47 protein-coding genes and 3 pseudogenes (2 of these 50 cut by a window edge) are annotated in these 57,671 nt (G+C 41.7%); 19 read left to right on the top strand and 31 right to left on the bottom strand.

Annotated elements, in window-relative coordinates; all coding sequences use genetic code 11:
• The 3 genes in view from FHG67_RS05705 to FHG67_RS05715 are tightly spaced (each overlapping or abutting the next) and all read left to right on the top strand, a layout consistent with a single transcriptional unit that may run on beyond the window.
• Positions 1-191, top strand: the final stretch of a protein-coding gene (locus tag FHG67_RS05705; RefSeq protein ID WP_004462309.1) for an NUDIX domain-containing protein. Its footprint begins 274 nt before the window's first position; only the last 191 of its 465 coding nucleotides appear in the window; its start codon lies off the left edge, out of view; it ends in the stop codon at positions 189-191.
• A complete protein-coding gene (gene aroB, locus FHG67_RS05710) occupies positions 188-1,279 on the top strand; it encodes a 3-dehydroquinate synthase (RefSeq protein ID WP_004495661.1) in 1,092 nt (363 codons plus the stop codon). The genes FHG67_RS05705 and aroB overlap by 4 nt, the downstream gene beginning before the upstream one ends.
• Positions 1,279-2,160: a mechanosensitive ion channel domain-containing protein gene (locus FHG67_RS05715; RefSeq protein ID WP_002619803.1), complete on the top strand. Its 882-nt coding sequence runs from the start codon at positions 1,279-1,281 to the stop codon at positions 2,158-2,160. The genes aroB and FHG67_RS05715 overlap by 1 nt, the downstream gene beginning before the upstream one ends.
• 20 nt (positions 2,161-2,180) lie before the next feature.
• Here FHG67_RS05715 and FHG67_RS05720 read toward each other — a convergent pair whose 3' ends face one another.
• From FHG67_RS05720 to FHG67_RS05735, 4 genes are all read right to left on the bottom strand, one after another.
• The gene (locus tag FHG67_RS05720; RefSeq protein ID WP_004502219.1) at positions 2,181-3,347 is read right to left on the bottom strand and encodes an iron-containing alcohol dehydrogenase; all 1,167 of its coding nucleotides are present in this window, start codon (positions 3,345-3,347) and stop codon (positions 2,181-2,183) included.
• 85 nt (positions 3,348-3,432) lie between these two features.
• A complete protein-coding gene (locus FHG67_RS05725; protein ID WP_002616547.1) occupies positions 3,433-3,756 on the bottom strand; it encodes a flagellar biosynthesis anti-sigma factor FlgM in 324 nt (107 codons plus the stop codon).
• Positions 3,757-3,768: 12 nt separating this feature from the next.
• A complete protein-coding gene (gene rsmI / locus FHG67_RS05730) occupies positions 3,769-4,536 on the bottom strand; it encodes a 16S rRNA (cytidine(1402)-2'-O)-methyltransferase (protein WP_004500787.1) in 768 nt (255 codons plus the stop codon).
• Complete coding sequence (locus tag FHG67_RS05735) at positions 4,533-5,273, bottom strand: LIC11073 family putative lipoprotein (RefSeq protein WP_142499673.1); 741 nt, start codon at positions 5,271-5,273, stop codon at positions 4,533-4,535. The genes rsmI and FHG67_RS05735 overlap by 4 nt, the downstream gene beginning before the upstream one ends.
• Positions 5,274-5,393: 120 nt before the next feature.
• Between FHG67_RS05735 and FHG67_RS05745 the strand changes: the two genes are divergently transcribed.
• Positions 5,394-6,092, top strand: coding sequence for an LIC_20245 family lipoprotein (locus tag FHG67_RS05745; protein WP_142499674.1), 699 nt, complete (start codon positions 5,394-5,396; stop codon positions 6,090-6,092).
• Between the two features lie 615 nt (positions 6,093-6,707).
• On the opposite strand, the gene nadE is transcribed toward FHG67_RS05745, so the two are convergent.
• Complete coding sequence (gene nadE, locus FHG67_RS05750; RefSeq protein ID WP_142499675.1) at positions 6,708-8,642, bottom strand: NAD(+) synthase; 1,935 nt, start codon at positions 8,640-8,642, stop codon at positions 6,708-6,710.
• A 346-nt stretch (positions 8,643-8,988) separates the two neighbouring features.
• On the opposite strand from nadE, the gene pyrE reads away from it, so the two are divergent.
• Both pyrE and FHG67_RS05765 read left to right on the top strand, forming a co-directional pair.
• On the top strand, positions 8,989-9,552 hold the full coding sequence (gene pyrE / locus FHG67_RS05760; protein WP_002616549.1) for an orotate phosphoribosyltransferase: 564 nt from the start codon (positions 8,989-8,991) through the stop codon (positions 9,550-9,552).
• Positions 9,545-10,252: a hypothetical protein gene (locus FHG67_RS05765; protein ID WP_004502244.1), complete on the top strand. Its 708-nt coding sequence runs from the start codon at positions 9,545-9,547 to the stop codon at positions 10,250-10,252. The genes pyrE and FHG67_RS05765 overlap by 8 nt, the downstream gene beginning before the upstream one ends.
• Before the next feature lie 144 nt (positions 10,253-10,396).
• On the opposite strand, the gene FHG67_RS05770 is transcribed toward FHG67_RS05765, so the two are convergent.
• The 7 genes from FHG67_RS05770 to FHG67_RS05805 form a co-directional block, all read right to left on the bottom strand.
• Entirely contained in the window at positions 10,397-11,332 is a 936-nt protein-coding gene (locus tag FHG67_RS05770) for a hypothetical protein (protein ID WP_061219152.1), read from the bottom strand.
• Between the two features lie 77 nt (positions 11,333-11,409).
• Positions 11,410-13,908: an ABC transporter permease gene (locus tag FHG67_RS05775; RefSeq protein ID WP_142499676.1), complete on the bottom strand. Its 2,499-nt coding sequence runs from the start codon at positions 13,906-13,908 to the stop codon at positions 11,410-11,412.
• Between the two features lie 6 nt (positions 13,909-13,914).
• Complete coding sequence (locus tag FHG67_RS05780) at positions 13,915-14,610, bottom strand: ABC transporter ATP-binding protein (RefSeq protein ID WP_002616524.1); 696 nt, start codon at positions 14,608-14,610, stop codon at positions 13,915-13,917.
• A gap of 455 nt (positions 14,611-15,065) precedes the next feature.
• Positions 15,066-16,190 (bottom strand): SpoIID/LytB domain-containing protein, encoded by a 1,125-nt coding sequence (locus FHG67_RS05785; RefSeq protein WP_016759126.1) that lies wholly within the window; start codon positions 16,188-16,190, stop codon positions 15,066-15,068.
• Between the two features lie 752 nt (positions 16,191-16,942).
• Entirely contained in the window at positions 16,943-18,307 is a 1,365-nt protein-coding gene (locus FHG67_RS05790; protein ID WP_004500696.1) for a class I SAM-dependent RNA methyltransferase, read from the bottom strand.
• A gap of 287 nt (positions 18,308-18,594) precedes the next feature.
• Complete coding sequence (gene srpA / locus FHG67_RS05795) at positions 18,595-19,857, bottom strand: sigma factor sigX-regulated lipoprotein SrpA (RefSeq protein WP_232616684.1); 1,263 nt, start codon at positions 19,855-19,857, stop codon at positions 18,595-18,597.
• 709 nt (positions 19,858-20,566) lie between these two features.
• The gene (locus tag FHG67_RS05805; RefSeq protein ID WP_142499677.1) at positions 20,567-21,661 is read right to left on the bottom strand and encodes an LIC10774 family surface protein; all 1,095 of its coding nucleotides are present in this window, start codon (positions 21,659-21,661) and stop codon (positions 20,567-20,569) included.
• A gap of 593 nt (positions 21,662-22,254) precedes the next feature.
• Here FHG67_RS05805 and FHG67_RS21655 point away from each other — a divergent pair.
• Positions 22,255-22,358 (top strand): annotated as a pseudogene (locus FHG67_RS21655) (IS982 family transposase); the annotation flags it as partial.
• A gap of 177 nt (positions 22,359-22,535) precedes the next feature.
• On the opposite strand, the gene FHG67_RS05815 reads toward FHG67_RS21655, so the two are convergent.
• Entirely contained in the window at positions 22,536-24,980 is a 2,445-nt protein-coding gene (locus tag FHG67_RS05815) for an ankyrin repeat domain-containing protein (RefSeq protein ID WP_172616495.1), read from the bottom strand.
• Positions 24,981-25,840: 860 nt separating this feature from the next.
• Here FHG67_RS05815 and FHG67_RS05820 point away from each other — a divergent pair.
• The gene (locus FHG67_RS05820; RefSeq protein WP_002632276.1) at positions 25,841-26,119 is read left to right on the top strand and encodes a hypothetical protein; all 279 of its coding nucleotides are present in this window, start codon (positions 25,841-25,843) and stop codon (positions 26,117-26,119) included.
• A gap of 50 nt (positions 26,120-26,169) precedes the next feature.
• The gene (locus FHG67_RS05825; RefSeq protein WP_061219146.1) at positions 26,170-28,098 is read left to right on the top strand and encodes an Lnb N-terminal periplasmic domain-containing protein; all 1,929 of its coding nucleotides are present in this window, start codon (positions 26,170-26,172) and stop codon (positions 28,096-28,098) included.
• A gap of 106 nt (positions 28,099-28,204) precedes the next feature.
• Here FHG67_RS05825 and FHG67_RS05830 read toward each other — a convergent pair whose 3' ends face one another.
• The 6 genes from FHG67_RS05830 to FHG67_RS22815 form a co-directional block, all read right to left on the bottom strand.
• Positions 28,205-29,197, bottom strand: a complete 993-nt coding sequence (locus FHG67_RS05830) for an LIC11086 family outer membrane transporter (RefSeq protein WP_142499678.1) — start codon at positions 29,195-29,197, stop codon at positions 28,205-28,207.
• Entirely contained in the window at positions 29,197-30,075 is an 879-nt protein-coding gene (gene lsa30 / locus FHG67_RS05835) for a laminin/fibronectin-binding adhesin Lsa30 (RefSeq protein WP_004495590.1), read from the bottom strand. Before lsa30 ends, FHG67_RS05830 begins: the two co-directional genes overlap by 1 nt.
• A complete protein-coding gene (locus FHG67_RS05840; protein ID WP_142499679.1) occupies positions 30,047-31,240 on the bottom strand; it encodes an MbnH family di-heme enzyme in 1,194 nt (397 codons plus the stop codon). Before FHG67_RS05840 ends, lsa30 begins: the two co-directional genes overlap by 29 nt.
• Before the next feature lie 47 nt (positions 31,241-31,287).
• On the bottom strand, positions 31,288-32,229 hold the full coding sequence (locus tag FHG67_RS05845; protein WP_142499680.1) for an MbnP family copper-binding protein: 942 nt from the start codon (positions 32,227-32,229) through the stop codon (positions 31,288-31,290).
• A 119-nt stretch (positions 32,230-32,348) separates the two neighbouring features.
• The gene (locus FHG67_RS05850; protein ID WP_142499681.1) at positions 32,349-32,786 is read right to left on the bottom strand and encodes an LIC_11090 family protein; all 438 of its coding nucleotides are present in this window, start codon (positions 32,784-32,786) and stop codon (positions 32,349-32,351) included.
• The gene (locus FHG67_RS22815; protein WP_039941697.1) at positions 32,783-33,085 is read right to left on the bottom strand and encodes an STAS domain-containing protein; all 303 of its coding nucleotides are present in this window, start codon (positions 33,083-33,085) and stop codon (positions 32,783-32,785) included. The genes FHG67_RS05850 and FHG67_RS22815 overlap by 4 nt, the downstream gene beginning before the upstream one ends.
• Positions 33,086-33,224: 139 nt before the next feature.
• Here FHG67_RS22815 and FHG67_RS05860 point away from each other — a divergent pair, with 139 nt between their 5' ends.
• Together FHG67_RS05860 and FHG67_RS05865 are read left to right on the top strand one after the other, a co-directional pair.
• Positions 33,225-35,342: an O-antigen ligase family protein gene (locus FHG67_RS05860; protein WP_142499682.1), complete on the top strand. Its 2,118-nt coding sequence runs from the start codon at positions 33,225-33,227 to the stop codon at positions 35,340-35,342.
• Positions 35,339-36,241 carry a glycosyltransferase family 2 protein gene (locus FHG67_RS05865; protein ID WP_004502178.1) on the top strand — a complete coding sequence of 301 codons (903 nt, stop codon included), beginning with the start codon at positions 35,339-35,341 and terminating at the stop codon, positions 36,239-36,241. The genes FHG67_RS05860 and FHG67_RS05865 overlap by 4 nt, the downstream gene beginning before the upstream one ends.
• A gap of 83 nt (positions 36,242-36,324) precedes the next feature.
• Here the strand turns inward: FHG67_RS05865 and FHG67_RS05870 are convergent, their stop codons facing one another.
• The 5 genes from FHG67_RS05870 to FHG67_RS05895 all read right to left on the bottom strand — a co-directional run bounded on the left by FHG67_RS05870 (position 36,325) and on the right by FHG67_RS05895 (position 40,880).
• Positions 36,325-36,615 (bottom strand): YciI family protein, encoded by a 291-nt coding sequence (locus tag FHG67_RS05870; RefSeq protein ID WP_002632262.1) that lies wholly within the window; start codon positions 36,613-36,615, stop codon positions 36,325-36,327.
• Between the two features lie 78 nt (positions 36,616-36,693).
• The gene (locus FHG67_RS05875; protein WP_004502250.1) at positions 36,694-37,836 is read right to left on the bottom strand and encodes a leucine-rich repeat domain-containing protein; all 1,143 of its coding nucleotides are present in this window, start codon (positions 37,834-37,836) and stop codon (positions 36,694-36,696) included.
• Positions 37,837-38,126: 290 nt separating this feature from the next.
• Entirely contained in the window at positions 38,127-38,693 is a 567-nt protein-coding gene (locus tag FHG67_RS05880) for a leucine-rich repeat domain-containing protein (RefSeq protein WP_004502216.1), read from the bottom strand.
• Positions 38,694-38,827: 134 nt separating this feature from the next.
• Positions 38,828-40,171, bottom strand: a complete 1,344-nt coding sequence (locus tag FHG67_RS05885) for a leucine-rich repeat domain-containing protein (protein WP_004500754.1) — start codon at positions 40,169-40,171, stop codon at positions 38,828-38,830.
• Between the two features lie 187 nt (positions 40,172-40,358).
• Positions 40,359-40,880 carry a metal-dependent hydrolase gene (locus FHG67_RS05895; protein WP_004500783.1) on the bottom strand — a complete coding sequence of 174 codons (522 nt, stop codon included), beginning with the start codon at positions 40,878-40,880 and terminating at the stop codon, positions 40,359-40,361.
• A gap of 426 nt (positions 40,881-41,306) precedes the next feature.
• Here FHG67_RS05895 and ilvD point away from each other — a divergent pair, with 426 nt between their 5' ends.
• Genes ilvD through FHG67_RS05905 form a run of 3 tightly spaced genes read left to right on the top strand, consistent with a single transcriptional unit; the run spans position 41,307 to position 43,430 of the window.
• Positions 41,307-42,989, top strand: a complete 1,683-nt coding sequence (gene ilvD / locus FHG67_RS05900) for a dihydroxy-acid dehydratase (protein WP_142499683.1) — start codon at positions 41,307-41,309, stop codon at positions 42,987-42,989.
• 1 nt (position 42,990) lies between these two features.
• Entirely contained in the window at positions 42,991-43,137 is a 147-nt protein-coding gene (locus FHG67_RS21995; protein ID WP_185908045.1) for a TIR domain-containing protein, read from the top strand.
• A gap of 32 nt (positions 43,138-43,169) precedes the next feature.
• Positions 43,170-43,430 carry a nucleoside 2-deoxyribosyltransferase gene (locus tag FHG67_RS05905; RefSeq protein ID WP_004500744.1) on the top strand — a complete coding sequence of 87 codons (261 nt, stop codon included), beginning with the start codon at positions 43,170-43,172 and terminating at the stop codon, positions 43,428-43,430.
• 480 nt (positions 43,431-43,910) lie between these two features.
• Here FHG67_RS05905 and FHG67_RS22820 read toward each other — a convergent pair whose 3' ends face one another.
• From FHG67_RS22820 to FHG67_RS05920, 3 genes are all read right to left on the bottom strand, one after another.
• Complete coding sequence (locus FHG67_RS22820; RefSeq protein WP_100224571.1) at positions 43,911-44,261, bottom strand: hypothetical protein; 351 nt, start codon at positions 44,259-44,261, stop codon at positions 43,911-43,913.
• Positions 44,262-44,381: 120 nt separating this feature from the next.
• A complete protein-coding gene (locus FHG67_RS05915) occupies positions 44,382-47,759 on the bottom strand; it encodes a methylmalonyl-CoA mutase family protein (RefSeq protein WP_004500765.1) in 3,378 nt (1,125 codons plus the stop codon).
• A 36-nt stretch (positions 47,760-47,795) separates the two neighbouring features.
• Positions 47,796-48,599, bottom strand: a complete 804-nt coding sequence (locus tag FHG67_RS05920; RefSeq protein WP_002619788.1) for a lysophospholipid acyltransferase family protein — start codon at positions 48,597-48,599, stop codon at positions 47,796-47,798.
• A gap of 185 nt (positions 48,600-48,784) precedes the next feature.
• Between FHG67_RS05920 and FHG67_RS05925 the strand changes: the two genes are divergently transcribed.
• From FHG67_RS05925 to FHG67_RS05935, 3 genes and pseudogenes are all read left to right on the top strand, one after another.
• Complete coding sequence (locus FHG67_RS05925) at positions 48,785-49,744, top strand: phosphatase PAP2 family protein (protein ID WP_142499684.1); 960 nt, start codon at positions 48,785-48,787, stop codon at positions 49,742-49,744.
• Between the two features lie 12 nt (positions 49,745-49,756).
• Positions 49,757-51,043, top strand: coding sequence for an oligosaccharide flippase family protein (locus FHG67_RS05930; RefSeq protein WP_004503307.1), 1,287 nt, complete (start codon positions 49,757-49,759; stop codon positions 51,041-51,043).
• Positions 51,040-52,718 (top strand): annotated as a pseudogene (locus FHG67_RS05935) (hypothetical protein). The gene FHG67_RS05930 and the pseudogene FHG67_RS05935 overlap by 4 nt, the downstream one beginning before the upstream one ends.
• Here FHG67_RS05935 and FHG67_RS05940 read toward each other — a convergent pair.
• From FHG67_RS05940 to FHG67_RS05955, 4 genes are read right to left on the bottom strand one after another with little or no spacing between them, the layout of a single operon-like run.
• On the bottom strand, positions 52,698-53,612 hold the full coding sequence (locus FHG67_RS05940) for an ATP-binding response regulator (RefSeq protein ID WP_002619780.1): 915 nt from the start codon (positions 53,610-53,612) through the stop codon (positions 52,698-52,700). The pseudogene FHG67_RS05935 and the gene FHG67_RS05940 overlap by 21 nt on opposite strands.
• A gap of 54 nt (positions 53,613-53,666) precedes the next feature.
• Complete coding sequence (locus tag FHG67_RS05945) at positions 53,667-55,025, bottom strand: PDZ domain-containing protein (RefSeq protein WP_002619774.1); 1,359 nt, start codon at positions 55,023-55,025, stop codon at positions 53,667-53,669.
• Positions 55,022-56,476, bottom strand: coding sequence for a S1C family serine protease (locus FHG67_RS05950; protein WP_004500735.1), 1,455 nt, complete (start codon positions 56,474-56,476; stop codon positions 55,022-55,024). The genes FHG67_RS05945 and FHG67_RS05950 overlap by 4 nt, the downstream gene beginning before the upstream one ends.
• A complete protein-coding gene (locus tag FHG67_RS05955) occupies positions 56,469-57,362 on the bottom strand; it encodes an LIC11113 family protein (RefSeq protein ID WP_142499686.1) in 894 nt (297 codons plus the stop codon). Before FHG67_RS05955 ends, FHG67_RS05950 begins: the two co-directional genes overlap by 8 nt.
• On the opposite strand from FHG67_RS05955, the pseudogene FHG67_RS22245 reads away from it, so the two are divergent.
• Positions 57,309-57,545 (top strand): annotated as a pseudogene (locus FHG67_RS22245) (hypothetical protein). The gene FHG67_RS05955 and the pseudogene FHG67_RS22245 overlap by 54 nt on opposite strands.
• Before the next feature lie 48 nt (positions 57,546-57,593).
• Positions 57,594-57,671: the 5' end (the start) of a sulfurtransferase gene (locus FHG67_RS05960; protein WP_002619778.1), read on the top strand. 771 nt of this gene lie beyond the right edge of the window; the window shows 78 of its 849 coding nt (coding positions 1-78); its start codon is at positions 57,594-57,596; the stop codon falls past the right edge of the window.

Here is a 57,671-nt window from a genome sequence, read left to right on the forward strand (position 1 = left end):
TTTCGGTGAACGTCAAAAAAGAAGTTCCTGAACTCAACCTGAACGAAAGGGCGATTACGGGTTTCGGTTATTTTTCTCCGGCGGCGATTCGTGAAATGGATCTTAGGCCCGACATCAAATTCTTCCTTTTGGAAGGAGATTTTAAATCAGCGCCGTTTATCAAAAGCACTTGGGTATCGGAAAAAAAATGAGTCTTATCGAAACAATTCCAGTGAATACGGAACACAAATCCGTTCCGGTTCATCTTCATTCCGATTTTTCCGGTTTGTCGGAAGAGATTGCGAAACTTCCCGGAGTCACTTCCGTTTTTTTAATCACGGAAAGATCGATTCATTCTATCTATTACAAATATCTTGAAAAAGAATTATCCTCTCTCGGAATTTCCGTCAAAGAGATCTATATCAAAGGCGGAGAAAAATCGAAACACATCGATCGAACCGGTCATATTTACAACCGACTCATTGAATACGGGGCGGATCGTAAGTCTTTGATTCTTGCGTTCGGCGGCGGGGTCGTGGGGGATTTTGCGGGTTTTATCGCTTCCACTTATCTGAGAGGAATTCGTTTCGTTCAGATTCCGACGACGCTCCTTGCTTGTGTGGATTCTTCCGTTGGAGGTAAGGTTGCGGTAAACGCCGACTTCGGAAAAAACATGATCGGTTCTTTTTATCAGCCCGAATTCGTGTTCGCTCCTTTGTTCGTTTTGTCTACCTTGCCCGATAGGGAATGGAGGTGCGGTCAGGCAGAAATCATAAAACACTCTCTTCTTTCCGGCGGCGAGTATTGGGAAAAAGTCAAGAAACATTCATTCAAAGATTTGAATGTAAATTCTACGGTCCTTCCTTACTTAATCGCGGAATCGGTTCGTTTTAAGGCGAACGTGGTTTCGAACGACGAAAAGGAAACGGGACTACGAAAAATTCTAAACCTCGGACACACCACCGCTCATGCGATCGAATCCGTCACGAGGTATAAGAAATATTCTCACGGAGAGGCGGTTGCGATCGGTCTTGTAACCGCGCTTTTAATCAGCGAACAAAAATCGGGTCTCGATCCGATCACCATACGAGAAACGATCGAGACTCTGAAAAATTACAAACTTCCGTTTCAGGTCAAATTAAAATCCAAAGAACTCGCCAAACACATGCTTCACGATAAAAAAAACTTGGGCGGTTCGATTCGTTTTGTCCTTTTGGAAAAACCGGGTTTTCCCGTTTTCGATGTTCCCGTGGAATCCAGAGATATCATATTAACAATTCGTAAACAAAAAGGTCTTTGATGTATTTTGTAATCGATTTTTTGAAAAGTATCAACCCATTCCTTCTTTTGAAGGCGAGGGATCGAAGTCTTTCCGAAGAGTTGATTCTGATCGCCTATTTTATTCTTTTTTTGATCCTTTCTTATAAAGTCACCATTATAGTTTTCGATTTTTTCAAACCTACCGTGGACGTAAAGTCTCGTTATAACCGTAGAAAAATGGCCCGAATGTCCTTTGTGGTTTTGGGTCTGATTACTCTTTTACCGGTTGTCTTTTCTGGTCTTTCGTATCTTCCCACTGTGATCGGATTGGCCGGCGCCGGTATCGTTATCTCTCTGAAAGACATCACCCTTAATTTCGTAGGTTGGTTTTTTATTCACGGGAGTAACGGTTTTGAAGTGGGGGATCGTATCGAGATCGAAGGAGTTCGGGGGGATGTCATTAATATCGGGATGAATCGTTTTACGCTGATGGAAATTTCGTCCGATCCTAAGTCCGATCAGTCTACGAATCGCCTTGTTCATTTTCCGAATCATTTTGTGATTCTACGTCAAGTGATCGTTGTGAAAGACAAAATGGATTACGTCTGGGACGAGATGAGAATTAAAATTCCGTACGATTCCGATTTCGAAAAAGCCGAAGAGCTTTTGAACGGTATCATCCGTAACAACGCGATTATCGATCAGAGTGAGATCAATTACACTCTCCAAGAACTTTCTAAAAACTACCTTGTTCGTCTTGGAAAAACATCTCCAATTGTTTATCTTTCTTTGGAAGAAGGAGGAATTCTTTTTTCTCTTCGTTATTTGACTCACATAAGAGGAAGAAGGGATATGAAGACGAAAATTTCCCACCAGATTCTGAAGGAGTTTAAGCAGTTCCCTGGAATTCGGATTTTATAGTTTAAAACTTTGTGCGAGTCTTAAAATGCCGCAACGAGGATCGTTTCGATTTCATTCTTGGGCAGTTCTCTCGGAAGGGAATCCAAAAACGGAAACGAAGCCGCAAGGTTTGCGATCGAGGGAAGATCGATTTTTCTCACCTCGTATTCCGAAAGTCTCTGGGGAATTTTTAGTTCGATAAAAATTTTACGAATCCCCTCCACGGCCTTAATCGCCGCCTCAATCACTGAAATATTGGTGATATCCTCGTCTAAGGCTCTCGCGATCATCACATACTTACCTGCGGAGGAGGTCAGATTGTATTCCATAACGTGAGGAAGTAGAATGGACATGGACTGAAAGATATCTAAGTTTGTAATATTCGCGCTTGCTAATGAAAGAGCGAAACAAAGTCCGAGCGAACTCGAGGATTGAGCGATTCCTGTCAAAAGACTCGCCGCGTAAAGACCGTTTTTATAGTTTAAATTTTTCGGATCCCTGATCGAAGGAATCAGATTTTTTTGTAAAAGTTCGATGGCTCTGAGTGCGGAAGAGATCGTAAGTTCCGTGGAAAACTTGGAAAGGATCGTATCCACGGCCGCGGCCAAAATTCCTACGCCTACTTTGGAAATGTCCGCGGAACTCATAAACGAGGAAATCTTAGGGTCGGCAATGATCAGTTCGGGAAATAAGAACTCGTGAGAGAAATACTTCGTAACCTTTTCGTCTCCGAGAAGAAGCGTCGAGATGGGAGAGCATTCCAAGCCGAAAATGGGATGAGTCGGAATTAAAATCAGAGGAATCGGTTTTTTAAGCTTCGCCTTCTTGTCGTTTATCATGTCTTTCGCGAAGGTGTCGTTTGTGACGAGTAGGGCGATGAGTTTCGCCATGCTGATCGATTCGTAAGAACCGTAACCGATGATACAATCGGCGTTTGCGATCTTCGCGAAATAAGCGGCCGTATCTAATTCTTCCGAGGTGGGCTCTTTGACGATATCGTCATAGAGGATTACTCCGTCGATATGTTTCTCTAAACTCGTTTTGATCATGGAAAGCTCGTCCATATTTTCCAACTCTTGTTGAGTGGAAAATATCACGGTTCTTGAACCGATATTTTTGACGAAGTTACCCACTTTGTACCCGCAATCGGCTTCAAAGTGGATTTTTGGAGGAAATGTGTAATGAACCCAATCAGGGAGTATCGGCATCGTTGTCGTCTCCCGGAGCTAACCTAGCGACTCGGAATATTTCTAATTTAGATAGAGGTAAAAAATCAGTTTATTCGTACGGTTTTTATTGACCCAACATAGTTTCTGAGATTCTATCCGCGATTGTATTCAAAACATCGGAACTCAGATTGTCGTAATCCCCGTTTTTCAACTTTTCCTTAATTTCTTTGAGCTTAACGGAACGATCGCTATCGTCCGGAGTAGAAAGAATTTTGCGAGTTATAGTTTGAATTTCCGTTTGAAGTCGAGCTTCGGATGCTTTTTGTTTGGCGGTATCGGAAATGGAAACGTTATCGAAAGTTTCTTTTGATTCAGCTTTTTTAACCGGAGTCGTTCTTTTCGGTTCGTATCCGCTTCCACCGATCCCACCGATTTTATCGATAGTCATGATTTGTTACCTCTACTGAATTCTATCGGCCGATCTAGAAGAGCCTTTAAGCATTTTTTTCCGATTCGTATTGATTAAAACCACAAATTCACCCTTATGGACAAATTTCTTCGGGTTTTCAGAGAGAAAAGGAGAGAAATATAGGATTTCTTCGTGAATTTTTGTCATTTCCCTACCGACAAGAAATTCGGAATCTGGGAAAATTTCTTTTACCGCATCCAAAGTATCCCCGATTCTATGAACGGATTCGAAAAGCATAACAAGTCCTTCGAATTTTTTCCATTCGGTAAGTTGATTTCTTTTTTTACTTTTCTTTTCGGATAAGAATCCGAGGAACAAAAACGGATTGGCTTGCCAACCGGAGATTCCGAGCAATGCAGTGAGGGCGCTTGCACCCGGAACGGGGGTGATTTTACATCCTGCCTCTCGAACTACTCGAATCAAATGAGAACCTGGATCCGAAACCCCCGGAGTTCCTGCGTCCGAAACGAGTGCGAACGTTTTTCCAACTTTCAATTCTTCTAATATACCGGAGTATGGAGTTTCCGACTGATCTCTATAGAGGGTGGAAGCGGGCGTCGAGATGGAATAAGATCGGAACAGCTTTCTAGAATGCTCCGCATTTTCGCAGAAAATTCGATCCGTATTCTTTAAGATTCTAAGCGCTCGAAAGGTGAGATCTTCTAGATTTCCGATCGGAGTGGAGACTACGTAAAGAGTTCCCGGCTCGAGAGGAATTTCCGCAAATGATTCGGGAGAGGATTCTTCCCCTAAACTCATAGATTGCAGCCCGGAGGAGAAACTCCGGAAGGACAAACGCAGCCAGTCTCTTCCGCGCCTGCGATCGTGCAAGGATTACAAAGTGTTCCGACGGGACAATTTTGTTTTACCACGGTTGTGCAAGAAGCGTTATTGCATTCCGAGGGATTGCAACTGGAACCGACCGGACAGAGATAGGGCCTGGAAGAAGAGCACATCTTCACGGGGGTGGAAGGATTGGAGAAGATTCCGCTGTTCAAAAGGGCCCTCATCGTGAACGTATAAATCTCACACTTAATAAACGGAAATACTCCCGGCGGAGGAATCTGATTGAGGATCCTGTGGGTTTGTAATTTGGAAGAATTTGTAGATGCTTCGGAAGAAAGATGAGGAAAGGAAGGTTGTACACCGTTTTCCAAATACACGTTTCCTGCGGCGAGAGTCTCCGCAACCGAAGGGGCTGTCGTTGTGATGTAGAGATTGTAACCTACGAATTGCGGTTCTGCGTTGGTCACATAATAACGAATTAAAAATTCCGGTTTATAGTTGTTCGGCTCGGACAAAAAATCTACGTCTTTTGAAATAGCGTCCGTGATTCCCTCGTTTACCGCGACGATACTTAAAAATTGAGGAACCCCTACCGGAGAAATAAATATAAAGGGAGATTGCGCCACATCCGTGTTTCTACCACAACCTAAGAAAATCAAAATCAAGGAAAGAATCGGAAGAAACGTTGGACGAAGAATCTGAAAAGCCATTTTTATCTTGCGTAGGATTTGGGTTCTCAAAAATTAGAGACGAATTCCGTTATCCAGGATAGAATTTCCTAGATCGGCGGTCTTACAATCAAAATTTCTCGAATTTCTTCGGAGCATCTAGTGGTTAGCATTCGTAAATTAGTTCTTTATTCTGGGATTTCAATCGTGCTTGTTGTACTCGTTTGGATTCTTTTTTCTTCAGAAGATTTAAGTGAGAAAGAAAAAAAGAGTAAAGAAGCAGATAGTGTTGCGCTTCTATTAGGCGGAGGAGGAAGTTCGTCGTCTTCTTCCGGATCTTCTGGCAGTAAAACGAGCGAATCCATTTTCGATTCTTCCTTTTATAAAGCCGGAAAGGGCGAATACATCGAGGCTGAAAAAGGGGAACAAAAAGAAGCCGATCCGGACGCGGCCGATGCGGATAACCCTATCAATCCTCAAACGAATAAACCCTATACCAATGAGGAGATGGAACGTTTCAGCCAACTTCGGGAACGTTTTCCGAACAATTCCCTCGTTCCGAAAAAGTTAAGCCCCGCGGAAAAGGAAGCGAAAAAGCAGGAAGACAATCAGGTTGCGGAAGCGGCAAGAAATGTTTACGCGAGAACTGCTTCCCCGGCTCAAATCCGTTTGTATTACAATCATATGGAAAAACAAACTCTGGATAGAATGGATATCATCAACTATCTTGTGGATTTGCAAAAAGGTTCCGGAGATGAGGAGACCGAAAAAAAACTACAGAACATACAGGATTCCATCAAAAACCAACTCCAACAGGTTCAAAAGGATAAGGAAAACGCCTTTCAACAAGCCGGGTTATAGAAACCTTTGCCTTTGAGGTTACGGTATGTTGGAAAAAATCTGAAGTATTGAGGGCGCGTTTTCAGCGCTTTCAACCGGCTATTTTTCAATTCTTTAAAATCCGGTTTGGTTCCTGCCGGATATCCTATTTCCATAACGTATGACCATCATCAACCCCACAAGTGCTTGGATTTTAAGATAAATCTGTCGGAATTCCGACAAATCTTCTGTGAAACGATCGGCCTCACCCTGATTTTGGGTGGAGGGTGATGAGCGACCCGTAGGGAGCAAATCATTGAGCCTGGAGGCGGTTGGGAAGACACGGGAGGTTTTTCTCTATCAGAAAATCATACTTTTTGCAAGTAAAAAGTCTCATTCTTGTCGGAACACTTGAAAAATATCAGTTTTGATCCTTATGATCCCAAAAGTCTTCTTAATTGTGGGGTTGGTTATGCGTATGACATCCTACTCATCTCTACATAATAGAGTGTCCAAAATTCCGCGCCTAAACGCGGGATTTGCGCCCAAATTAACGGTACTCTATTTTATATGGATCAGTAATCGTTTAGATTTCTTTGTGACAGACACTACATTATGCAATGGAATAATCGAAACGCGCTAACAGTTTAGAATATTCTAAATTTCTGATTCACTTTCTTCGGAAAGGATCGGAAACCGGAAACTGGATTTAGGGTCTAGTCCGTAATCGTCCAAGTGAAACGAAGGCGGAAGCCTTTCCCGTTTCCACTGATTTCTGTGAAAGAGAGTGATGTATTTTCGCACGGATTCTTCCAATCCTCCGGAGGCTGATTTTTGTATTTCCGGATCTCTCGAAAGAAGTTGAACGATTTCGGAAAAATCGGCGCCTCGTACCGTGAATAACTCTTCGATTTTTTGTAAAAGAGGATAAGGCATTAGATCCTTTTCATCCTCTTGTTTGTCTTTCAGAGGTTTCAGTTCTGCGCTTGGGGGAGAAAATGCAATCTCTTTCACCGAAGGATATGCGGGAAGGACCGAATCCTTTCCTTCGGCGACAAAGCGCAGCCATTTCAAAATAAATTCTTTACTAACTCCGGTAAGAGGGGCGACCGATCCGGAAGAATCTCCGTCCATCGTGGTATAGCCGACGCTTGCTTCGCTTCTGTTTCCGGTGGATAGTAGAAGATGTCCGTTTAAATTTGCGAGCATCCAAACGATCGGAGAGCGGATTCTCGCCTGTATGTTCTGCAGTACTAGATTGTGCTCGTTCCAGTTTAGAGTAATCCCCGTGATCTCTGAAATTTTCTGGGAGATATTTTGAACTTCGGTGTCGATTGTTAGCTCTCCGTGAACGGATTTGACGTCTTCAGCCAATGCTTTTGCAAGAGTTCTAGTCCGGTCCGAATTGTTTACGGTCGCTTGGTAGAGAGTGGAAAGAATGGAGTCTTCTTCTATTCCTTGGGAGCTGAAAAAGTTTTCGCCGAGTTCTTTTTTGGCAATTTTTTTCATGGCGGTCACAAGAAGGGCGCAGGCGGAACTGTCCGCTCCGCCGGAAAGGGAAAGTGTGTAACCCTTTGTTTTGGAGTATATTAGATAATCAAAAAGTCCTAATGCCACCGCTCTTGTGAAATCCAGATACGATTCTTCTTCTTGGGAAATGGAAGGTTCCGGAAGCGGATGATTTATCCTTGGGCTTCTTTTGGGAAATTTAAGACCGAGATGGATCCGATTTTCTCCGAGGGATTCTTTTGGGCTGAAACGGTTTCCGGAAGGACGAAAGTTTTTTGCGCGATCGGCTCTGGAAGTTTCAAAGTCTATTTCACTGGAACAAAGATCGAAATCGCCGAAAAACAGACGTTGCGATTGCGAAATTAACTTTCCGTTTTGAACGATCATCGAACCGCCTTCGAAGATCAACCTTCCGGACTCGTTTCCGCAGAGATTGGAAAATAAATATACGTTCGATTCTCTTCTGGAATTTTCCTGAAAGATTTGTCTGCGAATTCTCTGTTTTCCAAACGCGAAATGAGACGCTCCCGGAGAAAGGATGAGATCGGTTCCGGCTTTTGCGAGCGGAATCGAAGGCTTCTGTAGGACCCAGGAGTCTTCGCAGATTTCCACTCCGAAAGAAAATCGATCGGTTTCAAAAATGAGGGAACCGAAAGGAATTACAGAGCCGTCCGGAGCGGTAAAATTTTTCCGGGTTTCTTCTCCTCTTGTAAACCATCTGTTTTCGTAGTGCACTCCCGTGGAAGCGAGATTGGATTTGGGAACGATTCCCGCCACGACTCCGTCGCAAAGCACGGCCGCACAATTGAATAGATAAGGATTTTGGAATATAGGTAAGCCAACGACTACGATCTTATTTTCGGTAAGAGGGAGAAGTTCGGTCAAAGAATTCCAGGATTTTTTCCAGATTCGGGGAAAGAAAAAAGAATCCTCGCATCCGTAACCTGAAATACAAAGTTCCGGAAATAAGATCAGATCCGAGTTCTTTTCCTGTTCGAGAACTCTTTTGATCTTTTTTAAGTTTCCTGCAAAATCGAATACTCTCGTTTTGAGAGAAACGGACGTAAGTCTCACGGGTTGCATGTTTTACAAGATCCAGGTTGAAATTTGTTTTGAAAGTGTTTTTTTATTGGAACTTATTTTGATAAACGATCTTGTTTATAAGACCTGAAATTTTTTGGAAGTAGGTTAGGGATGATTTGGGTAAAACTCGAGTCCGCATTTTTTTAGTTGAGTAGGTTTTGGAAGAGCCAGATATTTTAGCCAGATGGGGAGGGACGAAAGTGTTTGCAAAGTTGAAAAATACGAAAATTCATGCCGATAGAATCTGTTTTTGAGATGGGCTTTGGATTTTTCCCGAAATTGAAAACGGGTTTTCGGATTCTTTCCTGAAAATTCACTGGTTAAAAACGTGTAAGAAAGAATTTCGATGAAACAGAAACTTTTAGAACTCATTCGGACTCACGCATACCGTTATTCGGAGCAATCTTTTACCCTCGCTTCCGGAAAAAAGTCCAGACATTATTTTAACTGTAAGGAAATTACGCTCGTTCCGGATCGTTTGGAACTTCTCTGTAGATTTATCGTAGAACGGCATTTAGACGAATCTGGAATTTTAAAACCGCAGGCTTTCGGAGGTCTTACAATGGGAGCCGATCCAATCTGTTACGGGATCAGTTTGGAATTTAGAAAACAAGATAAGATCGTATATCCTCTGATTGTTCGCAAATTTTCCAAGGATCACGGAACGAAAAAATTGGTGGAAGGCGCGGTGTACGCGGTGAAAAGCTGCGTGATCGTAGACGACGTAATTACGACTGGGGGATCCACGATCCAGGCGATCCGTAGCATGCGTGATTCTGGAATTGAGGTCACTCAAGGAATCTGCATCTTGGATCGCCAGGAAGGCGGAAAGGATGCGATACTTGCGGAAGGGGTTCAAATGTTTCCTATATTCAAAAAAAGTGATTTTGGGAATTTGGAACATGAGTGAATTTCCGTACGATTTCGATAAATTTCGAAGGAATCTGATTTTTCGTTCGATTTCCGTGGTTCTTTTTTATCTCGTGTTTATTGTTTGGAATTTTCTTAAGGTCCCGGAAGAAAATCGAACCGATTTCGTGAAGATCTTCGGTCTTCTTTCCGTGGTTCTCGGATTTCTGCTTTATCGAAATTTTTCCAGGCAGTTGAAGATTTTAAAAGGAGCCAAAGTGGAATTGACTTCCAATTCCCTGAGGCTCTTCAATTCCAAAGGCCAATCTCTTGAAACGAAACTCAAGTCAATCGTATCGATCGAAAGGGACGTGTTCCGTTCTTACGTTCGTTTTTTGATTGCGACAAAGGATGATCTGATTCCGGTTTTGAATCTTTTAGAACCCGATTTATTTCAATCCGAGCTGGAAAAAAGTTCCGGAAAAAAGACAATCGTCCGAGAAAGCAGACCCGGTTTTTTTCATCCGAAAACTCTTTTGTATTTTATTCCTTCCTTGATTATGTTCGGCGCCGTTTTTTACGAACCCTTTCATTTGAAAATGGAGTCCTTTTATCTGATCGCTAATATAAACGCCCTTCTCGTGGCGGTCTATTTTCCGGAAGATAAGGTAAAGCTTGTGTATTCCGCAAAACGGAGATGGATTTTCCTTTTGGGAGCGCTATTGATAGCCCAGTGTTTGATGTACTTAAAAATTTTATAATATTCGAATAGGCGACTGCACGTAAAGTCCTAAAATCAGGATTCAAGAAGCGCCAACGAAGAATAAAATAACCAATCCCTTTCCGACAGCTTTTTCTAGGATGCTACACTAATTCCTATCCACTGATTCCTAAAACCCTGACATCTAATACGTTTTCGGTTTCGAGACCGCATTTAACTTTCTCTGAGCGAGTCTTCTGAGTTCGATCATTTCTTCCAGATAGGAGGCGAGAACCTTGTCCACGTTGATGTTTTTTTCCATTTTCAAAAGGCTGTCTCGGATCAAACGAAGATTCACTTCATCGGTGACCTTTCCCGATGTGATCAATTTACGAACCGTTTCAAACTCGCATTTTCTGAGATGTACTCTAAGTAAGAACTCGATTGAAAATTTAGAGACCATTCTTCCCCAAGGGCTGTTCGGATTGAGATTGGCCTCTTGAGCCGCCATACGATCTGTAGCTCTTTGGGAAAGAGTCGGCCCGAAAGAATTCGATAAAGGGGGCAATTTAGAGGATTCGTCGAAGATACTTTTTTCTTCCGCAGGGTTATCGCCTTTGGCTGCGAGAATGTTTTCCATAGCCTGAGAGCGAGATCCTTCTTCGAAATCGTTGGGATTGTTGTTCATCATTCGGATGAACTCTTCGAGCATCACGACGATATTGACCATTCTTCCGATCGGAGTGTTGTTCAATTCTCGGATTTTCGGAAAAAGTTCTCTTGTGATTAGAGAAGGGGATTTTTTTTTGTAGTAAGTTGCTTCGTAAAGACGTTCCAATTTTTTTTCTGAATAGTATTTCAAGTCGTTAAGAATTTTGAGATCCGCATAGGCGTACGCGTCCACACCCGGATCACTCATCTTACTCATCTTTTCTTCCGGCAAAACGATTTTAATGACGAATATGATTTTGGCCGCCCGAAGAGCTTCGAGAATGTTTCGAAGATCGTCCGGTTGTCGTGAATAAAGCGACATCATTTCCTTAATGAAGGCGTCCGAAGTCGGAATTTTTTGGTCTTCTCGAAGATTCACTTTTCGGATTTCGGAAGCGATTTGTAACGCTACTTCACTTAATGCGCTCATGAGAATTAAGGCATCCTATCTGAAAGAAGGTTTCGAATCAAGTTGGTTTTCATCCTGAAAAGCGAAAGAAAGCATCTTCATTCTTGACTGATTCGAAAACTCAATTTTTGTAAAGTGTATAACGGAACCGAACAGGAGAGAATCCCTAAAACCGGCGATAGGAGTAGAAAAAAGATCGGCATTTCCGGAGAAACGGTGAATTTTAAGGTCCACCCGAATGCGTTCTTGTTGACGACGTATAGAACTATGGGGGAAAGAAAAGACGCCAGAAGAATCCCAAAACAGATGGAGACGATTGTGATGAATACACTTTCGGTCAGCAAAATTTTTCCGAGTTGTCCAAGGTCGGCCCCCAGATATTTGAGAATTCCCAAAGTGTTTTTTTTCGAAATGAGATTATGAAACAAAGAGGAAATCAAAGAAAGCATGGCGATGATGAAGGCGGTCGTTTTTAGGGTTTCTAAGACTCCGAAAACTCTATCCACTCCTTTCGTATAAAGCTCTCGTAATTCTTTTACGTTTAATAATTTTAGGAAGGAATTTTGCGCTAAAATTTTAGAGATCGATTCTTCCGATTGTCTTTGGTCTGCGTCTTTTTTTAAAAAGATCTTAATCGAATTGTATCCGTTAAGTCCGAAGAACTTTTCGTAGTTTCGAATATCCATCATGATCGTTCCACGCTCTGAAAAAAAATGTTCCTTAATGCCTCGAACCTTGAATTCCTTTTTTCCGAATTTCGTCTCGATCAGGATCGAGTCTCCTACGTTGAAATTTTGCAGATAGGCCATATTGGAGGAGATTAGAATTTCGTTTTCCGCTTCTATTAGGCGTTCCGGAGAATCCTCGCGGTCGTGCGTTGAGAACGTATATGCGTGAATCGTAAAGTTCCCCCGATCCGTTTCGACTCTCGTATTCACACAAAAACCGTCGAGGGATTTCACTTCCGGAATTTGAGAAAGTTCGTTTAACAAATGGATGGGAACTCCTCCTTGGATTCCCGCCGCTAAGTTTGCCGTATTGATGATCGTAAACTCGGCGGGAAATTCTGCTTCGACCCAATCGTTCAAGGATCTTCGATAGCTGTCCGCTAAAATCGAAAGGCAGACCACAAGGGAAGTGGCGAGCATCAGAGTCGCGGATGTGAGCGTATTTCGCAGCGTTTGGTTTTTCATTTCCTCCAAACCCACTTTCATAAAAACAAAAGACCGATCTGATCTTTCTAAGAGTTTAAAGAAGAATATCACAAAAATTTTAAATATCCAAGGAAAACAAAGAGTAAAACCGACTACGATTCCGCCAATTCCCAGGAGTCCGAAGATCGGAAATTTCCAGCGAAACGGAAAGAACGCAATACAAGTAAAGACGAAGAGAAGTAAAAGTCCGATCGATAATAGGCGGAATTCGTTCGTTCGGTACGTTCCCGAAGAGGATTCTCTCAAAATGGAAACCGGAGAAATTTTTCCCGCTCTAAAAGACGGAACCGCGGCGGATAAAAAGGATCCGACGATTCCGATTCCTAATCCCAGTAGCCAAGTGGAAATAGGAACGGTATTGTAGGTTTTAAGATAGGAAAGATCCACAGAGGTCGCTTCAGGGCTAAAAAAATCAAGTTTCGAAAAAAGAAAACCAAGTCCCAGTCCTATCGAACTTCCTAAAATTCCCAAAAACAAAGCCTGGGATATAAAGAGGGAAAAGGTGTGTCCCGCACTCAGTCCCATCGTTTTCAAGATTCCTAATTCTTTTTCACGGCTGACGTATAAACCGGACATCGTGTTAGAAACCATAAAGAGTGCGATTATAAGGGAAATGAAAGAGATCACCAAAAAATTGAGCTGAAAGGAGCGTAACGCGTTTCCAGATTTTTCCCGGATGTCTTCCACTGTTTCGACTCTGTAATCCGGACCTAATTTGTGTTCAAGAATCCGTTTTTGTTCCGATCGGAACTCGTCCGGTTGGATTAAAAGAAAACTAACGTTCCCCGCCGTCTCGAATCTTTCCATTGCGGATTCTATGTCTTCCATAAGAATACTTCCGCCTTCCGTATCAAATACAATCAACTCTGTAACGGAAAAGTTTTTCGAGTTCGTGCGTATGTCGACTTTAGAAGCTCCGATCTTTTGGGAAAGAGAGCGACTGATAAAAACGGAGGAAAATGTATCTCTTGTGTTTTGTGTACCGGAATTTTGGGTTTCTGGTTTGTAAAAAAACTCGTCGGATTCTTTTAAAAAATCCAAGCCGATAAATACGCCTCGAATCGAATTATTTAAGACGACTTCCTTTTGAAACCGAGGGGCGATTTTTACGATCCAGTTGAGGGAAGGGTCTTTTGATAGATCGTGGATAAGAGAGACCGGAAGGTTTTGATCTCCTAAGGAAGAGGAAATTTTGATCTTATATTTTCCTTGGAAGTATCCCATTGCGAAGTCGGTTAGGCTTTTTTCCGCCTTCATTCCGTTTGCGCCGGTCGAGATGAAAAGTCCTACACCCAAGGATATTCCGGCTAACGCAAAAAATGCGCCGAGTTTATGGCTTCGAAAGTATTCGAATAAGAATAGTGTATAAATCCGAAAAGACACGAGGTTTTAATCCGCCAGAGTTCCGTCCGTCATCTTCAAACGAAATTCCCCTAAAGAGCCTAACTTTTGATCGTGGGTTACGATAAAAAGCGTGAACCCGTGTTGTTTTTGCAGGTCTATGAGAAGTTGTATTACATTTTCCGCGTTTTTCGTGTCTAAGTTCCCGGTGGGTTCATCCGCAAGAACGAGAGAAGGTCGTTTGCAGAGGGCTCTTGCGATTGCCACTCTTTGTTGTTCTCCTCCGGAAAGTTCGTCCGGTTTGTGAGATTTTCTCGAAGAAAGTCCCACTTTTTCAAGCGCTTCTTCCGCCGTGTTTCGGGCCTGTTTCTTTCCGATTCCGGAAATATAAAGAGGAACGGCCACATTTTCAAGAGCGTTTAAGTACGGAAGTAAATGAAAAAATTGAAATACGATTCCGGTTTCCTCTCTTCTGTATTTTGTCAGCTCTTTTTCGTTCATCAAATGTAAAGACTTTCCGTTTACAAAAACCTCTCCGAAATCCGGTTTGTCTATGCCGGAAAGTATATTCAAAAAAGTTGATTTACCGGAACCCGAAGGCCCCATGAGCGTGATGACGGAAGAACTTGGAATATCCAACTCCAATCCTTTGAGGACTTCCGTTTGAAGTTTTCCGCTTTGATACGACTTGCGGAGATTTGAAATCCGGATTCTTTTGGGATCCGCTGTGTTAGGTCTTGTCATTTCTTTGAGAGAACAGTAGAATTCGGAATGAAATTTGTGGAAAGTGAAAAATCTCTTAAAAACCTAACTTTAGATTTTCACGGACGATTTACACAAAAGATTTACGATAGCTTCAGACAGACTCCAAATCAATAGAGTCGTTGAAAAATTCCATAGTGGAATTAAAAAAGTTGCTCTAACGATCTCTATAAAACAGAGTACCGTTCATTTGATTGTAAATCCCACGTTTAGACGCAGAATTTTAGACACTCTATTATGTAGAGATAAGCAATCGCAATTTCAATGAAACGGATGGAGAATTAATTTTTCAACAACTCTAATATCGATTTTTTTCAATCAATACAGATTTTTGTCTAAAATTCGCGAAACAAATTTGTCAAGCTTGCAACCTATAGTTTTGGACAATTGTAATACGAATTCAAAAATAAGAATATTCCAAGTTTAATAGATTCGTTTTAACGAGTAATTCTTGCGAGATCGGTTCCGGGGTAGTAGTGTCTCAAAATTTCAATATAGTTATAATTTTCTTTCGCCATTCCGAAACTTCCCCATTGGCTTAGACCTACGCCGTGACCAGAACCCATTCCTTTGATAAGGAAGCCGTTTCCTTCTTTTTGAATTCCGAAACGCAAAGAGCGAACCGGAGCGCCGAGAGTTTGCCTAAAATCTTTACCTCGGATTCTGGAAGAACCGTCCGTTCCGCTGAGCTCTATAAGATCGACTCTTCCGGACGCTGTTCTGGATAAAACCTGAATCGATTTAATTTCGCCGAGTTTTAAGTTCGAAAATTTAGAATTGATGAGTTCTTGAGAGATCGTTTCTTTCCAATAAAAATTGTCTCCGGCGCTGTCGAACTCGGAAGCCACGACGGAAAGATAGGGAACTTTTTTACCTCCCCAAATATTTTCGGGAGTTTCTGTTTTTCCGCCGCTATTGGAATGGAAGAAGGCCTGAATCGGATTCTCCTCGAAGACGGCCATTACTCCGGTTGTATCTTGAACTGCTTTCGTAGTCAATGGATGTTCCTTTTCAAGACCTCCGTATACTTGGGAATTTGTCGTGGCTTCCACGTCGTAAAAAGCATTCTTTTTATTTAATATTTCACGAACGGCGTAAGTTCTTGCGCAGATTGCCTGGGCCTTTAACGCTTCCATCGGCCAGCTATAAGGAACTTCGGAGGGAACAACCGCCAAGAGGTATTCTTCCAAAGGAAGCACGTTAACCACAAGAGTGGGACCTTGGTTTTGGGGGATCAGATGAATTGCTCCTCGCACTTTGATAGATTTATACCCAAGGCTCATGTTTTGGCTTACAAAACGAATCGGAGCTTTTAAACGTGAAGCGTCCAAAGAAATAATGTCGATTCCTTTTTTAATCAAAAGATCGTTTGCATCATAGACGGAAATGATTCCCTCTCCTCTAATCTGGAGATCGCCTTCGGCTTTTCCAAGGAGCACTCTGATTTCGTGAACCGAACGACTTTTATAAGGAGGGGTCCAAGGACGGATAATGACGGTGCTACAACCCACTTGAAAAAGAATGATTGTGAGAATGAAAAACAAGGTTAATTTTTTGATCATAAAAAGTATCCCGGAGATACGTCTGTCTCTCCTCTTGAATATCGATGAAAAGCCGAAATCTCTATAGGCATTTTTGAGTTTTACGGGAAGTTGAAAAGGGCTTTTGACTAAGAAACGTAAGACCGACTTTTTTGAAAATGGGCGTATACAATGGTAATTGAAGAAAGGGCAAAATAGGAAACTTTTAACGTTAATTATAATCGTTTGCGTTCATTTGAGTCGGGACTGAAAGTTTTGGATGGATCCGTAAACTCTGAAAATTTCAACGGATCATCCACTGAAAAATTCCGACTGTTCTGAGGTTTTGTAAGTTGAAATTCGGTGATTGTGGACGCAAAAAAAGTTACGATAAGTGATCCGTCTCTTATCGTGGAAAGAGTTTTAACCTAAAATTACGTTTCGATCGAAATTACTACTCGGACGCATGAGTAGAATACTATGATAAACTTATTTCGAAAATTAGAATATTCCTCTAAAAAATCGGGAATTCCCGATTTGACTTAATTTTTGAAAACCGCCGCACTTTTGCAAATCGACCGCTTATTTTTGAGTATTATTTTCATGCGTCCGAATAATGTAAGGAGAAATAAAAATATACTCAATAATTTAAGAATATACTAAAAATATAATTATATGAAGCGTTCGTTGAGTTCCGGATGATCGATTTTTGAGAGCTGGAAATTTGTACAACATTCGCGAGGAACGAAAGAGGAAATATGGATCTTATGTCGATAGGTCTGAATTCAACCGGATCAAATGGGTGGGTTTTTGGAACTCAGGAGCGCGACGGACTCCAGGTGAGGGGTTTGGGGATACGGGTCCGCGATGAGAATTTTTTCTATCTGAAAGAAGTCCTTCAATTTCCAGAGATCTTCTTTTTGGGAGGTTGGATTGCAGGAAACGTAAAAAAAAGAGGAAATTTTCGAATTCTTCAATGCTTCCGTAACGAATTCGCCGAGTCCGGCACGCGGAGGATCTGCGATTAGAATGTTCTTTTCCCGAGATTGAAGCAATCCGTTCAGTTGGGAAGAGGACTTTTTTGAGAAAAGATCTTCTCTCAAATAGGAGAATTCGATTTCCGGAAAATCGAAAGACATTTGTTTGCGGGCGATTTCCAAAGAACTTTCGATGGAGTCGATTCCGGTAATTTTCCTAAATTTATGGGCGAAAATTCTACTAAAAAAACCGGAACCACAAAATAAATCGATGAGATGATCGGATGATTTTGGAATTTCTTTTTCGATGAAATCCAAAATCGGTTGAAACCCTTCCGGATTGGGTTGAAAAAAAGAGTCGAAGGGAACTCGAAATTCTTTTCCGGAAATGAATTCCAGATAAGATTCTTTTCCTCTGAGAACTTTTACTTCTCCGGTCGCTGAAATTTCCCCTTTTCTTCGATTGAAACAAAATAAAATGTGGTCCGCTTTCAGATATTTTAAACAGACTTTCGCGAATTTTTCCTCTCCGTCTGAATTTTTAAATTCTTCTACAAAAGTTAAAATAGTCATCAATTCGGATGAGTTTTTTGCCTTTCGAAGGGTAAGATACTTTAGAAATCCTGAATCCGATTTTCGATTATATGGAAGATCGGGAAATTCGGAGATCAGATTTCGGAATCTTTTCAATTCCGCATTTGATTCTTCGCTTTGGATAAAACAGGATTCTAAATCGACAATATGCCTAAAGGAACCCGCTTTTCTTTGTCCTATAACAGGTCCGGGAAATACTGCAAAGTCCATTCGATTTCTATAATGAAGTTTTTTTAGGGCCGGATATAAGATAGGTTCTGTTCCGAAGTCCTTTTTATAACTTTCCAAAAGAGCCGAGGTTTTATAATGGAATTGTTCTTCATAGGGAATGTGTTGTGCGGAACAGCCTCCGCATCTCGTAAATGCGGGACAAGGAGGCAACGAGGTTCTTGGAGTCTGAAAAATTAAATCCGGTTTGACGAAAGGCTTACGGCGTTTCTTTTTGAAAAAAGTGACGTGATAAATGTCTCCGGGTAGGGAATAAGGGATCTCGACCCGGGTATTATTTACGATACTAACTCCGCGGAGCTTGGAATTCACAAATTCAACCGTACTTTTATGAGTGAAATTTGCGTCTTTATCGGACATTATCGACCAGTCTATCGATTTGGCATGTGTGGGTAAACTTTAGTTCGTCTTGAAAGCTGATTCTCTTATAAAAAACTTTCGGATAAGATATTGCCTCCTCTAAAATCTATATGATAGATGTTGTTAGCAGAAAATACGGGTATTTTCTGCTAACAACCGATTGGTCTATTCAAGAACTTTTTAGTTGTTTGAAAAGTTTATTCGACGGTAATATATGCGATTTTTAGGTTTAAAACCTCCGAATTTTATGGAGTTGTATCGTCTTTATGAGAATCGACAAAGACCTTTCATTTCATCTCGCTAAGGATCGTAGGTAAATGAAAGATCAAATTTTTTCGGGTGCTTGTGACCAGATTGTCTTCTCCGCTCGTAGCATTCGGTCTGTCGGCAACGTTGAGTTGGGGAGAAAATACGTTATCTGCCGCATTCGAATCCCAAAAGAGAGCGTTGTCTATCGAAACGTTAAACAACAGATCTCCCTTTTTTTTGGAAGAATCCTTTACAAAAGAATCCAGATTTACAATCAATATGTACGGATCTTTCACGTCCAAATTGTTGACGGAAGGGGGGACTTTGAATTTAAGTTTTTGTGCGTTGGAATTCCATGGGACACTGGCAATCGAAGGCGGATTGAGGGTGCGGTCGGGTTTTGTGAAAGCATTATAATCATCCGAACCTCCTCCAAGCTGCAGTATGCCACCCGAACTAGAATCGATCGCTAATTCACCCATTTTACAAACTCCTCCCATTTCTTCAGGTTTTAATAGTTTGGAAAAGATAAAACTTGGAGAATTGATAAAGGAAACGGGACAGTCCTTACTAAAAAGTTTAGGGCTTACATCACCTCTTCCGACGGTATCGATCGGGGCAGAATTGGAAGTCGGATTGTTTAGCACCAGATCCACGTAACGGTATGTGTTTTCAGGGACGTCTTTCGGATCAAAGTAATAGGTAAAATCCCTTGCGATGATTCCCACTCGATCGTAGTCCTGTTTCTCTTCAGCCGGAATGGGAGAGATCGGTAGAAAAGCGGAACTCGAAGAAGTGCCTTCGGTTTGCAATCCGATTGGCATAAAACCGGTTTCACATACTTTAGAACCGGGAACTGGAGCTCCGGGCGCTTTGAACATTACAAAATTTGCATTTTCTAATGTTTCTTTTCCCTTTTCCGGCCCTCCTTTGGCAACCGATTTGTAAGCGAGAACTTGGCAGATACCGATAGAAACTGCCGCCGGTGTGATGAAATGATCGTTGAATCCGTCTCCCGCACCGTCTCCATAGTTTTGCGGGTTATCTCCGGCGAGATCGGTTAAAAATCCAGACGTCTGGGAACCTACTTTGAATTGAGAGGAACCGGCTTGGATGCGGGCCGCCGCGAGCGCACCCGTATTGGAAATACGAAACTCTGCCTTTCCACCCGAGTTGAGTAAGATTGCGGCTAACAACAAATCGTCCTTATTTGCGTTGTGATTCTTGCAACTTACAAACAAACTGATCGTGACAAACGCGATCAATTTGATTTCGCACAATTTATTTTTGTTTTGTTTCATCATATAAAAACCTCTAATAAAACTACGAAATCGAACGAAAAAGTGTGCCAGGTTTTGGTGAGAAATCGGAAAATTTTCTGAGAATCCCCCATACGATTCCGAGTTCAAATTGAAATTGATTTACGGCGCCTTCTTTCAAATTTCCCAAAACGTATCGAGCGATCTAAATTGCGCCCTAAACGGCATTTTATCGAACGACTCGTACATGAATCCAAATCGACCACGAAAGAAACTAAAGCCGCATTTCGTTCTTTCCTATGTATTTTGTGTCAAGTCCTCCCCTGTTTTTTTACATAAGACGCATGAAGATTGTACCAAAAATTAACGGGTGATTTTTGCAAAGATATAGAAATTCTCACAAAATTGCGCGGAATCCAGAATTGTTTTTTTGAAGAAGATCTAACATTCTAAATTTTGAAACAAACTTATTACAGTATTCTTTTCATGCGTCCGAGTAGTAACAAATCATTTACACATTCGAGATGACACCGTCGGACTTGGCTCATCCTGTCTTTTCAATCAATTGTCTCAACGATATTGTCCGAAATCATACTGTTTCGCATAACGTGTATTTCTTCAGAAACTCTATTGTCTTTTATGTATAACCTTTTGTTCCTACAAATATTCTTACTGAAATTCCTCGGATCGATTTTATATGTTTAAAACGATCCCACCGCTTTCTTACGTTCGAAAGCGGTGGGAATGAATGTTACGGATTACAAGGCGAGGTCGCGAAGCTCATGCCCGAAGTAAAAATGGAAGAATTGGAAGACCTTAATATATCCGAATCTTCGCCTGTCGTCGTTACAGTAGGCGGAATATGATCCCAACGATTGTTCTTAGCATACAAAGTGACCGTATTCAAAAGCGATATGGATAAATCATGATACGTATTGCAGGAAATGGTATTGTTTCCCACGCTTCCAGTGCTTCCTCCTCCCAAGTCCACGTTGGTATTGTCGGTATTAGTGGCGATGTTGACTCCCACTATATTTCGAGAAATCAAATTATTTTCTACTTTGATCACCGTGCTTGAGAAATTATTTTGGATCCCATAATAATTTGAGGTGATGGTATTGCCGGAGATAGTATTTCCAGCTCCAGTTTGATTGGAAGCCATGATATAAACCCCCATTCCTCCGGAGGTTCCTGTCACTGTGTTGTTTCGAACTGTGATTCCGGAAATAATGCCGGAAGGATCTCCAGCAACTTGAACAGCCGAAATATGAAGGCCACCGCTAAAGTAAGGCTTCGGATTCGTGATCGTAAATCCGGCAACTGTATTGTTGTTTCCTAAAATCAAAGTAGCCTGATCGTCTAATCCTGGGATAACCGTTCCCGTTCCCAAAATCAAAGTAGGTCCTGCATTGCGAATGACTCCGGTGCCCGTATAACCGGAATTTCCTTCTTTTCCTTTGTTTTCTATACCTTTACCGGATTCATTTCCGATTAAATTTATACCCGCAGGTATCCTTATGGGAAACGTTTCTCCCAGTGCTTCGTCGTAGGTTCCGGGTGCCACATAGATCGTTTTCCCAGGCTGCGAAACCGCATACGTAATGGTTTTGTAAGGAGCGAGTGACGTTCCGGGGTTGGAATTCTTTCCCGAAAGAGCATCCACGTAATGAACGTTGGGTACTATTAGAGTTGCTAAGGATCTCTGAGGATTTGCCGCGATATCTAACAGTGATTTGTCGGAAATTCCCAAAAGAAGGAGCGAAGAGTTTTCGTTCCCGTCGTTTGCTCCCGCACATCCCGCAAATAACAGAAAAGTTGCCAGGCACATTGAAAAGATTTGTTTCATTTTATTTTCCTTAAGATTCCCATTCTTTATAGTGAATCTTTGTCTTCATTGCAACACGCGGATGTTTTTATTTTGAACAAAAATGGAATTTATAAAAAAAATATCGCAACTCTTTACAAATTGAAGGCGTTAAAGTAAGAATTTCGCAGGAATGAGAGCCTGATTCTCTCGAGTAACGTTAGGATCGTTTTCAATACGATACAATCTCTAAAACTAAAGATCGCATTATAATCCCAAAGGGTTAATTAGAAGTCGAATTAAAATGTATCAGAATCGATTGCGAACGGAGTTGTTGAAAATTCCATCGTTCGCATGATGGAATAGAAATCGATCCAAGATGAATTTCGATGTTTGTCGTGGAAAAAATCTCTAAAAGCCTTTAATTTTTAATGTTTTCCAAAATAGAGTTGTTGAAAAATTACTAATGAATACATTTAACAATGAATAGGCGAAGATCTCAAAGTTTTGGGGCTAAAACAAAAACGAGACGTTTAAAATTTCCACTGATCTCTATAAAATGGGAATACCGTTCATTCGAGCACAAATCCCACGTTTAGATGCAGAATTTTGAACACTCTATTATGTAGGGATGAGTAAGAAAAAGAGTTATCATTGAGTCCGTAAATAAAAATATCTGCCAAATTCAACATACGAGAGACACCGGAATTTTTTCAATTGGCCCATTCGCTTAACGTGAGTTCATTTTTAAGAAAATGAGAAAGGATTTTCTAAAAGTAAGAGTTCCTACTTTTAGAATTTGTTCGTAAAATCGCGATTTGTCGTAGTTTCCACATTTTAAGAATAGGTTTACAAAGTTCAAATTCCAACTTCCTGCGGAAAAAAGGAATCATGGATTTTTTATGCCGAACTCACGTTATTTATATAGATACGATTCTTCCTGTAGTTCCGGAAAAACGGACTCTAATTTTAAGTATTTGATTTTTTCGTTTACTTCTTTTGTGAAACCGTGATTGTCTCTACACGAGTAATCTAGAATATTCTGAGATTTTAATAAAGACTTTATATTTTTCAAATCGGAGTTCAGGATTTTTTCAATCGCGCAGCTGGATCCGACTGAAGGTTCCTCTAAAGAACGAACTTTGAGAGAAAATCCTTTTTTCAGTAAAAAAGGTAAAAGCCAACGATTTTTTTTCGCTTCGGCTTCTACGTCATCATAAGGCTTCAAAATGCCGATCGTATCAAATACGGGAGATCTTCTCAAAGAGTTGTATTCTTCCAAAAGATACGAGAGAAGCTCCGGATCTCCTTTTGCCAGTTTTAATTCTTCCATATCGATGACCGCTCCCAGATCGAGTAGTTTTTGGATTTTGTTTTTATCCTTTGCTACGATCGCTTTTTGGAGCGGGAGTTTTCGCGGATCCTCCGCACCGAAGGAGAGAAGCAGTTCCTCTAAATGTTTCAGTCCGTATTTTCTTGCTGCGTCCAATGGGGTCGTATAGTCGTCCCAATGATGTGGCCAAACGTAACAATTGGGGCTCGCTCCCATTTTGAGAAGGATAGAGATTCTTCTTAGACTTTGTTCTCGAATTTTCGGATCTTTAGACTGATCTTCCGTTGGGATCTCCCGGCAAAGAGGAGAATATCGGATCCAATCGTCTCTTCCAGGGTTTGCCTGAATCGACTGGGGCAGTTGATATAACTTTTGTTCCTCTTTTTCGTTTTCGCAAGAAGGGAAAGAACTCAAATATCTCGGGAAGTTTCGGATGGAGTTCCAAAAGAATGATTGAGAGGATAATTTCTCAAGCAAATCTGTTCTGCATTCTAGGAAAGCGTCCTCGCTTCCGCTGCGAACGTCGAGCTTCATAAAACTATGATCAGCGTACCAAAATTGCGTGATGCTATTTCCTTTTTGAATCGAACGAAGCCAAAGATCGGATAACTTCGGGTCGTTGCGAATGTCACTCATCGACAAAAAAGCCCAAAAACCCGCAGGAGGTTCCGGGAATCGATTCAATAAAAGATTCTTTAGGTTTTTGTCTTCTTCAAAATCAAAGATTGTTGTCCAAAGATACAATTCCAACCATTCCAAAACCGGAAGTTTGGGTAAGGAAAGAAAGGACACGAGAACCTGACGGATTGTAGCATTGTTGATTTTGGGATCGGGATCCTCATCCATATGCTTTGGTCTGAAAGACAATAAGACAATCGAATGAAAAGCGGCGCTTGGGTTTTTCTGATTGATGTCTAAAATCATACGATTGATCTTTCGAATTCGATCCGGATCTTTTTTGTTTTTGTCGACTTCCCGATTCAGTTTGAAGTATTGAAGAGGCGTGACTCCAAAGCGATTGGGTTTGTTTAGGTCGATTTTGTTTGTCTTACAGTATTTTAAAAAGAATTCTTGGAGATCATAATCATAGTAGCTGTCCGGTGGGTCTGAACCCAACAATAGCAAAAGTGGCGTTTGTCCGTCTTTATACTCTCGATACAAAGGAGTCCCTTTTCGAATCAAATACAATGCGATCTCTTTGTATATGTCTTTATGCAATCCATAATCCATGCCGTATGCCGCGATTTCTTGCTGCGAACCTAAAAGATAGTATAACGCATCCCTTCCATGTTTATCTACGGAGGAAACGGAAACGTTCTTTTCCATGAAGAATCGAATTGCGTCTATGTTTGTATATTTGATCGCATGCATCAAAGGAGTCACTCCGCTAACGGTGGGAGATTCGATCGTAGATCCGGAGTCTACTAAGAATTGTAGAAATTCTCGATCGCATCTCGCTACCGCCGTATAAATCGGCAACAATCCTTTTTTTGTAGGTCGATTGAAATCCACTCCCGCGTCTTTTAATAATTTTAAGATAGGAAGAGAACAAAGATCAGCCGCTAATACCGCAGGGCTGATTCCCGATTTTGTTTCTAAATACGGATCCGCTTTGGCGTCTAACAAAACCGATACGGACTCTAAACTCAGTCCGTAGACTGCGGTGATGAGAGGGGTTTCTCCTCGATCGTCGGAAAGGTTCGGATCGGCGCCTTGACTCAAAAGGAATCGTACAAAAGATACGTCGTTGTGAAAGGCAACTTTGTGAAGTGGAGTTTCCCCTAAAAAGTATTGTCTTGGATCTCTTGCATGAACGGATGCTCCTTGCTTCAGAGCTTTTTGTGCGAGCCGAAGATTGCCGCTAATCGCTGCTGAAAGAATCTTTCGATCCGCTTTGGAGATGGATTTTCCGAAAACTGCTGAGGAAAATAATATGATTAAGATTGAAAGTAGGAGGCGTTGGTTTGGAAAAGTTTTTTTAAAACGTTTCTTAAGATTTTTTGAATGACGGATAAAAAATAAAAACATTCAATTTCTTCTTAATGTATCGTCAGATTTATAAAAAACGTAAGTTAAAAAGAGGCCGGATTAATTTGCTATTCAAATCGTAGAGGAGCGCAATTCGACAAAGAACAATTGGCAACTCATACCCGATTGAGATTTATTACCGAGACTCATAAAAATAATGCCAAAGATTGACGAGTCATTTTGCAAAGATGCGAAAAGCTTTCAAGAATTGCGTATAGTTCGGAATTGTTTTTGAAGAAGATTCCAACATTCTAACTTTTTTGAAACAAGCTCATTCGCGTATTTTTTCATGAATCCGAGTGGTAACCTGAGTCTGATAAACCGATAGAGTCATTGAAAAATTCCATAGTGGAATTAAAAAACTGTTCTAATCGCCTATTTCGATGAAACGGAAACAGAAGGATAATTAATTTTTAACAATTCTAATGCGAAATCGATGATTATGCTTCGACCTAGAACGGCGTCTCTAAGAAAGCGATTTTGCTTTAGTGCCGTCCCGAAATCTCAAATGTAGGAATTACTACGAGAGCTTAACAACAATAAATTCTGTTAGAAAGTTTATAAACTTACCCATTTTGCAGGAACTTCTACGTTTTATTAGGTTTTACTATCTCTACATAGTAGAGTGTTCGAAATTCTGCGTCTAAGCGCGGGATTTATGTTCAAATTGGCGGTATTCTATTTTATAGGATGAGTAAAGTCGGATCTCATTAAAATCGTTTTTTTAGACAACGGAATCTATTCGGTTTGTTAAGTTTGAAATCGGGTTTCCTACTATTGAAAAAATTGAATATAGGATTTTATGATTGCTGACACTGCCGAAGAAAAGGATCTTAACCAAAATCAAGGAGAATCTCTCGATGAAAAAAATTCTATTTTTAGCCTTCGTTGTCGGTTTAATTGCCAACTGCTACAGTATCGACAAAACTAAAGTCGGCGGCAAGGACGTGATTACCGCAACTCAACTGAACCCGGTAATTTTTACCGCTTGGGGAGCGCCCGTAACTGCTTGCTTGAACGATCTGAACAAAGAGGGTGTAACTCAGGTTGTCGACGCTAGGGGAGCTGCAACTGGGGGAATGTTTTCCACTTCCAGAATTTCCGGAACCGAAGCTTGTCAGGCAACTGGCGTTAAATAAATAATTTTTTAGCCGCTCGTCCGTCGGGCGGCCGATTCCCTTCTTTAAAGGTGAGCAGATCCCTTTTTTGTATTTTAACCGTTTCTCTATTTGTTATTCCTCTTTTTTCAGAAAGCCGAACTCCAAGGGAAATTTTTATAGAAAATAAAATCGAAAGTATTCGAAAGGAAGAAATTTATAAAGAAAGAAACTGGTTAACCTTATTGCACTATGAGAAAGTCTCCGAAAACAAATATCGAAGTTATGCGGACGGAGATTCCTTCTTTTTCTCACCGTCCGGTAAAACGAATCCGACTTTGGAATTGGAGGCAAATCTTAGGATTTTCTCTAAAGATGAGGCTTTAACCGATTTGTCGGTTGAATGTGTATTTCCGGCCCGTTTTCATTGGATGCGGGAAAGATTTTCCATAGATCCAAATTTATTCCCCGTACCGTCCTGTCCTAAATTCGAAAAATTTCATAATCAGATGAAAGCGCAGTCTCTTTCCGTCGTTTTTGCTGCTTTTCATCCCGAGCACCCGGCTTCTTTATTTGGACATACGATGCTTAAGTTTAATTCCGGCACGCAAGAGGCGGAAGAGTTGGAGGATGTAATCGTCACTTACGCCGCGATAATTCCGGGAATCATAGATCCATTTTCCTATGTATTCAAAGGTTTAAGCGGAAATTTTCCGGGATCTTTTGAGATTCAAAAATATAAATATAAGATATACGAATATAACGAATATGAAAATCGAAGTCTCTGGGAATATAAGTTGAATATTGATGAAAGAGGAATCGAAAGAATTATCCGTCATTTATGGGAAATGCAGAAAAATCATTTTGATTATTATTTTTTTGATGAGAATTGTTCTTTTAGAATTCTCACTTTGCTTGACGTGGGTGATCCGGAGCTTCGGTTATCCGACCGAAAAAAATTTTTAGTACAACCTGCCGATACGATCAAGTTGATGGCGGCGCAAAAAAACTTATTATCGGAAGTGAAGTTCAGGCCCTCCATTGTGGAAAGGTATAGACAAAAATACGGTTTTCTCGATGAGTTGGAAAGGGAGCTTTTAAGAAAAGTCGTTAAGGACGATGCGGATGTGGGTAGGGATCTATCCGAAAACCGCAGAGCGATTCTTTATGATGCAGCGATCGATTATCTTTTGGTTAAAAAATCGATGGAAAAAGGAATACTCGATGAAAAAGATAAGGAAAGGTATTATAAATATAATTCACTGAGAGGGGATCCGGGAAATTTATTAAAACTGAATGATTATTATTTTCCTCCGACGGCGTCAAATCCGCTTCTTGGGCACGACCCTTCTCAAGTTATGGTATCCGCGGGAAATTCCTCCAACGGTGCGTTCGGAGAATTTGCTTTCAGACCGGTCCTAAGGGACTTTACGGATTCGTATCCCGGTTATTCTCCGTACAATCAATTATTTTTTTTGAATACGAATATACGCGTTTATGAGAATATGAAATCGCCTAAACTTCAAGAGATCCATTTTATTCAGATGACTTCTCTACATCCGATCGGTCAATTTTTGAATAAGGCTTCTTGGCGTTTCGATTTGGGCGTTAAATCTCTTTTGACGGAAAAAGTTTTTAAAGAAGATCCGGGTATTTTATACGGCTTTTCTAGTTTTGGATTTGGGGCGGCTTCGGAACCGTTTTATTATTTCTCACGTTATAGTTTGATTTTTTATACGTTTTTGGATTTGAGAGGAGATATATCCGACTCTTTTCGGAGAGGTTATCGATTGGGATCGGTCGCAACCGTTGGAATGTTATGTAGAATTACCGAACGATTTTCGTTTCATTTGATAGGAGACTACCGGTTTTATTCTTTCGGAGATAAGCAGTATTTTCCCGAGTTTTCCATACAAGGAAATTATTTGCTAACGGAACGTATCGCTTTAGAGTTTCAATATAGAAAAAATTATATGACTTCTTTGGAAGAAACCAAGTTCGGCGCCAAGCTTTATTTTTAACTTACGTTTTCCCCAAATGTATGAGTTCGGTTTGAGAAAGTTTGTGCGAATAAGAAAACTAAAGCGTAACGATTTCCGGCAGGGCCGTCATAGTAACTCATGAATTTTATTTCGCATTTTGCGGGCTTTCCGACTCGGTGGATTCTCTTTTAATTTCTTCTTCGGTTTTCGGTTTGGAGCTTTCCGATTCCGAGATTTCGATCGAGACCGCGGCCGTAATCGCGTAATCGTACAATCTATAATCGTCTCCGCGATAGAGCGGATAACGATACGAAAGATTGAAGTTGAGTTTTTCGGAAATGTTCGCGGAGAATCCGAAACTGACTTCTCTAAAAATTGCCGGAACTTTACCCTGATTCGTTCTTTTGAGATCGACGCCTTCGTACGGAGACCTATATAAAAAACCGGTAAAAAAAGAAAGACCGGGCTTCCAAAGATACGTAACGTATCCGGAAAATAGACTCGTTTTTTTAAGAAGATACGTTTCTTCGGGCGGCGAAGAAGACGGATTTCTGAGCCAATAAACGATGCCGTCGTTGTCCTGAAGATTGGTTGGTTGTGATTTTGAAAGTGGAAATATACCGCTGATTCTCACTACAAAACTAAACTTACCTAAAAGATAGCCCAAGGTGAGACCGGGAATGCCGGAATAATAATTTCCCCCCGTAAATTTATCCGTATCCGGACCGGACGGAAAACCCACATTCGCGCTGAGAACAATGAAATAATTTTTTTGAAAATCGACCAAAGGCAGATATTTTACGCCCACGTATGTTTTGCCGATTCTTGCGGCGTCGGAGCGATTTTTCTGCTCGTAATACGTGTAGGGAGCACTTAGATTCAGAGCGAACATTCCGTTTTTAAGGTTCATTTCTCCGAAAAAGGTGGTCGTGTGGATATTGCTATTTTCGTTCGTTTGTTTGAAGAAGTCCTGGGTGAAAACCACATAGTTTGCGGGCTTTTCCCTTTTGCCGGTGAACGGGTCCACGAAACGGGTGGAGGATTGTTCGTTGCCTCCCATTCCGGTGTGATGCGCCTCGAGCGAAAATATGCACGGTAAAAAAATGAAAAAGTAGAATATAATAATATTATGTTTCATTAAAATAGATTGCAACCTATTTGATATACAACCCGGTCTTGCTGTCGGAAGTTTGCCAAAATCAGATCGTATAGATTCGAGTTTTGATAAGGATTGATATCCACCGGATTCGGGAGTGCGGAAATCGAATTTAAGATTGAAACGGAACCCCGATCCTGAAAGATTCCGTTGGATCTCCAGATTGCCGGAAAGCTTCCCGGTTTTTCGGGCGTTATATCAAACCTACATCTTGGAAAGAGTTCCAGCGTGAAGGAGGGTATTTGTAGCCTTACTGTTTTTGCCGCGGGAGCGACGATTTGGAAAGTTAAGTTGATGGAGTTGATTTTATACTTCACGGAAGCAAGATAACCGGAGGGAATTCCCGATATTAGAGGAACCGAAGAAGTATGAACGTCTCCCATGAGAATCGTTTCCGTGGCCGTTTCTAAATTCGAATCGTTAAACGAAGGCGTTCCGTATTCTTGTCCGTAGGGAGAAGCGACCGGCAAATCCAAAGGAACCGTATACGGAGTGTGGGACTTGGCGGAATGATCTCCCGCGTCGAAAGTTCTTGTCTGTCCGGGAACCGTAGGTACTGGATTCGGATTGACTCGAATGGAAACTCCGTCCCAAAAAATCTTGGAACCCGGTTGCAGCTGAAGATTATAGACGGTTGCCTCGGAAACCACATCAAAATTTCCTATATTAGAATCTTGTTGATCGTCCGTATAATACAGAAGGGTTTCGAACGAGGCCGGTCTTTCGTTGAAAAGAATCAAAAGCCTCTGTAACATCTTTGCGTCTTCTTTTCTAGAGTCTCCTACGGAACCGAAGGTGCAGTTTCCAAAGAAGATGCAGAAAAAGAGAAGTTTAAAAAGGATCGCTGTGTTTCGGGTCATTTACGAATTCCGTATCCGTTAAACTTTTCAAGAAATTCACGAGGTCCGTTTTTTCCCCGGCGGTAAGGCCGATCGCGAACACAAAACCGTTTTTGTTCGGATTGGCTCTCCCGTCTCCGGCGTGGGGTCCGCCAATGACATTTCTTCCCCCTGCGTTGTAGTGTTCCACTACGTTCTCCAGAGTGTCGATCGAGCCGTCGTGCATGTAAGGGGCGGTCAATTCAATATTTCTAATGGAAGGCGCCCGGAATTTGCCTTTATCGGAGATCACTCCCGTAAACTCGTACAAACCCTGATTGTCGGGAGGATAGTCTCTGGTTCCGCCGATGTTGTAAAGGCCGTTGTTATGAAAAGTGACTTCCGCGGTAACGGCTCCGACATGGACGCTCGTTTCGGCGAAGTTAAAACCTCCGTGGCAATGAAAACATTCTCCTTTTTCCGAAAAGAAAATCTGAGCCCCACGAATGACGGAAGCTCTTTGGTTACCGAGTGCCGCAACGTTTCCGTCGTACAAAAATTTATCATAAGGAGAGCGCCCCGATATGAGAGTTCTTTCAAAACAGGCGATCGCTTTTACCACGTTGGAAACGGAAAAAGGATCTTCGAACGGAAAGGCTTTTCGAAACAAGGTTTGGTACCGATTCTCCGCTCTCAAACGATCAAGCATTTCGTTTTCCCGATTGGCAAGGCCTAGTTCCACGGGATGTTCGCCGAACATCGGAACGAGCATCTGGTCTTCCAGGTCTTTTAGAGTCGGATTGACCCATGTTTGACGGGCGTTATACGCAACATTGATGATTCCCTGTGTGTTTCTGGGATGAACGCCTCCCGTGGAACCGACGGCGGTCGTTAAGCCGTCCGTAAACGCGATCGATTGTTTGTGACAAGACGCGCAAGACTGAGTTTGGTTACCCGAAAGCTTTTTATCATAAAATAAGAATCTGCCGAGGTCCACCTTCTCTTGAGTCATCGGATTGGAAGCCGGAACGACCGGAACCGGAAATCCGGGAGGTAGATTCCAAACGTACGAGTTTTGCGGAATCAATAGAAGCAGAAGAGCTTCGTTAAGATCCGATTTCTTCTTGTCGAAAGGAGCGAAAGGAAGAATTCCAGATCCGCACTGAATCAAGAATAGCAAAGAAATAGAATATAATAAAAACTTCATATATTTGCTTCCTCAAAATGCCCGAAACGAACTCGGGCATTTTCGAATTAATTTTTAGCTTTGATCGAAAAAACGGTTCGAGCCGGTGTGATCGGAGTGCCCGCGTTCAAATCCAAACCGATGTTCGAAAAGATGATCGGGCAACCGATACTCGTCGCACCGATAATTCCGGACATACACATCGCAGCGTTCGCATTTGCCTGGAGATCGATTCCTTGCAATAATGCCTGAACGTTAATCTTGATTTCTTGAGTGGAAGGGTTGAAACCGCCGTCGGGAGTTAATGTAACCGGAATCCGATTTGCCCTCGCGCAAGTGCTGGAACTTCCCGCTCCCACGCAGTTTGCCGATCCGATATGGACTGAGGCTTCTAAGGTTTCGGCGGTTTCAAAATCCAATTTTAGGAATTTATAACCGCTCGTCCACCCCCAGTACATTCCAGAGTTGTTGAGAGGAGGGAGTTGGTTGTCGGCATCCAAATGGTTTTTGTTTTCAGGCAATCCTACGATGAACTTGATTCCTTTGTAGGTGTCCGGAGGTATGAAAGCCGAAACGAGATGGTTGGTTTCGGAAGTTCCGTTACACTTGCCGGTTTTGTTTTCGAAATCCAAAAGGGCGACATCTCCGGATTGGAATTTTCCGTCCTGATTTAGAGAGAGAGGAATTTCTTCTCCCGAGTTTTGAATCAAGGTAACTCCGTGAACAAAAAAACGAAAGTCGTGCAGTTGAAACGTCGTACTTTCGGCTATGTGCGCGATGGGAATAAAAGAAAGACTTTCCGAGCTTCTTGCATGACCTCGGAGCGTTTGGCCGCATTCTAATTTTTGTGTTCCGGCGTAAGCGGAAAATTGAATTCCCTGATTTCCAAGGGAGAGCAGGGCCGAGATCGCCGTCAGATTGGAATCGTCCTTTTTTTTATCCCAAGGACAATAAACGAAAGAAAGACAAGCTGAAACAATGAACCCAAAGACTAAAACTTTTTTAGTCATAAAAATAAATCTCCTAATATTTAAGTTTCTTCCTAAAACGCGCGCCGAAAAAAATTACGATCAACGGACCGAAACGTTGTAGGTCGATTTCCTGAGAGGACTTTTGGAAAGTGGAAATGTTAAGAGAATCGAGGGGGTTTTAGCGGGGAGAAAAAAGACAGAATTCCAGAATTAGAATATTCTAAAATAATGATTTGAATGAAGTCGGGGTTATGCTCGATATTGGCTCCTTGTTTCGGAGAAAAAAGGGTCGAGTAAAATGCGCTCAGTTGAGAGAGTTTATTTTCCGTCTTTTTGCAGGAACAAACGTGAACTTCTCCCGATTTTGCGGAATGACAATTCGGGAGTTTCTTGGAAACGACCGATCGATTTTCGGAGAGGACCTTTTTAGAGAAACTTTTGTCTTCTTCGTTCGAGTGTTTCTGCATTTTGCTTCTGTGGTTGCATTCGCAGATTTTGGCCTTTTCTGCGAGAATACAACCGAAGAGACCGCTGGAAAAAACAATTGTTTGGAATAAGATGGAAGCGGATAAAAGGATGGAAAGGGAAAATTTCATCCTAAATCAATCTTGAGTCTGGAAAACACAAGTTGTAAGCCTTCGCTCAGTTTCACTTCCGAAACTTGAATTTGATCTTTTTTCAATTCGGAAATAAATTTTAAAATGCGATTGAGAACCATGGAGGGAATCGCCACCACGGGAGTCATATCTAAAATAACATTATCCGGACGGATTTCCCGGATTTGAGAAAGAATTTCCTGAATTTCATCGGTTTCTACGGAACAAATATTCCTGCGAAATTCGACTCGAAAGGAATTTTTATTAGGGTAGATTGTGGACTCTTCCAACTGCTGCATAAAATAAAACGCAGTTACTACTATCAGGAAATAGTTTTTTCTGGAAACAAAAAAATCCCCGTATTTTTTGTCGGAAGGAACCGAACTTCGATTTGGTTTTGTCGTTTCGTAAAAACACCTTTCGAACTTTTGTATCCCTATGAAAAGTTGGATTCGAAGTCCATTTCTTGCGGCGTCTTTGTCTCTTGGCTTCAAATTCTTTTTCTGGGCTGTCTTTGGAATTCTATTAATTCTCCCTTTATTCTCTTTCTATCCTTGGAAATTTAGAATCGTTTTTGTTTTTCTTTTTGTATGTTTTGCCGTCTTGGACGTTTTGTTTCCGTTGGTTGCGACTTTTTTTCTCGCGGCTTCGGGGGTCGTTTTTGGAAATCATCCCGGAGGAAGATTTCTGGAATTGCAGGATTGTCTTTGGATTTTCTGGTGTATTCGCGGAATCGTAGAAAACTACTTTCGGGGAAATAAGATTTTTACGGATACGTTTTGGAAACATCCGATCGGAATTCTATTACTTTTGTTCTTCGGCGCGGGGGCTTTGAGTCTTATCGCGAATCCGGATTTGTTTTTGGATTTTCGCTTTTATCAAAAGGGTTGGTTTTGGTTTTTACATTCTACCGAATTGGAACCCGCTTACCCGATTAAACTTTTGTTTTTGGGAATATTATTTTTATTCGGATTGATTGCTCGTAAGAATTGGTTGGGAAGTGTTCCTGCTTTTTCTGCTACGAACCCGGTTTATCGTGTTTTTGCGTTGGGAGTAGTCGCCGGTATGATCGTATCGATAGCCGTCGGTTGGTTGGAATATTTTTCGCAGACCGTAAAATCAATATTAAATTTTTATCATTATTGGTTGGACGGATATAAACTCTTCGCCTTGTCTCATTCTCTAATTCCTTCCTTGAAACGATTTTTACCGAAATTTGGAATTCAGTCCTTGTTTTGGAACCGGAGTTGGTTTTCGATCTATTTGATTTCGGGCCTTCCTTTTTTGTTTTATTGGGTTTTTGCAAGATCGAAATATTCTAAAACCGGAATATTAAAAAAAATGCAAATTTTGAAAAATGGCGGATTATCGCCCGGATTGGGAAAGTGGCTTTTCTTGTCGGCTGTTCTTTTAGTTTTAGGAGTGACGTTTTTTTGGATTGGGGCCAGAGGAGGTATGTTTTCTTTTTTGACGTTTTGTGTTCTTTCCGTTTTTATTCTCCCTTTCTTTCTTGTTAAAAATCGAAATACGTCCCGTACTTTTGCGGCGGTTTTGGCTTCTCATTTCGTTGTCGGAGGAATTTTATTTCCGCTTTCCGTAATTTGGATGCGTGCGGGTTCGGTAGATCCGGAAAGGTTTTCTCATTTTTTAGCGGGGCTGACGCTTGGGATTGGAAAGCCTTTGTTAGGCGGAGGTTTTGAGAGTTACGGGTGGTACAACGAATGTTGTTTAAACCTCGAAGCAAGATCGTCTTTGTATCATACGACTCACAATCAGTTCTTGCAGATTTTTTCCGGTCTCGGAATAACAGGAGTGGTATTTTATTCTTTGTTATGGTTTTTTCTTTTTTATGAGTTGTTGAAGTTCAGAAAAAGCGATCGATCCATTCTGGTTTCCTCTGTTTTTTTCTCTTCCGTTGCGGCCGTATTTGTGTATTCCTTCTTTCAAGAATGGTTCTATTTGAGAGCCGTTTATTTTCAATGGATCGCTTTGTTCCCATTTTTTACGGAAACAAAGGTTTCTACGTTCGTTGCGAAACGGTATTCGTGTTTTAATCGCAGAAATATTATAATTTCTTTATGTTTGGTTTTGGTTTTACTGTTTAGTTCCTGGTTTTTTTTCCCTACAAAAATGTTTCGATCGGGTGTTTACTTTCCTCCGGGAAAAAGCGAATACAAGGCCTGGATTTTGGAAGGAAGCGGTAAAATGACCTTGGCGTCTCGACCGGAGTTGTATTTCGTAACGCAGAACCGGGAAATGGATCGTCGAAGTAAGCTGTCGATTTCCATCTCAGGCGGATATCGAAAGATCTATCCGCGTACAATCAAGGGATTCAAGGGAGAATACATGGCTTTTCGAACTGTCAAGGGCAAGAATATCCTAAAAACGGAATGTATCTTACACCAAAATACGGATCCGCTTCGAACTTTGAACTTTTGGAGTCGAAGGCTTTTGGATCCAGAGCCTAGAAAGATCTGCTCTCAAATACGGATTCGAAAAAAAATCCATTCACCCGCAAAAAAAGTCCTAAGAAAACGTTTTAAAAAAAGGTCATGAATACGATTCCGATTTCGGTCGTAATTCCGACTTTCAATCGGGAAGATAAAATTATCAAAGCGATTTCTTCCGTTTTGGCACAGACTTTTCGGCCAAAAGAAATCATCATAGTCGACGACGGATCGACGGATTCTACGATTTTCAAAATTGGGGAAACTTTTCCGAATTCTTTCGATGGAATTCGAATTCTTTCTTTAGAACATAAAGGAGTCAGTCACGCTAGAAATCGGGGAGTGGAAAAAGCCTCGGAGGATTGGATCGCATTTTTGGATTCTGACGACGAATGGCTGCCCGAAAAATTAGAACGTCAATGGAAGTATTGTGAAAAACATCCGGAAACAAAAATTCTTCAATCCCAAGAGATTTGGATTCGAAATGGTAGACGAGTAAATCCGCCCGTTCATCTCTCGAAAAAAAACGGATGGATCTTCGAGCAAAGTCTTGAGTTTTGTAGCGTTACTCCTTCTTCGGTTCTTTTGAAAAAGGATCTCTACGAAAAACAAGGTGGAATGGACGAGAGACTTCCCGCCTGCGAAGATTACGACCTTTGGTTGAGAATCACCTCTAAAACCCCGGTCGCTCTTTTGAATGAGTTTTTACTCGTCCGATACGGAGGACATAAGGATCAGCTTTCCGTTCGGTATCCGGCTATGAACCGTTTTCGAATTTATTCTATTATAAAATTATTAAATTCTAATTTATTAAACGAAGGGCAACGAAATCGCGCTGAAAAAGCTCTCTCTATAAAGTGGGAAATTTTAAGGCAAGGGAGAATAAAAAGGAACTCTTGGAGCGAAGATTTGGATTTTCTTTTGCACTCCGTTATGAAAGACGGATTGGCTTCTTCCTCCGGAATTCGTATTCAGCAATTCTTACTGGAAAGCAGGAATTGGATTTAAGCTTCGAAGATCTCCGCGATGTGCCGCCGTTCATGAGAACGACAAAGTCAAGGTAGAGAACAATCCGTAGACGTTGATGAGTTTTAAAGCCAGAATTCAAATTCTTTTTGATATTTCACTGGGTTCCACTCTAAAATCTGGTATTCAGCGACTCCGTTTTTATAAAAAGGATCTCGGTGGCAAAAGGATTCCATCTCTTTGCGGGACTCTGCTCTCGCAATAAAGATTCCTCCGGTTCTAGGCTCTTGAGGCCCGGATGCGAGTAGCAGTTTCTGCTCGTATCCTTTGGACAAATATTCTCTGTGTGCGATTACATGCTCGTCCACGGTTTCGATCGGAACGAGATAACGAAGTACTACGATAAATTGTTTCATTCTAAAATCCTAAAATAGAAAATAGATTTTTCTTTCAAGCTTAAATTACAAAGTATTGGATGCCCTATCTTTTTTCAGTTACCATAATTTTCTCGCCGATTTTGGCTTTTTCTTTGACGACTTTGAGTCGTTTTCTCTTTTGAGTTTTGGTCCCTCTCCAAAATTCAGGGTCGCATTTGGAACTAATTTCCTGATTTTTTCTTTTTGTGGAATTAAATCAGGAATACCTTTCATTGCGAGAAAATAGAGGTTTTTCAGTTGTCCGATTTCTTTAGGAAGAATAACGAGCGGATTGCCGCTTAAATCCAACCATCGTAAGTTTTGTAATTGTCCGATTTCTTTCGGAATCGATGTGAGTTGATTGTCGCTCAAATCTAAATTGTCTAATTTTTGCAGTTGTCCAATTTCTTTAGGAAGAGTAGTAAGATTGTTGAGTTTTAAATTTAACTGACGTAAATTCTGTAGTTGCCCGATTTCTTCGGGAAGAGTTGTAAGTTCATTACTATATAAATACAATGTCCATAGCTTTCCCAACTGTCCGATCTCTTGAGGAAGAGATGTAAGTCTATTTTGATGTAGATAGATCTGTTCTAAGTTTTGCAATTTGCAGAGCCCTTGAGGAAGAGTCGTAAGTTGATTATCATGCAGGTATAATCGTTCGAACTTTTGCAATTGTCCGATTTCCTCTGGAAGAGTCGTGAGGCTGTTGCCATAGAGCAATAGTTCTTTTAAATTCTGTAATTGTCCGATTTCTTTAGGAAGAACCGTGAGACGGTTGTGACTTACATGCAACCATTCTAACTTTTTCAACTGTCCAATTTCTTGGGGAAGGGTAGTAAGGCGATTACCGCTTAGATTCAACCGTTTTAAATTTTGCAGCTGGTCAATTTCTTTAGGAAGATTAATGAGGTTATTGGCGCTTAGATTCAATACTTGTAAATTCTGCAGTTGTCCAATTTCTTTGGGAAGAACTTTGAGTTGATTGTCGCTTAAATCTAACTGTTTCAGATTTTGGAATTTTTCAATTTCTTTTGGAAGAACCGTGAGTTGTCTTTCATTCAAATTCAGAACTCGAACATCCATCGGATTTTTAAAGGCTTCGGTTAAAGTGCGATATGTTTGTCCTTCGTTTGATTGGGCTTGGAGTTTGCAAAAAAGACAGATCAAAAGCGGTATTATGAATCTTTTTTTAAAACGAATATTTACGGATTGGAAATACATCATCGATTCCTTGAGACGGTTTTTGGATTTTTTCGGAGTTAAAAGTTTGTCCCAAAATTATCCAATGTGAGAACTCCTACGTTTTTTTAACGATGAGAAAAATCATTCAAAAAACTTAAAAACCGCCAAAGAGATTTAACCTGTGTGAGCTTTTGCATTTTCTTTTGAGGTTTTTAGACCGGCTTTTGGGTTTCACTTATAAGTTTAGAACTTGTCCCAAAATTATTCGATTTTATCGGAATCTCGCGAATCGCTGCAATTGCGCCGGATCGCATGGGTTGTTTTTTGATTTACCATCGCTCATCAGAGTAAATAGCACATTCTGGGAGTAGCTTCCGGATTCTTTCTATTTCTTCCCATTCGATTGGATTTTCATACAAATATAATTTTTGTAGTTTCCCGATTTCTTTGGGAAGAATTGTGAGTTGATTACTGCTCAAACCTAATTCTTGTAAATTCTTTAGTTTTCCTATTTCTTCTGGAAGGGTTTTGAGTTCGTTTTCATTCAAATCCAACTTTTGTAAATTCTGAAGCTGTCCGATTTCTTTTGGAAGGGTTTTGAGTTCGTTTTCATTCAAATCCAACTTTTGTAAATTCTGAAGCTGTCCGATTTCTTTTGGAAGGGTTTTGAGTTCGTTTTCATTCAAATCCAACTTTTGTAAATTCTGAAGCTGTCCGATTTCTTTTGGAAGGGTTTTGAGTTCGTTTTCATTCAAATCCAACTTTTGTAAATTCTGAAGCTGTCCGATTTCTTTTGGAAAAGTTGTAAGTTTCCTTCCATTCAAATCGAGAATCCGAACATCCTTTGGATTTTTGAGAGCCTCGGTTAAATCTACATAAATTTCTTCCTTATACATAGCTTTCTTCCGCACGGAATTCCGTTAGGAAACACACAAATATCAAAAGGAAAATTCCCGCTTTTTGAACGTAAGGTGGTATTAAATTCAGTTTCATTACAATTCTCTGATTTGATTTTCATTCAAAATAAATATTACATTTGTTTGGGAAGTAGCTTTTGGATTCTTTTAATTTCTTTTGATGCAATTGGATTGTTACGTAAAGATAATGTGTTTAGTTTCTTTAACTGTTCAATGTCTTTTGGTAAAATCGTGAGTTGGTTATGATTCAAATTCAACTGTCGTAAATTCTGTAGTTGCCCGATTTCTTTGGGAAGAGTTGTGAGTTGGTTATAATCTAAATCCAATACTTTTAAGTTCTGTAGTTTTCCGATTTTTTTTGGAAGAGTCGTGAGTTGGTTATTATATAAATCCAATACTTTTAAGTTCTGTAGTTTTCCAATTTCTTTGGGAAGCGTTGTAAGTTGGTTAAATCTCAAATCCAACTTTTGTAAATTCTGTAACCGCCCGATTCCGTTCGAAAGAGTCGTAAGTTCGTTATTGCACAAATTCAATATTTTTAAATTCTGTAGTTTTCCAATTTCTTTGGGAAGCGTTGTAAGTTGGTTAATTTCCAGATGTAACTCTTTCAAATTTTGTAGATCTCCGATTCCTTTTGTAAGAGTCGTGAGTTGATTTCTTCCCAAATTTAACTTTTGTAAATTTTCTAACTGTTCGATTTCTTTTGGAATAATCATAAGTTGGTTATCCTCTAAATTCAATATTTTTAAATTCCGAAGTTTTCCAATTTCTTTCGGAAGAGTTATGAGTTGGTTATGATTCAAATTCAACTCTTGTAACTTTTGAAGGTGTATGATTTCCTTCGGGAGATTTGTCAGTTGATTTGCGCGCAAATACAATATTTGTAAATTTTGCAATTGTCCAATTTCCTTCGGAAGGGTTGTGCGTTCGTTAAGATCCAAACTCAATACTTGTAATTTCTGAAGTTTTCCGATTTCTTTCGGAAGAGTTGAGAGTTGCCAACCATTCAAATTCAACTCTTGTAAATTTTGCAGTTGCCCGATCTCTTCCGGGAGGGTTGTGAGTTTGTTATGAGCCAGATGCAGTATTTGTAACCTCTGCAGTTGCCCGATCTCTTTGGGAAGAGTCGTGAGTTGATTTTCGCACAAATGCAATATTTGTAAATTTTGTAGTTGTCCAATCTCTTCCGGGAGGGTTGTGAGTTTGTTATAATTCAAATTCAACTCCTGTAAATTCTGTAGTTTTCCAATTTCCTTTGGAAGAACGGTGAGTTCGTTATCGTTATTACGCAAATCCAAAATCCGAACCTCATTCGGATTTTGGAGAGCCTCGGTTAGATTGCGATGGATTTGCTCTTCGTTCGATTGAGCTTGAAGCTTGCAAGAAAAACAAATTAGAATTAAGAGGATCGTGAATTTTGGTTGAAAACGAATATTTACGGATTGAAAATACGTCATCGATTCCTCGAAACGGTTTTTGGATTTTTTCGGAGTTAAAAGTTTGTCCCAAAATTGCCCAATGTGGGAACTCTACGTTTTTAAACGATGAAAAAATCACGCGAAGGATTAAAAACGTCCTAAGAGACCGATTTAATCTGTGGGAGTTTCTACAAAATTCAAGGTAAAGGCGATTCCGATTTTTTAATCATTCGATGCGCGTTCGAGTTCGTATTAAAAAAATCGAAATTGCGATCGACAAAAGCGGAAACCACACAATCAAAATTTCCGATCGCAACACAAGCAGACCTCGCGCGGTCAAAAAGTTTTTGATTCCGATCGGAGATACCCGGATCGGTCTTAAATTAAAGAAAAAACGCTCGGAGGAATAGGGGATGAGAAAGCCGACTCCGAGTCCTCCGTTTGTCATCGCGTCCAAAAAACCGTGGGAAAGGATGGAAACGAATAAAAAGGAGATGACGATTTCCATTCTTACTTGAAGCCAACGAACTAAAACGCAGGCTAAAACGCTTAGAGAAAATGCGAACAAAATCGAATGGCTGAATCCTCGATGTCCCCAGTCGCTTTCATAAGGGATCCCGAATCGGAACGCGATCACGTCCGCATCGGGAAGAATCGAAAAAAGAATTCCGATTATTAGGAGTCGGGTGGGAATGAATTTATTTCCAAACGCGATCCAAAAGGAGATCGGAATCACTGTATGAGTCATTATGGCGGGCATGTTTTAAGCGGCAAATGATTGGGAATCGGTGGTTAGGACTTTACATCACACATTGTCAGGAGGCGTTGACTTCCGTTGCGGCCCATATCGGGAACAATCGCGCTTTGAGTTTTATTTTTGATCGGTGACATACCCCCGTTTTTAGATTCAAATGAGCTTGAGCGCATTGAATAAAAGCGATCATAGTGATCTAACATTGTTGTAAAAAGAAACCGTTTTGGGAAGCGTTTTTGGAAACCGCATACCATTTGGAATGAAATCGATTCTTAGCGAAGCTAAGAGGAACGAGACTTAAAAATTCCCAGAATCTACTTGAGCTTTTCCATTTGACCGGAAAGAGAGTTCGCAAAACTGTACTTCTATATAACTCGTCCGAAACGAACGTTTTAGGGACAACTAAGATAGAGGCTATTTATGAGCGATATATTAAAAAAAAGAAGTTCGATGACTACGGACGGAGATAATCGCGCGCCCAATCGGGCGATGCTTCGCGCGGTCGGTTTTACGGACGAAGATTTCCACAAACCGATGATCGGAATCGCATCCACTTGGAGCGAAATCACTCCCTGCAATATTCATATCAATAAACTCGCCGAAAAAGTCAAAGAAGGAGTCCGCGCCGCAGGAGGAGTTCCTCAGATTTACGGAACGATCACCGTTTCCGACGGGATCATGATGGGACACGAAGGGATGCACTTTTCCCTTCCTTCCAGAGAAGTCATCGCCGATTCGATCGAAATCGTTTCGAACGCGATGAGACACGACGGAGTGATCGCGATCGGAGGATGTGATAAAAACATGCCCGGTTGTTTGATGGCACTTTGCAGAATCGACGTTCCTTCCATCTTCGTCTACGGAGGAACCATTCTTCCCGGAAACTGCGACGGTCACGACGTGGACATCGTTTCCGTGTTCGAGGCGGTCGGACGGATGAACGCCGGAAAAATCTCCAGGGAAGAATTCGTCCGCATTGAACAAAACGCGATCCCGGGCGCGGGAAGTTGCGGTGGAATGTATACCGCCAACACGATGTCTTCCGCGATCGAAGCGCTGGGAATGAGTCTTCCCGGTTCCGCTTCCATGCCCGCCGTCAGTTCGAGAAAGTCGAACGACTGCTACGAAGCCGGAAAGGCTTTGATGGAACTCATCAAAAAGGGAATCACTCCGAAACAAATTCTTACCAAAAAGGCGTTCGAGAACGCGATCACCGTAGTTCTTGTGTTAGGCGGTTCGACGAACGCGGTTCTTCATTTGATCGCGATCGCGAAAGAAATCGGTGTGGATCTGACCCTCGAAGACTTTGATCGAATCAGTAAAAAAACTCCTCACCTTGCGGATCTAAAACCGGGCGGTAGATACGCCATGACCGATCTCGACAAAGTGGGCGGTGTTCACGGTGTGATGAAATATCTTTTGAAAGAAGGTATGCTTCACGGAGATTGTTTAACGGTTACCGGAAAAACGATTGCAGAAAATCTAAAGAACATGCCGGATCTCGTTCCGAACCAAACCATCGTTCGTAAGAAATCGGAGGCGCTTCATCCTTCCGGCCCTCTCGTGATATTAAAGGGAAACCTCGCGCCTGAAGGCGCGGTTGCTAAAATTTCCGGTTTGAAAAAAATTTCCATCACCGGTCCCGCAAAAGTGTTCGAATCCGAAGACGATTGTTTCAACGCGATCATAACGGATCAAATCAAAGCGGGGGACGTAATCATCATCCGCTACGAAGGACCCAAAGGAGGTCCCGGGATGAGAGAGATGCTCGCCGTAACTTCGGCGCTTGTCGGAAAAGGTTTGGGAGAAGATGTCGGCTTAATGACGGACGGTCGATTTAGCGGCGGTACTCACGGTCTTGTGGTCGGTCATGTTTCTCCCGAAGCTTTTGATGGAGGTCCGATCGCGATCGTTCAAAACGGAGATTCGGTTACTATCGATTCCACGAAGAATCTTCTTCAAATCGAAATCTCTCAGGAAGAAATTCAGAAACGACTGAAAAATTGGAAACCGATAGAACCAAGGTACAAATCCGGGGTTCTTGCGAAATACGCGAAACTGGTTCAATCGGCGACGAACGGAGCGATTACGAATCTGCTTTGAAGTGATCTATCTTGCAGGATCGGAAGGATTTTTACCGAATACAGTCGCGGTTCTGCAGGAAAGAAAATCTCTTTGTACGTCGCTTGGATTTGACGCATTCTCTCCTTTTAATTCGAAAATCCCGATCGATCGCGAAAGAAATCTATAACTTACCCGGAAAATTTTTTAGGTAATATAGAATTGATTCAAAGAGTGGATATCGTTCTTGCAAATTGTAATTCGCTTCGCGGCGCACTTGTGGACGACGGAACCTCCGTTGAAATCGGAACCGGTTTTTCTATCGGTAAAAGAATCTACGGTTATACGAAAACGATTCTTCCCTTACCGGAAATCGTTCGAACAAAGATTCCGGTATTTCCGCATAACTCCGGTTATCCGATCGACAAGGACGGATATTTGTTAAGCGACTTCGGAAATTGTCCGAATCCGATGTTGGATTGATATGCCCCCCATTTTTAGATCCATGTTGAAAGTGTGAAAATCCGTTTATGCGGGTTTTCTTAAATATTGCTCCTGAGTAGTCCTTTGAGCGAGCAATGTGGCTTTAGTCCGAAGTGAGGATTTCGTTAGTAATTTCGAACGGAGCGAGGAGATGAAGTTAGTCGACGTAGCGAGTAAGTAGTAATGATTATTTCGATTTCCAAAACTGCCACCATTTTCTTTTGGTTTCTACATGTCTGAATTCAGTTTGAGTCTTTTCTTCTTCATTTCTGTTATCAATATATTCGTAATTATTAAAATCATCCAGTTTACCTGTAATAATTATTTTCTTATCATTGATAAATTTTTGGATCAAATGCACATGGAAAACGATTTCCGGATACAGGGCATTTGCTAACTTTATCTGCTCTGGCTCAATAAGATCAGATATATGTTTATCGTAATTATATTCTCGAGGACACGTTAAGTTTAATTCATAGCCTAAGCCGCCGAGTATTTGTAAAAAAAGTAGCCTTTACAATATAAATCATAAAGCGACGCGATCAATTGTGGATAATTCTTTTCTTTATTAATAATACTATTGAAAATTTTGTTCAATCTCCATACTTCGTATTCTGACATATCAACATTTTTTTCAATGATTTTGAACGCTTCATATCTATTACTATTTTTATTGAAGTTTAGCGAAAGTAATTCTATATAATCATCGTATTTAAACGCATTTTCAATTTCCTTTGATCCATAAAGAAAAGCTTCAAACTCTTGCAAAGAAAGGTTTCCAACTATAAAGCTGAAAATCATTTCTTTAGTTGATTCAGGTAAATTAGACATTTCCGTACCATTATTAATTAGTGCTATGTCGCCTAACAGGGTTTTCTTGTATGTTGCCTAAACGGTGAATAGGCGACATACGAATTAATAGCATTTCTCTGCATGTCGCATAAACTCGCGTCACATACTTCTACGGTATTGCCCGCCCACTTCGTAGAGAGAGTGGGTCATCTGGCCTAAGGAAACTTTTTTGGACGTTTCCATCAATTCCTCGAATATATTCCCGTTCGAAAGGCTAACGGATTTTAATCTTCTCAGACGATCTTCAAGATCTTTTTCGTTACGTTTGTGAAATTCCCGAAGCGCTCCGATCTGAGCTTGTTTTTCCGAATCGGTGGAGCGGATCACTTCTTCCGGAATGATCGTAGGAGAGCCTTCCTTGCTCAGAAAAGTATTCACTCCGATCACGGGAAATTCGCCGCTATGTTTTAGAGATTCATAATATAAGGATTCTTCCTGGATTTTATTTCTCTGATACATCATTTCCATGGCGCCGAGAACACCGCCTCTTTCGGAGATTCTATAAAACTCCTGCAGGATCGCTTGTTCTACCAAGTCGGTAAGTTCTTCGATGATAAACGAACCCTGACTCGGGTTTTCGTTTTTAGCAAGACCTAATTCGCGGTTGATAATGAGCTGAATCGCCATCGCGCGACGGACGGATTCTTCCGTAGGAGTAGTGATCGCTTCGTCGTAAGCGTTCGTATGTAAGGAATTGCAATTGTCATAAATCGCATAAAGGGCCTGAAGAGTGGTTCTAATATCGTTGAACGCAATCTCTTGAGCGTGCAAAGATCTTCCCGAAGTTTGAATATGATACTTGAGCATCGCAGAACGGTCGTTAGCTCCGTATTTGTACCTCACCGTTTTTGCCCAAATTTTTCTCGCTACCCTACCGATTACAGCGTACTCCGGATCGATCCCGTTCGAAAAGAAGAAGGAAAGATTCGGAGCGAAGTCGTCTATTTTCATTCCTCTACTTAGGAAATATTCCACATAGGTCAAGCCGTTTGCGAGAGTGAATGCGACTTGAGTGATCGGATTGGCCCCCGCTTCCGCGATATGATAACCGGAAATGGAAACCGAATAAAAGTTACGAACTTGATTGGCGATAAAGAATTCCTGAATATCACCCATCATCTTTAGGGCAAACTCCGTCGAAAAGATACAGGTGTTTTGAGCCTGATCTTCTTTGAGAATATCGGCTTGCACGGTTCCTCGAACGACCTTTAAGGTTTCCTGTTTTATCTTTTCATAAACTTCTCTTTCCAAAACCTCGTCGCCGGTGACTCCTAAAAGCATCAGACCCAAACCGTCGTTTCCTTGAGGGATGGGCGCGTTGTATTTTGGAACGGGAAGATTTTTAACTTGATAGATGGATTCGATTTTTTGCCGAACTTCGGTTTCGATTCCGGTAGACTTGATGTGTTTTTCGCACGCTTGATCGATCGCTGTGTTCATAAAAAACGCAAGAACCATCGGAGCGGGGCCGTTGATAGTCATTGAGACGGATGTCGTGGGATTACAAAGATCGAAACCGGAATAAAGTTTTTTGGCGTCGTCGAGGGTCGCTATGCTGACGCCCGAGTTGCCGATCTTTCCGTAGATGTCCGGCCTTTCCCCCGGATCTTCTCCGTATAACGTGACCGAATCGAAAGCGGTGGACAAACGTTGCGCGGGCATTCCGAAACTCACGTAGTGAAAACGGGCGTTGGTTCTTTCCGGACCTCCTTCTCCCGCAAACATACGGGTCGGATCTTCTCCGGTTCTTTTGAAGGGAAACACTCCCGCGGTAAAAGGGAATTCCCCGGGAAAATTTTCCTGAAACGACCAACGAACGATTTCCCCCCAGTCTTTGAATTTGGGAACGGCAACTTTCGGGATTTTCAGATTGCTCAAGGAGGTGGACGTGTTGGAAACCTGAATCTCTTTGTCTCGAACCTGATACGTAAAGTTTTCACCCCGGTAGTTCTTCAATTTTACTTCCCAACCGGAAAGAATCCTTTTGGTTTCGGGAGAGAGGGAATTTTCAATTTTAGAATATTCCAATTTTAGAATGTTTGTATCCTGCCCTGACGATTTTAGGACTTCGATCGCTCCGAAAAGTTGAAAGAGTTTTCTCGCTTTGTCGGATTCCTCTTCCGTAAACTGATCGTAACGACGGCATTCCTCCCGAATTTCCGCGAGATAACGGACTCGGTCCGGAGGAATGATAAAAATTTTTTCACTCATTCCGGACTCTTTACCGTAGGAAGAAGACCAATCCAAATTCAATTTTTCGGAGATGGAGCGAATTACGTTTCCGTAAAGAAGGTTAGTTCCCGGATCGTTGAACTGGGAAGCGATTGTACCAAAGACCGGCATCGTATCCAAGTTACGATCGAATAATTGTCTGGATCTTTGGAATTGTTTTTTAACGTCTCTCAGGGCGTCGAGCGCTCCCCGTTTGTCGAATTTGTTGATGGCGATCAGATCGGCGTAGTCGATCATGTCGATTTTTTCCAATTGAGTCGCGGCTCCGTATTCGGGAGTCATAACATACAAAGCCACGTCTGCGACTTCGGTGATTTCGGAATCGCTCTGACCGATCCCCGCGGTTTCGACGATGATCAGATCGAAACCCGCGCATTTTAAAACGTCTATACTTCGCTTAACGTTTTTGTTAAGCGCAATATTGGCCTCTCTTGTCGCAAAGGATCTCATGTAAACCCTATTGTGAAAGATAGAGTTCATTCGAATCCGATCGCCGAGGAGCGCGCCTCCGGTTTTCCTTTTGGAAGGATCCACGGAAAGGATTGCGATCGATTTATCCGGAAAGTCCATTAGGAATCTGCGAACGAGTTCGTCTGTCAGAGAGGATTTACCCGCGCCTCCGGTTCCCGTGATCCCGAGGATCGGAACCGCTTTTGATCCCGGGGGAAAATTTAGTTTTTCGGTTAAAGACGAATTTTCGAGTTCCTGTCTTTCAAAGGTGTTTTCGACTAACGTGATCGATTGTGCGATCGCCAGAGGGTTTTTGTCTTTTAAGGAAGAGTGAAGAGTGCCGTTGAACGTAAGAGGGGGAATGAAGTCCGATCTGCGGATGAGATCGTTGATCATCCCTTGCAGGCCGAGTTCTCTACCGTCGTCCGGAGAATAGATTCGAGCGACGCCGTAGGATTCCAACTCTTTGATTTCGGAAGGAAGAATTGTGCCGCCTCCGCCGCCGAATACTTTGATATGACCTGCGCCTTTTTCATTCAAGAGATCGATCATGTATTTGAAATATTCAACGTGACCGCCTTGATAACTCGTGATGGCGATTCCTTGAGCGTCTTCTTGGATCGCACATTCCACGATTTCTTTCACGGAGCGGTTGTGACCGAGATGGATCACTTCCACGCCGGAGGCTTGCAGGATTCTTCTCATAATATTGATGGATGCGTCGTGCCCGTCGAAAAGGGAAGCGGCCGTGATAAAACGAACTTTGTGTTTTGGAGTGTAAATTTGCGTTTCCATATAAGTACTTCTATTCTAAAATTAAAAAATTCGAATTTAGCTTTCCGGAGAATCGATGAGAATTCTCACGCGATTTTCCAATTCTTCCGTGACGATTTTTGCGGCTTTTTTAAGAGGAACATCGGGGAACTCGTGAGGATAGATCGGCTTACCGATGTTATACGTAATCTTAGTGCCGAATGCCTTGCCGGACAAAAAAGCTTCAGGTTTCAACATTCTCCAAGCCCCTTTGATCCCGCTTGGGATGATCGGAACTCCGGTGCGGATCGCGAGTTTTGCCGCGAGTGCTTTGAACGAACCGGGAATGACAACTTCCGTTCTCGTTCCCTGAGGGTAGATCGAAATGAGCTCTCCCTTTTGGATGAGTTCGGCCATGTAATTTTCGAGATCTTCGTAGTATGCCGCCGCGGATTTTGCGTCTTTCACATTGTGCGCCCTTAAGATCGGATAACCTCCCCAGTGCATAAGTTGTTTTCCTTGCAGATTTCCAAGAGTGTTCAGAGTGGTTACCAAGGATTGTTTCACCAGACTTAAGGGAAACTTGTTCAAGGGGGAATCCGGGTTGTTGAGAATGTCCAAAACGGTTTCTTGAGGATGAAACAATTCGTATTTTCCGAGATAAATCACTTTTCTCAAAACAGAGGTTCCCTGTACGATTACATCCAGATTGTCCGTGTGATTGGAAATCAGAACGGCGCCGCCCGATTCGGGAACGTTTTCAAGACCGGTAACTTCCACGGAATAGACGAGGTGAAGAAGGGCTTTTAAGAATTGTTTTATTGGTTCTCTCGGAATTAGAAAAAGGCTGTCAAAAGAATCGGATTCGGTGCGGGTTTCCATGCAAGGTCTACTTTTCGAACGAACGTTCAATAAATATTAGATTTAGAGTTCATTGTACCGAATGGAATCGAATTCATCAAGTTGGATTTTTAGAAACGAATTCATCTTTCTAAGAACTAAATCGCGCGGTCGCGGCGTGCGGAATAAGATCGATATTAATAAGAATGAGATAGGAGATACTGGGGATGAGTCAGAATATAGGTTGGTTCCAAGATTCTTTTTGGTTTGGGGAGGGGTTTTTACAAACTCTCCGCGGGTCGGCTTTGGATCCGGTTCTAGGTGTTGTTACTTTGCTATTTCACTATTTGGGCGGAAGTACATTCAATATGATTTTTCTTTCCGTCGTATATGTTTTTATCAATCGAAAATTAGGAATCCGACTTGGAACTGGATTTATGACGGCGGGAATCGTCAACGGAATTACGAAGGCTTTGTTTGAAAGTCCAAGACCTTCCCTTTCTTGGATTGGTCCCGGAACCCTCAGAGAAACTTCCTACGGATTTCCTTCGGGACACGTACAAATATCCGTCGTTATATGGGGGCTGATACTTTTTCACGTAAAAAATAAAACGACCCGAGTACTTTCAATTTTTATAATATTGTTAATGCCCTTTTCAAGAATGTATGCCGGAGTACATTATCCGGGGGATACATTGGGCGGTTTTATTTTGGGGCTGATTATAATCGTTTTGATAGAGGTTATATTCCGAGTTTTTCCGGAGTTCGAATTGCCGACGCCTTACGAGGGTCAGACTCTTTTCAAAACGAAAACGCTTGCTTTGGTCGTAGTCGTATTGACTTTGCCTTCTGTACTTTTATATTCGAATTTTGATTCGCCTGCGAAAATAAAGTCGTACGAACAAGTGATATCAGCAAGCGGCGCTTTGGGAGGATTTACGATCGGGATATTTCTTTCCAAATTTTATACTTTGGATTGGGAAAAGGTGGATTCCGTATCGGAGATGATCCGCAGAGCGGCGGTTTTAATATTGGGAGTTCTGCTTTTTTACATACTACCCGGTATCATAGTCCAAAAGCTATTTCCGGAAAATCCGGTTGCAAGATACCTCCGGTACGGGATCGTTAGTAGTTATATCGCCTTTTTCTCGGCATACATATTGGCTAAGATGAAAGGAAAAGGCTGATAAAAAAATAGAATGTCGAAGTTCTCGGGGAAGATGCAAAAAATTTCGAACCTTTGGTTTCAGTTCCGTAAATCCGGAATGTTCAAATCTTCCCTTTTCGTCAGCGTTTCCAAAGCGGTTTCCTCCCTGCTCAATCTCGTGTTTATGGTTTATTCCGTAAACATTCTCACAAAAAGCGAGAACGGACTTTTTCAATACTATGCGGGATTTCTTCCGGTGTTTCTTGCGATCGCGGAGTTCGGGTTACCCGCAGCGCTTGTGAAATTTTTGGCTCCCATCACCGGAGATAAACGAAAGATCGGAATCCTTTTGTCTTCTTCCATGAACATCAAATTGGGTGCGCTCGGAGCCTTGACCTGTATCAGTTTTGCGGGGGCCGTTCTTTTAAAGGAAAGTTCGATTGTGGTCGCGCTTCTCGTATTGGGAAGTTTTATACTCTCGTTCAATACTTTCTTTGAAAGTATTTTTATCTGTTTCGGAAATTATATCTCTCTCTCGTTTTGGAATCCTCTGACGAATCTGATCCGGTTTGTGGTGTTGTATTCGGCGGATCAGCTTACGGAAAGAGCGCTCGGACATTTGGACATACTTGCGATCTTTACGGTGTCCCCGTTGTTCGTATTGGTTTTGTTTTTTTTCGTGTTTCCAAGAAGGCAATTGTACTGGAGCGGAGAAAAAAACGGAATTATGGAGATGACCTCGAAGTTGACTTCGTTTAACGGATATGCGTTTTTAGCGTCCATCTTTGCGATGATTTCCGACAGAATGGAAATTTTCTTTTTGAAGTGGTATCATTCGCAGGAGTCCGCGGCAGTATACGGAACCGCCTTACAATTGTTCAGCGGATTTGTGATTTTATTTTCGGTACTCAATTCTCTCATATATCCGAAGTTATCCCGTTTGGTGGACTCCGAGGAATTTCCGAAGTTTCTATGGAAGTCCGTGATGTTGTCGGTTGGAATGGCGATGCTATTATCACCCGGATTTTTTATGGCGGAATGGATTTTAAATCTATTATTCCGGGGAAAATACGCAGACTCGATCGGGGTATTTCAGATCCTATATCCGAACTATATGATGCAGCTGGTGTTTTCGCCGCTCGGAATCGCGTTATTCGCCTTAGGTCAACCGAGAATACTTGCGTTTTTGGCGTTGTTGCGGTTGGTGAGCGGTTTGGTCTTAGCGAATCTGCTCATACCGGAATACGGACCTAACGGAGCGGCGTTTTCATACTTCTTAGGGCAAATAGTGTCCTGGCTCATTTTGATCGGATACTTCCTATCTTTCTTTCGAAGATGAATGTACGAAGACGGTTCGAAAAAAAACGGGAGGTTTCGCAGCGTAGACGGGGTTCTCGACTTTGGTTAATAAATTTCGGAACAATTCGAATCGAAGAAAAAAACGGATCGGAAATTTATTGATCTATTTTTCTACAGCGGGTCGCTGGATTGAGTTTCTTCGATCCCTACCGAGATACTCCTGGATAATACTTACATTTTTTTGTATATTCATAATATATCAACCGATATTGGCGGAGTCTTATTCGGAATATCGGCTTGACGATCTTTTGTTATTAGAGGACGGGAAAAAGGAATTAACCGGAAGAGGGCGGTTTTATAATTCACAGAAAGAGGAAGAGTCGAAGGAGAAAAAATCTGCGAATGGCAAAGATCGGGACGATATCGTAAAAAAACAAGATAACCAAATACAAAGTCGGACTTCTAAGTTTTACGGGAACGCAACCGCGCTTTACAGAGGATTGACGCAAAAGGGAGGAACCCGGGAGGAGGAAGCCAAGCGAAGTTTTTCCCGAGGGATATTCAGTCCTGAAGTCGGCTGGGCCGATAAGGGAGAGCGAATGTATCATAAAATTCTAATATCTCCGTTCTTGCAATACGAAGAAACAATAATAGGAACAAAAACAATGACCCGGGGCGCCGACGGCGAGTTATTGTGGATCGCCGGTTGGGCGTCTCCGACCTTACGAGCGGGGATCGAAGTAGGGCGAGGGTACCAAAGGCTCGATCGGAACGGATTTTTATTTGTTGGATTTTTAAATTACGGAGAGCTTCAAATACATTGGAAACCTCTTGGGGTTTCCGTAACGGCGATCGGAGCGCAGATGCGGAATACTCCGTTGTATACCACGCGGGACAGAACCGAATCCCCCCAGAGAATATTCGGAGGGAGTGCTCAAATACTTGCGAATCGTATCTTCCAGAACTTTAGAATATTCTATTATTTGTATAAAGAATCGAAGCAGGATGCCGTCAAAGGAGGATTGTACGAAAGGGAGGAGCCGTTTCGTCCGTATGGGGAGTTTCGGTATTACGGAATCGAATTCTCGTCCGCAAAATTATTTGGATTTAGGATCGACGCGGACGCGATTCAAGTCGTCGGGTTTAGGCAATACGGATTCGGCACATTTCCGACTCCGCAGTTCACAAACGGGAGGCTGATCGGATCTCGATTTGTTTTGGAAAGACCGGAGGCCGCGTATTTTCTGGGAGGGCTTTATACTTCCAGGGATTCCGATTTGCGAATCGACCAAAATTCGAATGGTTACGCGGGAGTCAGAACCGATCCTAGAGGTTACGGAGGGAAAACATCCTTTTTGTTGATGGAAAGTTTGCTGACGCAGGGGGGGAATGTGTTTCAAGAGGATGGGACCGCAGCAAAGCCAAATTTTGAGAACAAGGGAATGCAACTCCTGCAATTCGGAATCAAAAAAAGTTGGAATCAGAAATGGAAGACTCAGGGAATGATTCTTACATCATCTTCTCCTATGGGAAGAGGCTGGGAAGGAATCGCAACGGGGGGGTATCAGTCGGAATATTCTTATATTTTAATGAGCTTATCTTATGCGCATGTGGATCCCCAGAGGGAAAAGAAGGTTTTTGTCGAGGAATGGAAGACTAAGGAGTCGATCCGGGAATATTCCCGGATTTATTTTTCAGCCGGCGTTTACTTTTGAAGGCGTAAGAAGAGCCTTTTTTAACGTTCTGCTGAATCTGACTTCGTTTCCGATGTCGTTGTAGACGAGTTCGTCCACGTTCATTTTCACAAGAAAGATTCCGCGGCCGGAAAGATGACTTGCGTTTGGATCAGTAACCGGGTCGGGAACCTTGGTAGGATCGAAACCAGTTCCAGGGTCCTTGAGAGAAACGTGAACTTTTTGATTTTCGAAACCGACTTCAAGATGGACGAATTCGTTCAAAGTGTCGCAGATCCGGTCCACGTGATCGAAATAGTCCACATCGGAGGAGAGTAATTTCGATTTATTTTCGTAACTAATTCCCGCGAACCCGTGTTCGATGGCGTTTCCGAGCAATTCATACAAAGCGAGTTTGATTGAAAGGATATCGTCCGTATGAATTCCGGGAATCAGAGAAATCGAACGCATCACAAGATTTACGTATTGATTTAGATTTTTAAGACTGGGTTTGATCGAAAAATGTTGTTTGGACTCGGTTAGTTGAAAGTGATTTTTGCCGATAAGTTCCTGACTACAAATAAATAAGTTCTCGAATTTTTGCAGAGAATGACGAATCGCATCCATTCGAAAGGGTTTGATGAAAAAATCCACGGCACCGAGCCGGAGCGCCCGAATGGAAATATCTATATCCTGGTTGCCCGTAATCACGATAAAAGGAGTGTTGACTTCCCTGTCTCTAAGTTTGGAAACGAAATCGATTCCGCTCATTTTAGGTAGACGGACGTCCGTTATGATCAGATCGAAGCTTTTGTCCTTGCAGATTTCTAGGGCTTCTTCCGCAGTCCCCGCCAAAGTGAGGTCGTGAACGACTCCGAATATCTCCTGGAACAGCTCTCGGATCATTTCCTCGTCGTCTAAAAAAAGAATTCGCATAGGATCTTCCGTTGTCAAACATTACATTTCCGGAATAGATCCGTCAAGATATTATCAAGGTAAATTGTCTAATTTATCCAGGTTATAATTTGAAATAATCTTCGAATTTAAGCTTCGGAGTTGCTCTTTGGAAAATGCCGCGATTCGATTTCCGGAAAAACGAAAAACAATGTATTCGTCCTGATTCTCCTTTAGAATTTCTTTGAGATCGGGTAGGGAACGAACGATTTTATTGTTCACGGATTCTAAAATTTGATCCTGGAAATCGTGGAATCCTTCGTTTGCGGAGTCCGGAAAAACTCTGCTGATGAACACGAGACGATTTTTTTCGGGATGTATCTTCTTGTTGAAGGATTCGTAGAGATAGAGAAGTTTTTTGTCCGAGTTTTCCCTATATTGATCTCCGGATTCTTTAAGGTATGAACCGGTCAATTCCGTAAAAAAGAGTCCCCCGCTGATTAAGTACGAAGGAGGTTTTGTCCCCGAATTGGAAGGAATGAAAAAAGAATCCTCCGTGTAGTTTTTTAACGAATACGTGATCTCTTTTCTTTTTCCGGCCCTAAAGACGCCAAGGGTCACAACGCTTCCTGGAAGGATCAAATGCTGATTTTTCGTAAGGATTCTGGAAAAAACCTCCTGTCTGTTCGGAGGATGGGTGAAATTTTCTCCGTTGATACTGTAGATAGCGTCGCCCGGAAATAAATTATGGACCGGTCCTACTCCCGGATACACTTCTGAAACCACAACTCCGTGGTAAGAATCGGGAAAGTAGAATTTTCTTTCCGGAATCGTAAGAGCGTAGTCGAAGGAGAACCCCGGATGAACGATTGGATTGCTCGAAGAGGCGTGTAAAAACAAGAAAAGATATTCTCCGGGAACGTTCCAATGTCCGTCCGTGTAACCACAAATCAGATTTTTGGAATATAAGAATTTTCTTTCGTTTCCTTCCGCCTCGGAGGATCTGCTTATTTTCATAATAGAGTTGGAAAGGTCCGGACTTTCCCATTCCGGTTTCGGGAAAAATTTGGAACAGGAAGAATGTCTGGAGTTGCCGAGACGAGATTTTCTTTTGGTGGAAAATTTGCCTCTATGAGAAAAAAGCGCAAGACCCGTTTCCGGATCATGTTTGAAAAGATATAAGCGAGTTCCAGGCTTTGTTTCCGGATTCGTTTCCGAGAATAAAGGAAGTTCTCCCGGAGAAAGAAGGGCGAGTAAAAAATCCTGGTCTGTTATGATCGCCGGAACCTTTCTTTCGTAGTGAAGACCTTTCTGCCAAGGATTTTGATGGGAGAATTTTCGAAAATGAACTAGGATCGTCTCGGCTTCTAAAGGAGCGGAGATCGTTAAACTCCATAGAACAGAAAGACAAACTTGGAAAAATAGGAATGCGGGTTTTGAGAAAATCCGTTTCATTCGTCTGCCTCCACATCGAAGCGTTTTTTAATACGAATGTTGATCTTATCGATTGTATCCTGGTCGAGCACGATTGGAAGATTGACTCCTCTGAATTTCAGGCTGATCGTGCCTCCGTAAAATTTTTTCCATAAGGATTTCAAATCCTCTAAGTCGGAGGGAGTGCGATCGTTGATCGATTCTAGGATTTTATAACGATAACCGGAATATTTGGAATTGAGGGGATCGGGATAAATGCCTGAAAGAAGAATATCCCTATCCGTAAAGCGATACAATTCGTCCTGAATATAATAACTATAGTGATAACGAAGGGAACTTTCCAGTCGGGAATCTCCGCCTACAAGCGCACGGTTGACTGGTTGGAATAAAAGTCCTCCTGATAGAAAACTGGAACTTTTATTCTGTTGTCTATAAAGATCCAAAGTGGGGATCCGTTTGAGAGTACCTTCAATTTTGTGGTTTTTTCCGTTTCTGTAAAAGAAAATCTTAACAGGATCACCGATGAATTTTTCCTCGATCAGATCTGCGATAAAACCGCCGATCGTATCCATGATTTCACCTTCTCTGTTGAGATAGGATTGGTCGATTTTATACACAAAGTCTTCCGGTTGTAAAAGGTCCGAAAACGAGGAATCCGGATAAACCGTATTGATCAAAATTCCGTTTAGACCTTCCGGGATTTTCAAATAGGATTTTAAGGAAGCGGAATGGCCGCTTTGAAAACTAAAACCTGGGAACGGAAAACCGTGATAAGTCCCGTCCTCAATGTCCTTCAAGAAATGGACGATGATCTCCGGAGGAATTAAGTAGGCGACGTTGCCCTGGGATTGACTGATTTGAAAAGCGATTCCGGCGACTTTTCCGTTTTGGATCGCCGGCCCTCCGGAATATCCGGGAATGATGTTTGCGTTTACTCGGATCGCTTTTCTATAATCCAAACCGGTAAAAGAATAACGGACTCTTTCAACTCGGGAAACATTCCCGTTTTCTAATGTGATGTTTTCGTCCCCGCCAGGATAACCGAGTATGAGAAGATTGCTGCCGAGAGCGGGCGAGGATTCAGAAATTTCCAGAGGTTCTACTCCGTTGAAAAATTCCTCCTCTTCCACTTTGAGAATTGCGAGATCGCAGTCGAAACCCAGGAATTGAACGTCTGCCTTGTAAAATTTGCTCGAATTGAAATGTTTTACTTTGAGATAACTGGAATTGGAAATCACGTGCGCATTCGTCAAAATCCGGTTTCCGGAAATAATGATTCCGGTTCCGGCGTCCCGATGGATTGACTTTTCGGAATATCCGTCTTCTTTTCCTGAAAAGGTGCTGCTTTGAATGATGACTACGCCGTCCAAAAGAGCTTTCAGATCCGTGGAGTTCCCGTTTTGAGCGGGAAGCGTGGAACCGAATAAAACGAATAAGAATATTATAATATTCAAAAATATTTTGTTATTCATTGTAGATTTCCGCATCCTGTTGCCAGAGGATTTTTTCCGCTTCTATGGAATGAATTTTCAATTTGCCGAGGTATTTGGCGCCTTCCTGAATTTGATCCGTATCCTTGCCGTCTATTCGAATCTTTCCCAAAAAGTCGGAGCGGATTCGGATATAAGAATAAGGCGAAGAGGGAATACAACTCGCCTGGAAGGAATAATATACCGCTTTTTCCCAATAGAAATCGGAATCTTTCTTTAAAAAGATCAAAGGGCACGTGGAGTCGAAGAATATTTCTTTTGCGCCCTTTAAATCTCTTTTTGCAGGATGTTTTGAGATACTAAGGTAATATTGAAGTCCGTAGTTGTCCCTGTATTCTTTTGGAGTTTGCGGTTTGAAGGGAGCATTGCCTTTTGTACTGAAGTTTTTAAAATTCCAAAAAGAATTTTCTAGAAGTTCGTCTTCGTAAGAAGGTTTCACTTCGAGGTAAACTTTCTTGCCGATTCTTAGGACTTCTCCCAGAGAGATCTTCGCGGAATGATTTTTCCAAAATTCCGAACTTCCGCCGAGATAGATAAAACCGGGCCATTTATGATCTTTACATTTGTAAGAAAGATAGATTATCTTTTCAAAACGTTCTGCTTCTTCGAAGCTGCAAGGTTTCGGTTCGAATGAGGAATACCTGGCTCGAAACGATTGAACGAGGGACTCGGAAGGATGTTTGTGAAATTCTTGGATGAAGGACTGAAAATTTTCCTGAAACGATTTTGTTTTGTCGGGTTCGGAATCTATGTTTCCCGCAAATAAAAAAAGAAGAGAGAAAATGTGAATGAGTACGATTCGTCTTTTCCTCGGATTTTCCGGAAAAATTCGAGGGTAAGAACGGCCTTTTCTGAATTTTCGTATCATTATTTAGAATATCGGTTTTTAACACCCCGGATGTTAAATTCTCACACACAAAGAAAGACTTCGGGTTATTTTCTATTTCACTTCTTTAGGAGGGGCTAATCTTTCTTTTTTATAAAGTCTTATGTCTCAAATTTACAATGTTTTTTAAAAAAAAGTACATCAGAATTTTTGGGCAAAAAATAATGGTTAAATTCAAAGAAAGACTCGTTTCGTCGATAAGGGTGGGTTTGCTTGTCCAGCTGGAATTTTATAAAAACTGAATTGAATGATAAGGATTTTTTGATCGATTGTCGCTCCGCGTCGGGATAT

It is taken from the genome of Leptospira weilii (assembly GCF_006874765.1).
Taxonomy (GTDB): Bacteria; Spirochaetota; Leptospiria; order Leptospirales; family Leptospiraceae; genus Leptospira; species Leptospira weilii.

What these genes read in the sequence shown, in the direction of transcription:
- ilvD (WP_142499683.1), top strand. Translation starts at nt 41,307, where the DNA reads ATGAGCGATATATTAAAAAAAAGAAGTTCGATGACTACGGACGGAGAT.
- FHG67_RS05870 (WP_002632262.1), bottom strand. Translation starts at nt 36,615, where the DNA reads ATGAAACAATTTATCGTAGTACTTCGTTATCTCGTTCCGATCGAAACC.
- FHG67_RS05830 (WP_142499678.1), bottom strand. Translation starts at nt 29,197, where the DNA reads ATGAAACATAATATTATTATATTCTACTTTTTCATTTTTTTACCGTGC.
- FHG67_RS05915 (WP_004500765.1), bottom strand. Translation starts at nt 47,759, where the DNA reads ATGGAAACGCAAATTTACACTCCAAAACACAAAGTTCGTTTTATCACG.
- FHG67_RS05805 (WP_142499677.1), bottom strand. Translation starts at nt 21,661, where the DNA reads ATGAAACAAATCTTTTCAATGTGCCTGGCAACTTTTCTGTTATTTGCG.
- FHG67_RS05865 (WP_004502178.1), top strand. Translation starts at nt 35,339, where the DNA reads ATGAATACGATTCCGATTTCGGTCGTAATTCCGACTTTCAATCGGGAA.
- FHG67_RS05820 (WP_002632276.1), top strand. Translation starts at nt 25,841, where the DNA reads ATGAAAAAAATTCTATTTTTAGCCTTCGTTGTCGGTTTAATTGCCAAC.
- aroB (WP_004495661.1), top strand. Translation starts at nt 188, where the DNA reads ATGAGTCTTATCGAAACAATTCCAGTGAATACGGAACACAAATCCGTT.
- FHG67_RS05715 (WP_002619803.1), top strand. Translation starts at nt 1,279, where the DNA reads ATGTATTTTGTAATCGATTTTTTGAAAAGTATCAACCCATTCCTTCTT.
- pyrE (WP_002616549.1), top strand. Translation starts at nt 8,989, where the DNA reads ATGAAACAGAAACTTTTAGAACTCATTCGGACTCACGCATACCGTTAT.
- FHG67_RS05735 (WP_142499673.1), bottom strand. Translation starts at nt 5,273, where the DNA reads ATGGCTTTTCAGATTCTTCGTCCAACGTTTCTTCCGATTCTTTCCTTG.
- rsmI (WP_004500787.1), bottom strand. Translation starts at nt 4,536, where the DNA reads ATGAGTTTAGGGGAAGAATCCTCTCCCGAATCATTTGCGGAAATTCCT.
- FHG67_RS05785 (WP_016759126.1), bottom strand. Translation starts at nt 16,190, where the DNA reads ATGATCAAAAAATTAACCTTGTTTTTCATTCTCACAATCATTCTTTTT.
- FHG67_RS05930 (WP_004503307.1), top strand. Translation starts at nt 49,757, where the DNA reads ATGTCGAAGTTCTCGGGGAAGATGCAAAAAATTTCGAACCTTTGGTTT.
- FHG67_RS05845 (WP_142499680.1), bottom strand. Translation starts at nt 32,229, where the DNA reads ATGACTAAAAAAGTTTTAGTCTTTGGGTTCATTGTTTCAGCTTGTCTT.
- lsa30 (WP_004495590.1), bottom strand. Translation starts at nt 30,075, where the DNA reads ATGACCCGAAACACAGCGATCCTTTTTAAACTTCTCTTTTTCTGCATC.
- srpA (WP_232616684.1), bottom strand. Translation starts at nt 19,857, where the DNA reads ATGAAACAAAACAAAAATAAATTGTGCGAAATCAAATTGATCGCGTTT.
- nadE (WP_142499675.1), bottom strand. Translation starts at nt 8,642, where the DNA reads ATGCAACCCGTGAGACTTACGTCCGTTTCTCTCAAAACGAGAGTATTC.
- FHG67_RS05815 (WP_172616495.1), bottom strand. Translation starts at nt 24,980, where the DNA reads ATGTTTTTATTTTTTATCCGTCATTCAAAAAATCTTAAGAAACGTTTT.
- FHG67_RS05885 (WP_004500754.1), bottom strand. Translation starts at nt 40,171, where the DNA reads ATGACGTATTTTCAATCCGTAAATATTCGTTTTCAACCAAAATTCACG.
- FHG67_RS05770 (WP_061219152.1), bottom strand. Translation starts at nt 11,332, where the DNA reads ATGAGCGCATTAAGTGAAGTAGCGTTACAAATCGCTTCCGAAATCCGA.
- FHG67_RS05895 (WP_004500783.1), bottom strand. Translation starts at nt 40,880, where the DNA reads ATGACTCATACAGTGATTCCGATCTCCTTTTGGATCGCGTTTGGAAAT.
- FHG67_RS05945 (WP_002619774.1), bottom strand. Translation starts at nt 55,025, where the DNA reads ATGAAACGGATTTTCTCAAAACCCGCATTCCTATTTTTCCAAGTTTGT.
- FHG67_RS05880 (WP_004502216.1), bottom strand. Translation starts at nt 38,693, where the DNA reads ATGTATAAGGAAGAAATTTATGTAGATTTAACCGAGGCTCTCAAAAAT.
- FHG67_RS22815 (WP_039941697.1), bottom strand. Translation starts at nt 33,085, where the DNA reads ATGCAGCAGTTGGAAGAGTCCACAATCTACCCTAATAAAAATTCCTTT.
- FHG67_RS05920 (WP_002619788.1), bottom strand. Translation starts at nt 48,599, where the DNA reads ATGGAAACCCGCACCGAATCCGATTCTTTTGACAGCCTTTTTCTAATT.
- FHG67_RS05925 (WP_142499684.1), top strand. Translation starts at nt 48,785, where the DNA reads ATGAGTCAGAATATAGGTTGGTTCCAAGATTCTTTTTGGTTTGGGGAG.
- FHG67_RS22820 (WP_100224571.1), bottom strand. Translation starts at nt 44,261, where the DNA reads ATGTCTAATTTACCTGAATCAACTAAAGAAATGATTTTCAGCTTTATA.
- FHG67_RS05765 (WP_004502244.1), top strand. Translation starts at nt 9,545, where the DNA reads ATGAGTGAATTTCCGTACGATTTCGATAAATTTCGAAGGAATCTGATT.
- FHG67_RS05720 (WP_004502219.1), bottom strand. Translation starts at nt 3,347, where the DNA reads ATGCCGATACTCCCTGATTGGGTTCATTACACATTTCCTCCAAAAATC.
- FHG67_RS05840 (WP_142499679.1), bottom strand. Translation starts at nt 31,240, where the DNA reads ATGAAGTTTTTATTATATTCTATTTCTTTGCTATTCTTGATTCAGTGC.
- FHG67_RS05780 (WP_002616524.1), bottom strand. Translation starts at nt 14,610, where the DNA reads ATGACAAGACCTAACACAGCGGATCCCAAAAGAATCCGGATTTCAAAT.
- FHG67_RS05955 (WP_142499686.1), bottom strand. Translation starts at nt 57,362, where the DNA reads ATGATACGAAAATTCAGAAAAGGCCGTTCTTACCCTCGAATTTTTCCG.
- FHG67_RS05950 (WP_004500735.1), bottom strand. Translation starts at nt 56,476, where the DNA reads ATGAATAACAAAATATTTTTGAATATTATAATATTCTTATTCGTTTTA.
- FHG67_RS05850 (WP_142499681.1), bottom strand. Translation starts at nt 32,786, where the DNA reads ATGAAATTTTCCCTTTCCATCCTTTTATCCGCTTCCATCTTATTCCAA.
- FHG67_RS05940 (WP_002619780.1), bottom strand. Translation starts at nt 53,612, where the DNA reads ATGCGAATTCTTTTTTTAGACGACGAGGAAATGATCCGAGAGCTGTTC.
- FHG67_RS05790 (WP_004500696.1), bottom strand. Translation starts at nt 18,307, where the DNA reads ATGTCCGATAAAGACGCAAATTTCACTCATAAAAGTACGGTTGAATTT.
- FHG67_RS05860 (WP_142499682.1), top strand. Translation starts at nt 33,225, where the DNA reads ATGAAAAGTTGGATTCGAAGTCCATTTCTTGCGGCGTCTTTGTCTCTT.
- FHG67_RS05725 (WP_002616547.1), bottom strand. Translation starts at nt 3,756, where the DNA reads ATGACTATCGATAAAATCGGTGGGATCGGTGGAAGCGGATACGAACCG.
- FHG67_RS05875 (WP_004502250.1), bottom strand. Translation starts at nt 37,836, where the DNA reads ATGTATTTCCAATCCGTAAATATTCGTTTTAAAAAAAGATTCATAATA.